This is a genomic window from Holdemania sp., from assembly GCF_986127675.1.
Genome location: NZ_CFQZWI010000008.1, coordinates 1 through 54,067, shown reverse-complemented (window position 1 = coordinate 54,067; position 54,067 = coordinate 1). Strand labels below are relative to the sequence as shown.

Genomic DNA, 54,067 nt, shown 5'->3' with positions numbered 1-54,067 from the left:
CTATCATTAATATTGCGGAAAATCGGAAAAAGCCTCCTAAAATAATTAAAAAAATCAAAAATACTTTCTTGAGTTAATTTTACAATTTCATTATAACTCAGAAACGTCTTGATTTCAATTTAGCTTTCCACTTTCTCAGCAACTTTACTTACCCATAGAAATCAAAATAAAAAGGGCAGCTCTGACTGCCGCTTTTCCGATATTGATCATTGTAGAAACATCCATGGATACCCAATTCAAAACTCTATTCATTATGATTTTTCTATTCTTCTTACTTCGAAAAACGAACTTCTTGTTTGCGGCTTTCAAAATCTTTCTGAATATCCTCGGCCCAGTTTTCGTTTAATTCTTCGGATTCCGCAAAACTCGATATTGCATTCACCAGAACGCCGAAATTTTTTCGCATTCCCGGCTTATCCGCATGGAAATTCACAGCCCGGCTCGCTTCGATTCCCATCCTGCCCGCAGTCTGCACCGCGTCGATATTCGCACCCAGGAATAAAAATTCCCAATGATCCCGCTCTTTCTGCCGCTCGATCAACTGTTTTACCTGATCCAGAGAATATTCAACGCTGGAATTTTCCATGCCGTCCGTCGTAATGATAAATAACGTCTTTTCCGGACGGTTTTCCACGTTCATCTTTTGATGCACCCGCGCGATATGCCATACTGAACGGCCGACCGCATCCAATAACGCGGTGCTGCCCCGGACATTATATTCTTCTTCACTCAAGCATCCGACGTCCTCAATCGGAACACGATCCAAAATCACCTCGGTTCGGTTGTCAAATAAAATTAACGAAACCCTCGCCCGGCTTGTCCTCTGCTTCTGTTTTTCAATCAAGCTGTTAAATCCGCCAATCGTGTCCTGTTCCAAACCCGCCATACTGCCACTGCGATCCAGAATAAATACAATTTCCATTGTTTCCTTCATGACTTTCTTCATTGTTTTCTTCATTACTTTTGCCTCCTCTGTGCTTCCAGTTTAAGCCGAAAGACATCAGCGAAGGTCGCTTGGCAGGCGACAAAGCAAATTAAAACGAACGACCGCCCAAAAGCGGCTGATCAAAAGCAAACAACACCTCGTTGATCTGAAACAAATCATAAATCCCCTGACTGAGGAAATATTCAACGATAATATCCAGCTTACTGGCATGGGTCAAGGCATAGCCGGCCCGTCCGATCAAGACCTTCAGTTCATCCAGATTCAGCTCCAGCGCAATCGCCAGCGCCAGCGCCGTCGTTTTACTTGGCCGGTAATCCTTCTGAATTCGAATCTTGGAAAACAACTTCCGGTCAAGATTCGCTCTTTTATAGACTTGCGGATCAGTCATTCCCTTTTCGTCGATCAGCCGCAGCAGCGATTTGGAAAATGATTCCTCACGCTGCGCGATCAACTGTTCAAACAAATGCGGATTCACCGCCCGTATTTTCGGTTCCATGAAAATCATCTGATGGAGCCTTTTCTGCTATTTCTTCAAAAAGACACATTTCTTCTGCAGGAATATCCTGAAGTTCCTCATCCGCTGCATTATCTTCGTCAACCGGCGCGATGAAGTTCTTCATTTTCGCAAGAACATGGCCTGTTTTCTCTCGCGGAAGTGCCTGATCATAATGATCCTCAATGTATTGGCTGACTGCACCGATTAACGAATCCGACAGCCGCAATCGACTAACATCCTCCACAACCAGCGTCACCCATAATTCCTGTTCTGCCAGAAATTCACGTTCCCCCTGCACGATTATGGATAACAGTTCATCTTCTGATATCCCAGGCAGGCTCATCTTTGGCCATTCGACCGCCACCGACCTGCAATGTTCCCGGACCACCGCCGCCAGCGCCTGCCGATACGCTCGCGCCAATAACACCGCCGTCCCGGAATTTTCACCCGCATTTTGCGGCATGATCACCTCGATCAGTACCGCAGCCTGACAAGTCCGTTGTTCAATCTCACATCCCGCTGGAAAGCTTTGTTGATGATCTACGCGAACGGCACCCTCTTCAACGCCGGAATTGACGAAGCTCACAACCGCGTCGGCGGTCACTTCGCTCAAATCCTTTCTGACAATTTCCAACGGCATCGTTTACTTGCTTCCTCTTTCCGAGCTCAGGCCCTTTCCAACGACGCCACCGATCAGCGCGATCAAAGCATACGCCGGGCTGTAAACCCACGCGCTTTCATTAAAATATAGAAAAATCGCAGGGATAAACAAGATTCCCGTGGCGATCGCAAAAGCGGCCACAAAACCCGCCTTCCGCGCATGCGCCGCCGCGATGATCAACGTGATCAGCGGCAGGCCGGCCAACATCATGACCATGGCCGTTCCTGTGTCCCTGATGACTGCCGGCAGAATCCACAAGTTAACCGCCATCAAAAGTACATAAGGCAGATGAGGTTTTATCTGCATAGTTCTTCCTCGCTTTCTTCCTGTTCAGATAACCGCTGCACGCACCGTTAAGAATCGGATAAGCCCCCAATTCTCATCCTCCTCAAATTCAGGAAAAATCAAAAGTGTCTCCCGCTGCGGTCCCCTTTCGTGATGGTTCTTATTTTCAGCGTCAGGCTGCCGTTTCGTCCACGCCTTCCAGCGGTTTCGGCAACAAGCCGACATCCCGCAGCACCGCTTCCAAAATATCCGCACAGTTTTCCACCGTTGCCGCACACCGGCGCTCCGGCTGAAACAGCCGCGGCTTGATTTCCTCGCAGCGCAGCGATCCCAGCCGCTGGCGCACTTGTTCGACTACCGCTTGCGTCAAAGGCTTTAACTCCGCGCAGTCATGCGCTTTGGTTTTCACGATCAGACACCCCAGCGCGCACACGGCTCCAGTCAGTGCGCCGCACACATCCCCCACCTGCAAGCCGCCGCCCAAACCGGCCATCAGATGACAAGCATTTTCATCCAAATTTAAATGCCACGCCGCGTTCGCCCCATAAACCAGGCTTTCCGCACAATTATATCCCTGCTCATAATAATGAAGCGCATAGTCTTTCAACATTCGAATTTCCTCCTGTTTTCTACCTTAATGATACCGGAGTTCTCCCGCTTTGAAAAGCGAAATTCCCGAATCATGTTAGAGAATGCATGAAACTCAGCGCTGCGGTAACGGCCGCCCTCCTTGAAGAAAAGGAAAAAAGCTGCCGCTGCCGACAACTCTCTTTCCTTTTCTAAAAGTTCGAAAAAGCGTGAAACTCTTAAATTTTGAACTTTGCTTCCGCTTCAATCCAATCCAACATGATCCGACCGCATCCCTGTGATTTCCCGCTGCGCTTTCCGCTCCTGCGGCCGCATCACGGAAAAATCAACATGGCAATACCCCTGCGGATGACGCACGAGATAATCCTGATGTTCCTGTTCGGCGTCATAAAAGCAGACTAACCGTTCGACCTCCGTCACGATTGGACGGGCATAGTTTTTCTGCCGCTCCTTCACAAACTGCCGCGCGATCGCCTCGTCTTCCGCGCAAGCCGGATAAATTCCCGTGCGGTAGGACGTTCCCACATCGTTGCCCTGCCGATTCAGGGACGTCGGATCAATGATTCGAAACAGATGATCCAGCAGCTGTTCGAGCGTGATCTGATCGGAATCATACACGATCCGCACGCATTCCGCATGCCCGCTGATCTGCCGCTTCACCTGCGCGTAGTTTGGGTTTTCAAGACTTCCCTGAGCATATCCGACGCGTGTTTCCTCAACACCCTTTAACCGTCGGTAATATTCCTGAACACCCCAGAAACAACCGCCGGCCACTACGATTTCTTTTTTCATTGCGGCTCCTTTTCGCGCAGTGCTTCCCCTTTCCACTGACGGGAGCGCGCGATCAGCTTTTCATAGACTGGAAGCATCCGCGCTTCGCTGACCACCTTGGGCAGATCCGCGATCGGAATCCAGGCAACGGCGCTGTTCTCATCCGCTTTGACACTCAGCGTCTGATCCGTCGGTGCGATAAACAAATAGGTCACGTTCAAATGTTCGTGTTCCTTCACCGGCTTGCCCCGCTTGATATGCGCCGGGACAGGCAGGATATCCAATGCCAGAATTTCCCGGGAAAACGGCGTCAGCTCCGTAATTCCACTTTCCTCTTTCGCTTCCCGCAGCGCGACCGCAAACAAATCCGGATCCCCATCCGCATGACCGCCGAGCCAGGAATACGACTGATAAATATTATGATAAGCCATCAGCACCTGATCCAGCGCTTCGTTCATCACCCAGGCCGAGGAGGAAACATGCGCTTCTTCATTCTCCCGGGTCAGGATATTTTCCAGATCCAGCACTTCCAGAAACCGGGCTTTATCGCTGCGTTCCTGTTCGTTGAAGGGAACGTAAGCGCGGATGGCATCACGCCATGTCCTGTTCTGCATTGGGATTCACCTCCGGATACCACGCATCCACCGCTTCCAGCCATTCATGAAGCAGGCTGTGGAACTGCCGGACTAAATCCGGATTGGCCTCAGCCACATTGTGTTTTTCCGAAACATCCTGTTCCAGATCAAACAGCCGGACGCTGTGATCTTCATAAAATTCGATGTATTTCCATTTCCCGCAGCGCAGCGCCGAGCCTGGGGTTCCGCCCTGATTGCCATAATGCGGATAATGCCAGAAGATCGGCCCGCGGTCAAATTCCGCCTGCGGATTCAACAGCACCGGAGCCAGGCTCACGCCGTCGCAATGCTGCTGCGGACGCAGCGGCAGACCGCACAGCTCAAGCAATGTCGGATAGAAATCCGGACTGGTTGTCAGCGCGTGACTAAGACTTCCCGCCTCGATCTTCCCCGGCCAGCGCACAAACAACGGTTCCCGCACCGCGCCTTCATACATCCAGCCCTTGCCCTCCGACAACGGGAAGTTGCAGGTCGGCGAATGTTCCGCCGTTGCCAGTCCGCCGTTATCCGAAGTGAAAATCACGATTGTGTCCTCGTCCAGCCCTTCCGCTTTTAACGTCGCCATCAGCTGGCCGACGCTGTCGTCCAGTGCCTTGATCATCGCGGCATACACCGGATCCGACTGAACAATCCGGCGGGTGATCCGCTTATCCTTTTTCTGCAGGATCGGAAACGGATCGCCGATCTCAAACGGATCCTGCTGATCCAGTCCCCTCCGCTTCGCTTTTTCTTCAAAGTAGGCGATATCTTCCGCCTTGGCCTGCAGCGGCGTATGCACCGCATAGTGCCAGAGGTTCAGGAAAAATGGACGCTGACGGTCACGACTGCGGATCAAGGCGGCCGCTTCTGCGCCGATCCGGTCGGTCAGGTATTCCCCTTCCGGTCCATCGCTGAGGTTTTCCATGTGATACGGACTGAAATACCCCTTCTTCGGATGGCCCCACCAGCTGCCCCCGAGGTTGACATCAAAGCCGTGATGCTCCGGATACGCCGCTTCTTTTCCCAGATGCCATTTTCCGACATGCCAGGTCTGATAGCCGGCTTCCTGAAAGGCTTTCGCCATCGAGAACTCGCTGACCGGCAGCTCCTTGATATACGGCGCGTCGATCAGCTTGCCGCGGCAGGGATGATAGTTCTCATGATCGATCCAATCAGTCACCTTTAAGCGGGCCGGATATTTGCCGGACAGAATACTGGCGCGGCTGGGCGAACAAACCGGGCAGGCGGCGTAGGCTTGATCAAAAGCCATGCCTTCTTTTCGCAGCTGGTCGATGTGCGGCGTTTCATAAAACGAGCTTCCCTGACAGCTTAAATCCATCCATCCCAAATCGTCGATCAAAATCATAATTACGTTCGGTTTCATCTTCATCGCTCCTTTTCTTTATTTGTTTTGAGTCTGATTCCCAGTTTAATTTTCAGTCCCGACCTTCCTTTTGTTCTTTAAGGTTTCTTCTGCCCACGGTTTTCTTTCATCTCCGATCAAATTTCAGTTTCAGCTGGGGATTGATCGGAACTATGCCGAAATCCATCTTCCGGTCAAGCCGCGGGTTTAACCCCGAATTCAACCGCTGATTAAGCCCAGTCTAAAACAGAATCCGCAGCCGCTGCAAATAAGCCAGATCCCGATACCGGGCAATCTGAACCTGCTTCGGACTCTGGAACACTTCGATTTCAGTTTCCTGATCAAGGTTGAAGCACAGGTGATCATAGCACAGAAGCGCGCCTTCGAAGTTGGCGGACCGCAGCTTAATCACGGATTCCGGCCGCAGGATCAGAGGCGAACCCAACGAGCGGTAAGCACGGTGATGAATTCCCGTAATTTCGCTCAGCTGCAATAGCGGAAGGCCGCTTTCGATCACCGCCCCGCCTAAGGAGCGGTTATAAGCCGTGGAACCGATCTGCGTACACAGACACAACCCCGTTCCGCGGAAGGTTTCAAAGAAAGAACCGTTGATCTCGATATCCATCAGCTGCGTTTTCGTCACGTTTTCAATCCGCATTTCGTTTAACGCATAGATCGTTTTTTCCTGTTTCTCACCGCGTGCCGTGACCTGAAGCAGACGTGCGCTTTCGCACTTTGGACTGCGGTGGGTCACATCTTGAACGCACAGATCCATCTCATCGCAGCGGTAATCGCAGAAAAAGCCGAGTGTTCCGCTGTGAATCCCGACAAACTTTACATTTTCCAGCTGATCCAGATATTCGTGCACGGCATAGAGAAATGTGCCGTCCCCACCGATCGCAAAGACCAGATCGGGCTGCCGTTCCTCTTCCGTCCAGCCTTTCTCACGCAATTTATCCGCCAGCTCGCTTTTCAGCTGCCGGGATGTTTCATCGGGCCGGTGAACGACCGCAAACTTTTGTTTCATACTCTTTCTCGCTTTCTTCGCTTTTTTCCCAGCTTCAATGCTTTTCATCCATTCGCATTAAGCTGCTTTTTTTCACGGCTTTTCGCCTGCTTTTTTCCGTGGCTTTCAAAGCTTTGCCTGCCGTCTTTCTGACTTTTCGCATGCCCGATTTTCAAAGAAGAAGAAAACTCAGGCTGCACGCTTTATTCTATTGCGTTGTTATTTCCCTGTCTTTGAACTTGGACGCCAGCAGCGCAGGAATCTCGCACAGCTGACCGCAATGCCAAAACGATGCGCATTCATCACAACCATGCACTAACAACGGCTGCAGGCCCGCCTGAAGAGCGCCCTGACCATCCGCGATCGGATTATCACCGATCATCACCGCCGCCGATGGATTTCCCAAGGTTTCCATCGCCAGCCTGAACGCCTGAGGATGGGGCTTTTCCACGGCCGTCTGCGCGGAGCCCAGCACGGCTTCAAAGGCGTCCGTCAAGCCGAGGCCGCGGACAATCTGCGGCAGCTCCGGCACATGATTGGACAGGATGATCATCCGGTAGCCTTCGCGTTTCAGGCAATCCAGCGTTGCAAGCGTATCAGGATAAAGATGATAAGAGCGGCTGTCGGCCTGAACGCGGTGCACCCGCCGGGCGATTCGCTGCGCTTGATCACCATTGAAGCCCAGTGCAAGCGCGACCCGAACCAGATACGCCTCCAAAAAGGTCCACCAGGCTTGCGGATCCGTCAGCTCCGGGTGCAGCTTTTCCGGTTCGTCCCATGGAAATCCGCTGTGCATCAGCGGGCGGACGTCCTTCAATGTCAACCCATGCCCCGGCGCCAGCTCGTTCATCGCCGCCAGCATCGCTCCGGACCATTTGCCTTCCTGATAAGCCAGTGTTCCGTCGAAATCCCAGATCAGTGCCGGTCGTTGATTCATGCGCATCTCCTTTATGCCGCGAAGCTTTCTCCCTCGCGGTTTTCCTTTTCTTTTCTGCTTCCTTATTATATCATACAGGGAAGAGGTGAACTTTCCAATGAATGAAAATCTTGAAATTGAATATAAAATGTTGGTCAGCGAACAGGAGTTCAGCCAGCTGCGTGATTTGACCGGCGTCGATCAGGTCCTCGTGCAGTCCAACGTGTATTATGACTGCACGCCCAGCTCAACGTTAAAGCAGATCGCGATGCGGATCCGCGACGTGCAGGGCAAGCATCTGTTCACCATGAAGATTCCCCAGGCTCAGGGTGTGCGGGAGATCGAGATGGAGCTGCCGGAAAACAGTCCGGAAGCGTTTGACAACCCGGAAATTCGGGCTTTGTTTGACAAGCTGGGGCTTACGCTGCCCGTTCATGTCTGCGGTCAAATGATCACGCACCGGCATCTGCGCGTTTATCCTTTAGGCGAGTTATGTCTGGATCACAGCCTGATCAACGGCCGCAGCGATTATGAAATCGAATTTGAGGTCACCGGTGATCCGCAGGCGGGAAAAGCCTTTTTTCTGGATCTGTTAAGTCAGGCGGGATTGACTTATCGGGAAAACAGACGATCAAAATACGCGCGCTGCGTTCTGGATCAATAATTCGCCTGTTTTCTTCTTTTTTCGGCATTTTTAACAAAGCGGAAAAGAAAATAAGCGATTTCCTGATATAATGGGACTGAGGTGATTTTCTTTGATCAAAATCTTATTCTCCGACCTGGACGGTACGTTGTTGTATATCCCGCCTGTGCTGACCAGCGGCGTCAGCGAAGAAAACCGCGCGGCGATCCGCCGGCTGCAGGATCACGGCGTACGGTTTGCGATTGCGACCGGCCGGTCTGTGAATTTTCTGCCACATCATTTTGGTTCCGATCTGGTGTTTGACACCGTCGGCATCTGCGGCGCTTCCATCCGGCTGAATGGCCGCTTCATCTATCAGACAGATTTCGACCACGATGAAATTGAAGCGCTTCTGGAGGTTTTCTCCGACAGTGCCTACGAGCATCGTTTTCTGGTCGTCACACAGGACAACGACTATATTTTTGAGGATCCTTTCGGGGAACAGGCGATGGAATATAAGCTCAATCCCAAGCACCGGATCCGCGATTGCCGGCAGGTGCTGGACGAGTCGATTTCCGAATATATCCGGGATCCGCACCACACGCACATCACCGCCTGTTTCTGCCACTTCCAGCAGGAAGAGGGCGTCGATTATTATAAGGATATGTTAAAGCGGAAATTCTTCGAACGGTATCAGATTATTCAGACCAGTCCGTATTCGATCGTCATTTTGAAAGACGGCGCTAACTAGGGGACCGGGATTGCCAAGATCGCGGCACTGACCGGCGTCGGTCTGGATGAAGTCGCAGTGATCGGGGATTCGGAAAACGACTTTGAAATGTTCGCGATGATCCCGCACAGCTATTGTATGAGTCATGCCCGCCCGGATATCCAGGCGAAGGCGAAAACGGTTGTGGATTCCGTCGCGGAGTGCATTGATTTGATTTTGAAGGAGAACGAACAGGAGCGGCTGGAAAATCTGAATCTTCTGTAAAAGTCAGGCTTCCCGCCACCCCTTCGCCAGATCGCAGGAAGGATGGATAATCAAGGGCATTCCGTGTCCAAAGTGCCACGCTTTCAACCCAACTGCGGTTTCCACTTTGTTTGCCTTCTCATTGAGGGTCCTGTTCGCTGTACGGGCCCATTTCATAAGAAAAACGTTGATCCGTGCGCTCCGCTTCGGCTTTGGCCCGGCGGTTGGGAATCAACGTTTTTTTATTTATTTTATGCCGGCTGATAGCGGATTTGCAGCATCGTCTGATCCAGCGACCGGCCCGGTCCGCAGGTGATCGGCAGTTTTTCTTCGGCGCTGAAGCCGATCGTTTCCCCATCGTTGAGCGTCACGTCCTGATCGAGGACATAGCTGGCAATGGCATAGAGGAAATCGTGCAGCTGCTGCGGCGAAGCGGCGCTGTCCAGCACCTCCATCTCCCGTTTTCCAAAGGCCTGAAGCCCATAGGTGTACGCGCACATGCCCGCTTCGCTGCGGTACAGTCCGAGATACACCCAGTCGTAGATCGGCAGTTCGCCCTCGTTCATCTGTTCTGCGACTTCCCGATACAGCTTTGGTTCGTACACCGTACCGGTCGTATAGACGCCAAGAACGCCGTCCTGCCGGCAGCAGCTGGCCATCAGCTTCGTATAAAGCGAAGCCTGAATCAGCGCCGCCTGATCTCGACCTAACACCGCGACCAGCAAATGAGCCTGATGCTGTTTCGTCATTTCGACAGCCTGCGGCCACAGGTAATTGTTCTCCGCATTGCGTTCTGCTTCCTGATTGGGAACCGGCGCGCCCATCAGGCTGACGGCCAGGGTCATCCCGTCGACTTCGGCCACCAGCGGCTGATCTGGATCGTCCGGCAGCTCACGGATCTCAATCTGCCACCTTTCGCGCAAATCGTCCGCCAGCTTCCGCGGATCCCAACGCGCTTCCCGCAGCAGCACAAAACCGGCGAACGGGCCGATCCCGGCTGCTTCCTCCTGCTTTGCCCCTTCCCGCATGCAATAGGCGCGGACCTGTTCAACCAGCGCGACCGCCTGATCGACAGCGTTTGCTTCCTGATATACTTCCATTTCGCTGAACACATGTCCGCAATGATCAAGCGCGTCCTTTTCATAACCGCCCGCGACCCCCAGCAGCCAGTCGGGATGATTCCGGGTTGGTTTGTAGCGGAAGATATAATAATGCAGATCATGCAGATCAAATTCCTGTGTTTGTTCCAAACATTCAGGGACACTGCCCAGTTCATGTTCGTCAGCCAGCCATTCGGCCATCGCTCTGCGTGCCGCTTCCGCTTGATTCATGCGTCATTCCTCCTGAACCGGGGATTTCTCCGGTCTGTTTTCTGTCTTCTGTCTTCTAATTTCTGTCTTCTGTCTTCTGTTTTCTGTCTTCTGTTTTCTGATTTCTGATTTCTGATTTCTGATTTCTGATTTCTGATTTCTGATTTCTGATTTCTGATTTCTGATTTCTGATTTCAGGATAACCGATCGGTCGGATTTCGGCAAGCAAATTTGTTTGAATGAAGGCAAAGTCTGAAATCCGAAAGGGCAGCCTTTCCACGACTTTCTAAAGCGATACCAGTGCGATCAATCGGCAGCCTGCGATGGTTTTACTTTTTCTGTATCGTTGATGAAACCTGCTTTATAAGGTCAGCGTCAGCGCGTCGTAGGCTTCATCCAGCGCCCAGACGCTCACGCTGCCCCCGCCGACCGGGAACGTACCGCATCCGTTTTCATCCAGCTGTATGATTTCTGTCTGATTCATCAGCACATCCCGCATCGTCTTGCCCGCCAGAGCCGCGCCCAGCTCCATCGTTTTGGTTCCGCCCGGCGCATCGCTCATGATCACCGCCAGACCGGAATGCGGATGTTGATCGTCCCCGGACAGCGTCCAGCCGATGATATTGGCGTCGTCAAAGTAATCGCGCTGAAGACCATAGGCGTAATCCCGGCGCGCCCGGATCATTCGCTCCAACCCCATCACCGGCGCAATGCGGTCATGCGGAATTCCAACTAAATCACCGTAAAAAACACACGGAATGCCCTCCTTCCGCAACAGGATCAGCGCATAGGCCAGCGGCTTAAACCAGGCCGGCACCCATGATGCCAGCGCCTGGGAGGGTTGGGTATCGTGATTATCGACAAACGTCACGGCAGCGTCCGGCTCCGTCTGAACTAACGTGTTGCTCAAAATCTGAGCCATGTCAAACTGGGCGTTGCTGGTGGCGGCTTTGACAAACTGATAATGTAACGGCACATCGAACAACCGCATGCAATGACCGCAAACGTCCAGATAATGCCGCAGCTTATCCAGCTCCCAGCTCCAATATTCGCCCACGGCCGGCAATGTCTGACCGGTGTTTTGACGCAGCTCGCCCAGCCAGTGAGTATAAAACTGAAAATCCATGTGCTTTACCGCGTCCAAACGGAAGCCGTCCATTTTCACCGTATCGTAATACCACTGACCCCAGCGGTCCAGTTCCGCGATAACCTCTGGATTGGACAGATCGAGATCCGCGCCCATCAGATAGTCATAATTGCCATTCTCGCTGTCGGTTTCCTGATCCCATTGTTTCCCGACAAAGCGGAAGATTCCGCTGTACTTCCAATCGCTGTCCCAATCCGTGCCGTCAAAATGACTCCAGTTCCAGGTGAAATCGGAATACTTTCCTTTCCGCCCCGGGAATGTGAACTTCGTCCACGCCTGAATCGTCCGGGGATCCGCAACGGTCTGGTTCCGGTTGTCCCCGGCGTCCTGCACCGCCAGCACTTCCTCCTGCGCATCCGCGCCCAGCCGGTGGTTCAGCACGATATCGGCCATCACTTCAATTCCGGCCCGATGCAGCGCTGCAACAGCTTCAAGATACTCCGCGCGTGTTCCATATTTCGTGGCGACAGTCCCTTTCTGATCAAATTCTCCCAGATCATACGTATCATACACGCCGTAGCCGACGTCGCTTTTTCCGCCTGTGCCTTTATAGGCCGGCGGCAGCCAGACACCGCTGATTCCCAGCGCAGCCCAGCTTTCCGCCATCGCGGCGCACCGCTTCCAATGCTGCTGATCCTCGGGCAGATACCACTCGAAGGCCTGCAGCAGCGTTTTATTTTCCAAGTCAACCGCCTTCTTTCTATGATTCAATACGTTTACTGTACCACAAATCAATCTGATGAAAGTTGAATTCAAAAAATTGTAAGAAAAAAGAAAAACTCTCCTCGAAGGAGAGCTTCCGACAGAATCCGTTTATTCCGCTTCCAGCTGGGAAGTGCAGTGCGGGCAGCGGGTGGCATGCAGATCAATCTCGGTCTTGCAGAAAGGGCAGACCTTGGTCGTCTTCGGCTGCGGCGCCGGTTCTTCCCTGGCACGCAGCTTGTTCATCCAGCGAATGATCAGGAAGATGACAAACGCGGTTAACAGAAAATTGATCAGTCCGGTGATGAAGCTGCCGTAAGCGATCGTGGAAGTATGTGCCTGCGCTTCCGCCAGCGTCGGGTAATGCTGGCCGTCCAGCGCAATGAACATATTGGTGAAATCCAGCCGGCCGGTAAACAGACTGATCACCGGCATGATGATATCGTTGACCATCGACGTGACTAACGCGTTGAAGCCTCCGCCGATGATCACGCCGACCGCCAGATCGATCATGTTGCCTTTCAGCGCAAATTTCTTAAATTCTTTGAGCATTTTTTCACTCCTGTTCTGTGCGTTCCATTATAGTGAACCCCCGCCGGAAAATCAATTCTTTCCATCAGATTTTCTTGCCTGAGGGATGAATCGGAAAGCGGCGGGCCCGTGCGCGTGATCTGAATTCATAACCATTTACAGTTCAATATTAGAACTAATAATCAAAAAATTAATCTTCACTTAATCCTTGATAATTCTTTCTCATGATAGAATACAGACGAAATCTGCGGAAGTTTTTGTTAACCGCAGAGGAAGAAAGGGAGGAAATAATGATGAAAAGCAGTAAAAAGCTGACGGCGCTTCTGCTTGCGGGCCTGATGATGACCACCGCGGCCTGCGGTACGAAGAATGAACCGGCTCAGGGAAGCGGTAGTTCGAAAGGCGAAGCGACGATCACAAAAACAGCCAAAGGATTCGGCGGCGATGTCACCGTCACCGTGAACTTTGACAAAGAGGGCAAGCTGACCAGTGTGGAGGCGGTCGGCGACGAGGAAACGCCGACGATCGGCGGTCAGGCGATTCAGGAACTGCCGGCGAAAATCGCCGAGGCAGGCAGCGCGGACGTGGACGGCGTCGCAGGCGCAACCATCACATCCACTGCAATTAAAACCGCGGTGCAGGAAGCGATCGACGAATACAACGGCACAAGCGCGGAAATTCCGGCCGCCAAGATGAAGGCCGGCACCTACACCGTCACCGCCAGCGGTTTCTCCTTGTTGAAGGAAATGGAAGTCGCGGTCACGGTCAGCGAAGACAAGATTGAAAGCATTGAAGTGCTGGACAACGGCGACACCTACCCATTCTTGGAAGCGGCAAAGGAAAAACTGATTCCGCGGATTCTGGAAAATCAGTCGGTCACCGTCGATTCGATCACCGGCTGCACCGGTTCCAGCACGGGCATCAAGCAGGCTACGGAAAAAGCCGTTGCCCAGGCATTGGCCGAAGGTGGCTCCGAAGCGGCGGCGATCAAGAATTTCTATAAGGCGCCGACCAAATCCACAGAGCAGGAAACGATTGACGTCGACGTCTTAGTCGTCGGCCTGGGCGGCTCCGGCACAGCGGCGGCGATGAGCGCGGCTGAAACTCAGTACGCGGCCAATGGCAACGACGCCTCCAAGGTCAGCGTTCTGGCGATTGACAAAGCCGGCAAATACGGCGGCACCTCCTGCATCACCGCGGACACGATGGGCATCAACGCCCCGGAATACGACAAGACCTACCATGGCGGCAAGGATTATGTCGACGCCAAAGCGATGAAGGAAGACTGGAACAACTTTACCAAGGGCGATGCGAAGCAGGATCTTCTGGATCTGTTCTTCGACGAATCCGGCAAGACGGTCGACTGGCTGATCAGCCACGGCTTTGATTACGGCAAGGGTTCCCCGGAAGGCGAAGGCTATCAATACGGCGGACCGCAGCGCGGTTTCACTGACGAGGATATCTGGTACGTCAAATTCCAGTATACCGGCCAGGGTTACGGCAACTGGAAGAAAGAAACCGGCGAAATGTTTGACAGCATGATCGCCGACTATGAAAAGGTTGGCGGCCAGTATCTGCTGGAAGTCGAAGCTAAAGAATTGATTTATGACAAGGACACCAACACCGTAACCGGCGTCAAGGCGGAACGTTACGATGGCAAGCAGTACACCATCAATGCCAAGAAAGTCATCATCGGCACAGGCGGCTTCTCCAACAACGCCGCGCTGCAGGAAAAATACCTGTCCAACCAGTATTACCCGCTGCAGGGCAGCTGGCTGATGTACGGCATGCAGCAGAACGACGGCACGATGATCAGTTCCGCGCTGGATCTGGGCGCCGGTACCTACAATATCGGGATGCCGCCGATGGTTCACTTGCAGGGCGCGCCGATCACGCTGCACGAATATCCGGTTGAAGTCGTCGGCGATGAAAACGACGTGGGCTTCTGGACACAGCTGCCGCGCCGCAACTCGCTCAACGATTTCCCGAATGCGCTGGCCAGCGCTGCTTACGCATTACAGGTCAACATGAAGGGCGAACGTTTCTCCAACGAAGCAGGCACCTTCCAGACCTGGAAATCCGGTCCGCGCTACTACACGATCTGGTCGGATGACTTCTTCCGCGACGTTGAAAAGAACGGTCTGCCGGTCAGCTTCAACGACGATCTGACCTGCCAGGGCGGCATCGACGCAGGCAAACCGCTGCCGGTGGACGAGCTGATCGACCTGTGCGTGAAAAAAGGCATCGCTTATAAAGCCGATACGCTGGAAGATCTGGCAAAGCAGCTGAAGATCGACCCGGCGGTCTTGAAAGACAATGTCGACCGCTACAATGCCGCGGTGGAAGCGGGCAAGGATGAAGAATTCGGCAAGGCCGCGGACTTCTTAACGATGAAGATCGGCGAAGAAGGCCCATATTACGCCTTTGTCGGCGCTTCCTACATTTACTCCACGGTCGGCGGCTTGGACGTCAACACTGACATGCAGGTCTTAGGCTCCGACAATGCGACGCCGATCAACGGCCTGTACGCGGTCGGCACGGATTCTCTGGGCGTTCTGTTCTCAGAACAGCGTGAATACGTCACCTATGGCGGCGCAGCTCAGGGTTGGGCTTATACGTCCGGACGTCTGGCCGGCATCAGCGCGGTCAACAGCCTGGGCGAATAAACGTCCCATTGCAGCGCATCAACACCAATGATTCATGAAGGTTTGCTCGCTGTAATGCCACAACATCCAGGATTGAAAAAGGTCTGTCCCCTGCGGCAGACCTTTGTTTTATTTTCGGCTTGTCCTGATCAACCCTTATCCTGTGGAAATACCCCTCCAGCCGGCAACGGTTAACCCCCTTTTCTCACCGGAGTCAAAGCGGAGAAAATACGCTTCCGGATGCGCTGCGCCGCAGCTCAGTCTCACTTTCAATCGGAACACACCTTCCCTTTTCCGTCGGAAAAACCTGAATTTCCCGGTTTACTTTCCCGCGTTCCTTTCGCATAATGAAAGAGAAACATAACGAATCGGATTCTTATTTTAAATTGAACGATTCGGCGCAAATCTTAGGAGGTTCCGGCAATCGGCCGTCAGCCGCAGAATCACGGAGGGAAAATCATGGCATTCTGGACACCCTGGCGCGGCTGTCACCGTCAAAGTGAAGGCTGCCGCTATTGTTATATCCACAAAGGCGACGCCCGCCGCGGCGTCGATACGAACCAAGTCGTACGCAGCGAGCATTTTTACGCGCCGCTGGAAAAGAAAGCCAACGGTGAATGGAAAATGAAAGGCGGACAGATCGTCTACGTCTGCTTCTCCTCCGACTTCTTTGTCGAAGACGCCGATCCGTGGCGCGCGGAGGCCTGGCAGATCATCCGTCAGCGTCCGGATCTTCATTTTCTGTTTCTGACCAAGCGCATCGAACGGTTTTCCATCGGTCTGCCGGACGACTGGGGTGCGGGCTATCCCCATGTGACGATCGGCTGTACCGTTGAGAATCAGCGCCGCGCGGATGAACGGTTAGCGCTGTTGGCCACGCTGCCGATCGCCCATAAGAATATTATCTGCCAGCCGATGCTGGAAGCGATGGATCTGGAAAAATGGCTGCGTGATGAAACGATCGAACTGGTTGTCGCCGGCGGGGAATCGGACCGCTGCGCCCGCCCGTTAGACTACGCCTGGATTCTGGATTTGCGCGCCCAGTGCGAACGCCAGCATACGCACTTTGAATTCCGCCAATGCGGAACGCATTTCATCAAGGATGGCCGGCTCTATACGCTGCCGGTCAAGGAACTCACCCGCCAGGCCCGCAAAGCCGCGATCAACCTCTGACAGCTCGCTTTTTCCGGTCTTAAAATGCGAGGATATTCTCCCAAGCATGAAGTACAATCAAAAATACAGAAAGGATCTGGAAACTATGGAATGGATTGACCGCCTCAACGCCTCGCTGAATTACATCGAGGAACATTTAACGGAAGAAATCAGGCTCGAGGAGCTTGCGCGGATCGCCTGTTGTTCCAGCTATCACTATCAGCGCATGTTCACTTACATCGCAGGCATTCCGCTTTCCGAATATCTGCGCCGGCGGCGGATGTCGATTGCCGCGGTCGAGCTGCAGCAGAGTGAAATCAAGGTCATCGACCTTGCCCTGAAATACGGCTATACTTCGCCGACCGCCTTCAATCGGGCATTCCAAAGCGTGCATGGCCTTGCCCCTTCAGCCGTCCGCAAGCCGGGCTGCTCCATCAAAACTTTCCCGCCGATCAGTTTCCGGATCACTGTCAAAGGAGTGGAAGAAATGAATTATCGGATTGAAAAGAAAGAAGCGTTTCGGATCGTGGGCTTATCCGCCCCGATGAAAAGCAACACCGAGGAAAATTTCAGCGTCGTCCCGCAGCTGTGGGGCCGGGCGGCAGAGGAATGCTGGATCGGAAAACTGGCGGCGATGATGAACGCTCAGCCGATGGGGATCTTGGGCGTCAGCGCCTGCTTTGAGCATGAAAACTGGAAATACTTTATCTCCGTGGCGACCGATCTGCCGGCGGAAGCGCCGTTAGAAGAGTATGTCGTGCCGGCGTTTACGTGGGCGATCTTCTCCGGGGAAGGGGTTTGTCCGCAGGCGATTCAGGATCTGGAACGAAGAATCGTCACGGAATGGCTGCCGACCTCCGGGTATGAATACGATAACGGCCCGGACATCGAGGTTTATCTGGAACCCGATCCATCCCAGGCCCGCTTTGAAGTGTGGATTCCCGTGGTATGCGCTCAATCCGGCAACGCGCAATGAGCGCCGCCTTTGACGATTTTAAGCAGAGTCTGAAGCCTGCGGAACAAGCGGGAGTTCAGACTTTGCATGAGGCTTTGTTAAATCAGGGCTGTCAGGCGGAGATCAAGGAAGCCAAAAGCGGATACACCGTCAGCTACCTGAAGCCGGACCGCAAAACGCTGGCCAACTTCGTCTGCCGGAAAAGTGGCGTCAAGCTGCGCCTGTATCCGGAAAGCATATCCCGGTATGAAGCGTTTTTAAGCACGCTGCCGGAAGCGATGAAAAAAGCGATCCGCAAAGCCTCGGTTTGTAAGCGGTTGATCAATCCAGACGACTGCAACCCCCGCTGCCAGACGGGCTACACGTTCACAATGGATGGCGAATTGTTTCAGAAATGTCGGTATATGGCCTTCTTCTTTACCGTAAACGAAAGCATGCTGCCTTCACTCTTGGCGTTTCTTGAACAGGAACGGCAGACCCCCGCAGCGTGATCGCTTTGATTTATCCCATTGCAGTTCCCTGAATTCCCTTCTGTTCAGGGAACTTTTCATGTCTTCTTTTCCGCTTTTTCCGGCTGCCTCCCATTTTGTTTCCACAAAAAAACTCCGCCCAAAATACTTTCCCAGTCAAAAATCTGACCCAAGGGGGATTTAAAAGCGGAGCTTTATTTTTTCGCTGTCGTTTCCCTTCCTCATTGAGAATAGTTCTCATTGAAGCAGGGCGCGGATCGCCGGTTCCAGCGCCAACAGATCTGAGGTGTCTTTGCGGATCCAGCAGGAAAGCGTCATCCCGTGGATCAGCGCGCAGATCTGCGGGGCGATGTGTCCGGCCCGTTCCAGACTGTATCCGCAAGCCATCAGCTTATCGCAGTATAAGCGAATCCAGCGCTGATAGACCTGTTTCGCGGCTTCCTCCATGTCGGCGCTGATATCGGAAGCTTCGATGCCGATGAACGTGATGACCAGCGACGTCGCGTATCCCTTGTGATTTTCCAGCATATCCGCAATGTGATGCGCCATCTTGACAAACACGTCCACCGCGTTGTCCGATACCGGGAAGATCAAGGCCAGAATGCCCTGTTCCATGCGCTCATAGGCATAATTGAGCACTTCAACGCCCAGCTGATTCTTGCCGCCGGGGAAGAAATAATAGAACGATCCTTTGGGGATGCCGCAGGTATCCAGAATCTCTTTCAGGCCGACGCCGTAGTAGCCTTTTTGAGCGATCAAGTTCGCAGCCGACTTCAGAATCCGCAGTCGTTTTTCATTCGTTTTTTCCTGATTCATTCTGTTCTCCCTCATCCCTGTCCGCCATCCGCTTTCTTTCTCTATCTTTTTATTATAAACTAGAATTAAGCATTAAAGAAAGAGTCGATCCCGAAATCTCGTTATAAAGTACGAAATTATCCCGGATTTGCCGCGCAGGCTGAAATCACAGACTGTTGCTTATCTGTTCTGCCGGACAGACCTGATCTTAAATTCTCGTGTTTTCTTTCTCTTTAATTCAGAATGGAGTCCCTTTTATGAAAAAACAACCCCGCCGTTGGTTCCGGATCCTGACCGCGATTGGAATTGCAAGCTTGATGATCGTCGGTATTCTCGCCATTCAGACCTTTTCGATCATCCGGCCGCGCTGCGTCGATCAGACACTGTCCATGCGCTGCGTCGGCGCATGTCCATCAGAATTCATGGATCTTCATCTACAAGGAAATGTCGATCAGTTTCATCAGTTTAACGGTTTTTTACAGGTTGGTGAGTTGGAAATCAAGCTGGAAAACAGGAACATGATGCCCGCGTCATTATTTTTTGAACAGAGAATATCAGTTTTGGGACTTGAAAATCTCCCCCTTCGCGCCGGATCTGAAATATGTCGTCAACCGTCCGATGACCCAGTGGTTTATCTTTGACAGAGAACGCTCATTTCTAATTTTGCCCGTGGATTTTGATCGGAATCAGCTGGACTCGGTTGAAAGCGCCGCCGGCGTTGATCTCGGCCCCCGAGACTGAAGCTGATTTTAACGACGCCTGATCAAACAAGCGCAACCGATCATTTTTGTCACAATCTCCAATTCCCGCCTTTTTTCAATTATAATAAGGAAGATGAAGGAGGGCCTGATATGAATAAGATCTGGATTATTGAGGATGACGCCAGCCTGGCCCGGCTGATCTCGGAGAATTTAACTAAATGGGGCTATCCTTGCGAAGCGGCGACAGATTTTGATCAGCTGGACAAGGATTTTTTAAGCGTGCAGCCGCAGCTGATCATCATGGACGTCTCGCTGCCGGGGAAAAGTGGTCATGCCTGGTGTGCGGAAATCCGCAAACTATCCAAGGTACCGATTCTTTTTCTGTCCTCACATAATGAAAACATGGATATCATCATGGCGTTGAATCAGGGCGGCGACGATTATCTGACCAAGCCGTTTTCCATGGAAATTCTGGTCGCCCGGATTCAGGCGCTGCTGCGCCGGGCTTACAGCTACGAGCCTTCGGGAACGCTGATGGAGTTTCAGGGCGCCGTCTTCAATCTCGCCGACGCTTCCTTAAGCAAAGACGGCCGGCAATGCGAGCTGACCAAGAATGAGTTTAAAATCCTGCAGCTGCTTCTGGAAAATAAAAATAAAGTCGTATCCCGGGAAAAGATCATGTTGAAGCTATGGAACAACGACTGCTTCGTCGATGAGAACACGCTGACCGTCAACGTCAACCGGCTGCGCAGAAAAATGGAACAGCTGGGCATCGACGACTGCATCGAAACACGCAAAGGACTGGGGTATTTGCTTCATGCTTAAAAGCTATCTGCGTCATCGCTCGTTTCTTTTTCTGTGGACAGGGATCGTGCTGGCGATCTACGCCTTCCTGCAATATCTCTACTGGTATCCGCTGGATTCGATCGGCTACACCGCCCTGATCGTCCTGACGCTGCTGACCTTGATTTCCGCGCTGGATTATCGTCGTTATCGACGTCGGCAGCGGCAGCTGGAAGCGTTGGAAGAGGCGTGGATCAGTCTGGAAAAAGAAATGCCGGAAACGCGTGATCCGCTGGAGCTGCGCTATCAACAGCTGATCCTGAAGCAGCGCGTCATCCTGACGGAAGAAAAGGAAAAGCAAAACGCCGCACAAAAACAGCGGGAAGAGCTGGTCACGATGTGGATGCATCAAATTAAACTGCCGCTGGCTTCACTGAGCCTGATTCTTGAAAGTCTCGAGCCGGAAGACACCATTTCCGCCAGTCATCTCAACGAAATGAAGCTCGCGCTGATGCGAACGGAACAGTATGCACAGACCGCGCTCAAGGCGATTCAGATTGAGAATCTGAAAGAGGATCTGATTTTAGAGCCGTGTGATCTGGGCGAGCTGTGCCAGGAAGTGATCCGCAAGCAGGCGCTGCCGTTCATCCTGAAAAAGCTGCAGCTGAACTTCACGCCGTTTCATCAACCTGTTATTACCGACCGGAAATGGCTGGGCTTCATTCTGGAACAGCTGTTGTCCAATGCCTTAAAATACACTGACGCCGGCATGATCAGCGTCACGTTTCGCTGTGATCCGACACCGCATTTAATCATCGCCGATACCGGTCGGGGCATCGCCGCCGCGGATCAGGCACGGTTGTTTGAGCGGGGCTATACCGGCTATAATGGCCACCATGACTTCAAGGCCAGCGGGATCGGGCTTTATCTCTGCCGGAAAACCGCCGATTCGCTCAATATCAAGCTGCATCTTGAATCCGAAAAAGAGAAAGGTACGCAGGTTCATCTGATCTTCCCCTCTCCCGATCTGTTTTTCTATCGCTGATTCCTTCCTTTGCGCATCGTGACAGAAATGTTCGATTGCCCGGGAAATTGTTCGTCAAGTCGATGGAGCGAATTTCAGCGCTGCGATAAAATGGGATCAGATGAAAGAAATGAGGGATGCAAAATGGAACTGCTGCGAGCAGAGAACATTCAAAAAGTATACAACACCCGCGCCGGAGGCAAACCGTGCCGCGCGCTGGCCGGAGTCAGCTTCTCCATAGAAGCGGGGGAATTCGTCGCGATCATGGGCGCGTCGGGATCGGGTAAATCGACCTTGCTTAATATTCTGGCGACCCTGGATACGCCGACCAGCGGCGAGGTCTATCTGGAAGGTCAATCCATGAAACAGATCAAAGGAAAGGATCTGGCGGCCTTCCGGCGGGAAAAGCTGGGCTTCGTCTTCCAGGATTTCAATTTACTGGACACCTTCACTGTCCGCGACAACATCCTGCTTCCGCTGGTGCTCAGCCGGACGCCATTAGCGGAAATGGAACGACGGTTAAAACCGGTCGTTGCCAGTCTGGGCATTGAACCGCTGCTGGAACATTTCCCGGTCGAGATTTCCGGCGGTGAAAAGCAACGGACTGCAGTAGCACGGGCGGTCATTACCGAGCCGCGCCTAATTCTGGCCGACGAGCCGACCGGAGCGCTGGATTCGCGGTCATCCCAACAGCTGCTCGACATTTTTGATCAGCTGAACCAACAGGGACAGACGCTCTTGATGGTGACGCACAGCTCGCTGGCGGCCAGCCATGCCCGGCGGGTGCTGTTTATCCGCGACGGCAGGCTGTTCGCAGAATTATGCCGCGGCGATCAGTCTCAGCAAGTCTTCTACGACCGGATTACCGCGTCGTTGTCCATGGCGACGCGGCAGGATGGGGAGAGCTTATGATCCGCTATGCTTTCCGTCTGGCCTGCGACAATCTGAAACGCGGTCAAAATGTGACGCTGCCGTTTTTCATCGCCAGTACCGTCACGGTGTTTCTGCATTTTCTGATCATGACGATGATGTTTAATCCGCATGTGCCGGAAATCCGCGGCGGCGCGACGCTGGCCTTTATTTTCCAGCTGGGCGTGTTCGTCATCACGACCTTTGCGATTCTGTTTATGATCTCGATCCATCAGATGCTTTTAAAAAAGCGGAAAAAGGAATTGGGCTTATATACGATTCTGGGCATGGAAAAGAAACACATCTCTTTGATTTTATGTTGGGAAAACTGGATTCAAACACTTGCTTCCTTGGGATTGGGACTCCTTTTGGGACTGGTCGGCGGACGCCTGATCTGGATGATCCTGTTAAGGATACTCAACAGTCCCAACGGCCTGCCCTACGCCTTTTCCTGGACTGCGCTGGGCTGGACGGCCGCTGTTTTTATCGGCTTGTTTCTGGCGACCACCGCCGTTTCACTGTTTCAGATTCATCGGCTCAATCCGATCGAGCTGCTTCACAGCGAAAAACAGGCGGATAAACCGGTGCGTTTTCTGGCCGTTAAGACGGTGTTCGGCCTGATCTGCCTGATCGTGGCCTATGCCGTCGCCTTGTTCACCAACAATATGTTTACCGCGTTGATGGTCTTTTTCTTCGATTGCATGCTTGTCATCTTCGCGACCTCCATTCTCTTTGAATCCGGCACGACATTCTTTCTGCGCTGGCTGAAAAAGCGTAAAACGTTTTATTACAAGCCTGACAACTTCGTCGCGGTGTCGATGCTTTCCCACCGGATCCGCCGGAATGCTTCCAGCCTGACGACGATCTGCATCCTCAGCACGATGTTGTTAGTGACGATGGGCGGCTGCGCAGCTTTGTTTTTCGGCGAGGATAATGCGTTGTCGGAATCCAATCCGGATGATCTGACCTACACGCTCAGCGAGGAACTGACTTCTTCTCAGCGGGATGAAATCACCGCGGCTGCGGCCGAGCTGGCCGAAACGCATCATGTCACACTGGAGGATGTCCAGATTTACAGCTATGGCGAAGCGTATTCCAAACTTATTGGTTCTACGTTGGGAACATTTACCGACAACGACTATCTCGTCGGTTTCCGCAGTGCGGTGATCGACTATGGCTACGATATCTTTCTGATTCAGAGCGATACCTACCAGCGGATTACCGGTCAGGTTGCGGCGCTGCAAAGTGATGAGCTTCTGATCCTGACGGGCAACGATCAGATTCATCTTTCAGCATTAACGATTAATGGAAAAACCTATGCGGTCCGCGATATCCAGCGCAGCACGCCGTTCACTCAGCGCAAATACAACAACGGCGGCGGCACGAATTCATCGGATTCCAGCGAGCTGTTATTCCTGGTCTTCGCGGATGAAGCGGCGATGCTGCCGGTTCAGGATTATCTGCAGGAAGGGAAATGGGAAACCAGCACGCGGATCGGCGTGAATTACAGCGGCACATTGGAAAACCGCACGGCGTTTTACGAGGCGTTGAACCAACGTGTCCGCGGATCAGGCGTTCCGGTTCAATTTGCCACCTGTCTTGACTACGACCGGCAGGAATTCAAAAGCATGTATGGAGGACTGTTATTTGTCGGCGTGTTCTTCTCCGCTCTGTTTTTAACGGCGACCGTGCTGATCATTTATTTCAAGCAGATCTCGGAAGCGATGGACGATCGTGAACAGTATATCCTCCTGCAGAAAGTCGGCATGGACGAACAGGAGGTATCCGCAACGATCAACCGTCAGGTCATGCTCGTCTTCTTCCTGCCGCTGATTACCGCTTTGATTCACACCAGCTTCGCGACGCCGCTGATGCAGACGCTGTTAGTGGCGCTGAAACTGACAAATCCGATCTTCACCTATGCCTGCGTCAGCGTATGCGCTGTGATCTTCACGATCTTCTATCTGATTTTCTACCGCATGACTTCGCAGATTATCAAGAAAGAAGTGGCGTTCTGAGTTCACTGTTAAAAGACTTTAAGCTTCTTCATTTGGTAAATTCCGGCAATCCTTGAAAATTCAGGATCAGGTGATAAAAACTCCCGGCTTTGAAATAATTCCTTCTTGGGGAATCGACCGCTTTCTGACGGACTTCATCGTCGGGAGTTTTTTATTTTCATATGCCGATCAGCCATAGCAAGCGGGCAGGAATAGAGCGGTTCAAAATTTCGTTTCCTGACCCTTTGCGTATTGGATATCCGATTTGTGAGCGCCATCGCTTTTTATAAGCGCCTTCCCTCAGACCAGAAACAAACCGGAAGCAATATCGGCAACTACATCGCCGGCGAATCATAAAAGCTTTTTATTCATATTTCCTTCCCACGTAGATCATCGGGATGAACAATCCTCCAAGATAGATCAGAAGCAGAACGATCTTCACAGGCCAAGGATCCCCATTGAAAAGAAGCATCAGAAACCCGTACACCGCCGGCATCAGCACCAGTGAACCCAGCGCCCAGTTGCGGCCGGCATTCATGATCGGCAGCCAGTTGCGATTATTAAAGTAAATTCCAACGAGATTCATTCGGAAAACGCCGTTGCTGTAACTGCTGATTTTATTCTCATCATAATAGGCGGGCAGTTTTTCCCGCGCGAACAGACAAAAATAGAGGCCAAAGATCACGCTGAGCAGCTCCACGAGTAATAAATCATTGAACATCCTGGAAGAAACCAGATGAAAGTGCAGCAGCATCCCTATTTCTCCCGCGGAAACCGCAAGACAAAGCAGGAGAAGCAAACCGTTTTTCTGACGGCGCTGCTTCCGCGGCTGCGGATCTTCCTCGACCATCGTTATTGCTTTTGTTACAAGCTCGTCGACCTGATTGGCGCTCATCGGTTCCGATTGGGGAATTCTCCGGCATTCCAGCAGCTCCGCCACGCTCACATCGAGCGCCTGAGCCAGCGGCACTAACAGTGTGATATCCGGCATATTCAAACCGCGTTCCCATTTACTGACCGCTTTATCTGAAATCATGAGCTTCTGCGCCAGCTCTTTTTGCGTCATTTGTTTCTGTCTTCGCTGATCGGCAACGAACGCCCCGAATTGTTGCTTATCTAATTCAAACATAACTTCCTCCTCCTGCCGTTATTTTATAACAGAAGTTGAAAAACATCGACCGACGGGTGGTTGAGTTGTGCTATTCCCGGGTTTTTAGCAGGAGATCAACCGAAGGGCGAGGGGTGTCATTCAGGCTGGAAGAACCATTTTTCCTCTTCGCTCAATAATTCAGAATATGATCAGATTTGAAAAAGGCCGGAATGCATTTGCTTTCCAGCCTTACTTTATAAGTTTTTATCCCAGATTAGTTTCTTTAGCTTCAATCCGCGTCATTCGGAATCTTCCATCCTGGCAGATATTGACGATGAGCTTTCAGCATCTCATCCAGAATCTGACGGGCGATCTTTTCATCCATGACCTGCGGGTTGATCGTCATGGCCATCAACGCCGTCGCATAATCATGATTTAACGCCGCCTGTGCAGTCAGCCTTTCAAACGATTTGATCTGCCTGACAATTCCTTCTACATGAATCGGCAGACGTCCCATGGTCAACGGGCGCGGCCCTTCTTTTGTGATCACAGAGCTGATTTCTACAACTTCATCATCGGCGAACGAAGAACATCCGCCTTGATTCAGCGTATTCACAACCTGTATATCCCGCCGGTCATTGAAAATAGAATCGATCAGACTGCAGGCTGCGTCGCTGTAATACGCGCCCCCGCGTTGTTCCAATTCCTGCGGTTTCTCGTCCAGATGAACATCGGCATATTTTTCAAACAATTCTTTTTCTACCCGCATGACAACCTGGGCTCGATTTTCCCCCCGCTCAGCATCCGCTTCAGCATGGTTCAGCATTTCATCCTTAAAAAAGTAATAACGCAGATATGGAGACGGTATACAATGAAGCGCACGCATAAAATCAGGAGTGTAGGGCAGATTTTCAAATCGTTCATCGAATTCTTTGCCTTCATTATATTGGCATAGAGCCTCGATCACCTGCGATGTGATATCAGCGCCTCGATTATAAACACGCAGACCAAAGACCATATGGTTCAGCCCGGCAAAGTCGATGCGCAGATCTTCATTGGGAATGCCCATCAACCCTGCGATCCGATGGCCGATTACCGTCGGCGAGTTGCACAACCCGATAAATCGTTTCCACCCGCTGTACCGAAGCACTGCTTCCGCATTCAGCCCCGCCGGATTGGTAAAACTGATAATCCAGGCGTTAGGACATTGTTGCTTGCAGTCTTCAATAATTTCAAATAAGATCGGAATTGTCCGCAATGCTTTGAACAGTCCCCCTGGACCGTTGGTCTCCTGTCCCAGCACGCCGTAGCGAAGCGGGATCTTTTCATCCAGATCCCGCGCCTTCAGCTGTCCGACGCGAAACTGCGTCGTCACAAAATCAGCATCTTTCAGCGCTTCCTTCCGATTCAGTGTCGCATGAATTTCAATCGGAACTTTTGCTTTTTTTACCATGCGTTTGGCTAACGCCGCAATAATCTTGAGTTTTTCCTGACCTTCTTCGATATCGACAAGCCACAGTTCCCGTACTGGTAAAGTTGCCTGACGTTTGATCAATCCTTCGATAAGCTCAGGAGTGTAGGAAGATCCCCCGCCAATCGTTACGACTTTAACGCCTTTTTTCATAAATTCACCTCATTTTCAACGAATAGAATTCCAAAGTGGAACAAAACTGGAACTAAAATATAATTCATCAGGAAAATCATGGACAACATCGCGATAATACCGGGGATGAAGTTTAGAATCGCGTAATACAGAGCAGCCAGTAAAAATACGAGCTTTCCCAACGCGTCCACGTAAGGCAAACTCATGCCTTTCAGAACCGTTTTCACCGGATAAGTTTTCCGACAGGCTTTACATTGAACACCGCTTAAGACCAGGAAATGAAAACCTTTGTAAATACAACGATAGCGCGTGGATTGACAGACGCAGGGCTGATTACGACATTTCATGTTTCATTTGCAGCAGGGGAAGAAGCCGCTTTGTATACTGAATCGAATTGGCTGCCGTCATGCAGATGTCCATCGCATGAATCATCAGGATCGAAGGAACGACCTCTTTTCCCTGAGCCTCCTCGTTCATTAAAGCAAATTGATTTTTCTGTGCGGTTAACAACTCCTGTCCCGCATCCTCCAGGATTTCCATCGCCGCTTTCAGATTCCCGCTTTCATAAGCATCCAACGCATCGAAGACTTTGGCGTTGGCATTGCCTGCATGTGCGACCATCATCAGCAACAGCTGTTCTGTATTTAAAGTTGGTCCTTCTTTTTCACTCATCGGCATCTTTCTCCTTTATCCTTCAGCTGAAATTTGTGCTTCTGTTTCTTCCTGAATTTTCTGTTTATCATACATTTTAATAAACGGATAATAGATCAGGCAGTTTAATACGAGCAAAATCAGCCACCAGATCAAATTGCGAAGATCGCCGCCAGACGATAAATAAGAACCTAAGAATCCCGGCAGAGCCCAATGCAGCGTAACATAGGTTCTTCCGATGATATTCAAATAGGAGAGAATCCAGGTCGTCAGTAAATTAAAGGTATTCGCAAATAAGAACGGAATCAGCATGATCGGATTCAGCACCACCGGCAAACCGAACCAGAAAGGTTCTGTGACGCCGAACACGGCCGGCAGCGCTGCCAGCTTGCCGATTTGTTTCAGATGCGAAGATTTACAAACGACAACCATCATCAGACAGATCGCAAACGCAGATACGCTGGAGTCCTGATAGAAGCTTTCAAATGAAGGCGTGATGATATACGGCATCGCCTGCCCAACAGCCACCGCCGCAGCATTGGCGTCGATATTGGCCAGCGCAAAGGGATACAGAGCTCCGCCATTGAATGCGATAATACTTCCGCCATGAATTCCGGCAAACCACAACGTCCGGGATATCAGACTTTCCGTCACAACCGCAAACGGTGAATCCGCAGCGACTGCCAGCGGAGAGATCAACATGGCCATTAAACCCGGAATATTGACGCCAAACGCTACACGAACAGCCCAAACCAGCACGACGATGATGCCTAAAGAAATCAGCATTTCAAAAGCTGCGGAAATGATCGGCGGCACCGAATCCGGCATTTTGATAAGAATTCCCCGTTTTGTGAATTGATAGTTCAGGAAAACCGTAACCACGCCCGCTAAAATCGCGCAGAAGATCCCCTGCGAACCCAGATAGGCCAGACTGATCGTCCCCTCCGCAGTCAGCGGATTAACCATAATCAAGAAGATCGCTGTCGTCGCGACGCCATTCACCAAAGGCTGCAGGTTCACGGCGTTTGCCAGCGCATAGCCGATCGCAAATGCCATATACAGAGCGATCAGACCCAAAGTCAGGGTATTCGGGACACTGAGCATCGGCACGTACGGAGCGATGAACTCAGCCCAGCTTTCATTTGGAAAATAACAAATCAGAAGGAAGACGCTGCCGATCAAAACAATCGCCAGAGTGGAAGTGAAAGCGTCGCGAATTGCCAGAAGATATTTATTTGACGCCATTTTAAATAATGGCGGCATTATCTTATCTTCCATGAAGTTCATAACATGATGCATAAATTCCCCTCTTTTCTTTTATAATGGCTGACTCAGCATTTTTTTGATTTGGTTCAGCACCTTTTCCGGATCCTGCAGGCCATAAGCGACAACGTCGATAGAGCTGACCGGAATGTTGAGCGGCGCGCACTTTTCCGTTACATTTTTCAGATAGTTTCTAACCTGCGGCGCCAGCAATACCGCCTGATAATTCTCAAACGGCAGCTCCGCAATCTCCGAAACGGAAGCACATTCGACGGAAATATCATTGCCGTGTTCCTTCGCGTACTGGATTACCTTTGTAATCATATTCTTACTTGTAATGGCAAACTGGCAAATAATTAAAGCTTTCATCGCTTATCCTCTCTTTCTTCAGCGAATTTGAATCTGGCTCAGGATTCTTTCAAAATTCTTGTGGTAAACAAGCTCTTTTTCCGCATCATCCGTAAGGGCGCATTCCACGCAGCTTTTCATTACGTTGAAATAATTAAACGGCGTGTCCGTTCCGAATAAGACCTGCCCCAGCACGCCTTTGTTCTTAGCGTCGTTAATCACGCAGGCATTGATATTGGAAATTTCAATAAAACAATTAGGATTTTCCGCGCAAACTTCAATCGCGTGACTGGTCATGAATAGAATTCCGGCATGCGCCATGATAAAATTCGCATTCGGATATCGCTTCGCCGCCTCCGCAAACTTATATGGATGAACATAATTATTATCGCCGCAATAACAGATTACAGGCAAATGATAGCGATCGGCAATCTCAAAGGTCGGACCCGTGATTTTAAAATCATCAATCGAAAAGCCATGCGTCGGCGTATCCAGTTTCAAGCCTTTCAGCCCCAGTTTCAATACTGCACGTTCCAGTTCCCGTTCCGGATGGAGTTGGGTATGATCTAAAATTGCGAATCCGATCAACCGGTCAGGATAAGCCTTCACAGACTCGCTGATATAATCGTTATTCGGATAGGGAACATACGAGAAAACGACAGCCTGATCAATACCGGAAGCATCCATCTTGGCGATTATTTCTTCAGCAGTCTGTCCTTTACGCCCCCGGCGGTCTCCGATATGATTATGCGCGTCGATAATTTTCACAGTTCCAACCCCCTTTCCGCAATCAAATCCCGCATATTGCCATACGTTACCTTTTCAAAGATAACCGGATCCGAAACAGCCAGTTTCATTTTCAGTTTTTCCATCTCGAAATGATAGAACGGAACATCCGTGCCCATTAGAAACCGATCCGGACAAGCTGCGACCGCCCGTTTGACGGCCGATAAGGAAACCGTCGAACCGTCCAGATAGATATTCTGATTGCGCTGACATACCTTGATCGCGTCGTTCGCTAACCAGCAGCCGCCCATGTGCGCCATCTGAAACGTCACATGAGGCCACCGGCGAGCGGTTCTTTCCATTTGCAGCGGCGAACTGTTCGGCGCGTCGGAAGTACAATGAATAATGCAGTGGAGATGATACCGATCACAAACTTCCAGCAGCGGATCCAGCATATATGCCCGGTCGGCAGGATAGGCATCCAGCACCGGATGCAGCTTCAATCCCCTGACGCCGCGATGCTTCACCGCCTCTTCAAACCATTCGACGCAATCCGAATGATAGGGATTAACGAACGCAAACAGAATAAACCGGTCGGTATGACCCTGAGCTTCTTTCAGCATCCGTTCATTCTCGCTGCGGCGGGAATCTGCCGGCATTAAAAATACCCGTTCAATGTCGGAAGCGTCCATTTCCTTTAAGAGTGCATCCACATCCAGAACTTCATCGTTCCGGTTTTTCAGATGCACATGAGCATCCATAAACTTCATTTCAACCTCCCTGAGGCACCTCGATGTATACGCTTACATCATACAAGAAAAGCAGCCTACGGTCGGATTCAATCTCTGACGCTTTTGTGTCATTCGCAGCATTTTTGAATTTACTTAATGATTGAAAGAAACATTACATGTTCATTTTCCTAATTTTTCCTCTGATTTCAGACTCATTATTGAATCATTTGTGTCATCGGTTGAATCTGAGTAAGCTTTCAATCCTGAAGTATAATAAGACTATGAACCAGGAGGGGATATCAATGAGTTTCTTTTTAGAATTACAGAAAAATCATTCTTCGACCCCCGTTGAAAAAAGTATCATCAATTACATTATTAATCATCCCAACGAAGTCATTGAAATGACGATGGAAGATCTGGCACGGGAAACTTATACGTCGCGTTCCACGATTTCCCGGTTTTGCAAAAAGAATGGATATGAAGGTTTTAACAGCTTAAAAATGCAGCTGGCGATAGAGTTAAACCTGTTTCTGAAAGATGAAATGTCGAGCAGTACATCGCTGCTTTTTGAAAAAGGGGATAACGCCGGGAGTATCATTGACAACATTACCTCGCAGGACACTTACTCGATCATTGAAACTGTGCGGACCAATCCGGTTGAACACATTGAAAAACTCGCCGATAAAATTTTGAACTGTCATCATGTCGTATTTCTCGGTGTTCAGTTTTCAGGAATCATCGCCTATGACGCGCATCTCCGATTTTCCCGGTTGGGAATTCCCTGCAAATATTTCAATACCGAATGCGATATCCTGACTTATTCCTATTTCGCAGACCCGCATGACGTCGTTTTGATTTTCTCGTATTCCGGCAAAACCGCCGTAATTCTGGAGGCTGCGGACCACATTCGAAGCAAAGGTGCCTATATGGCTTCGGTAACAAAAAATTACAACAATGAGCTGCTGGAAATCAGCGACCTACATCTGTATGTCAACAGTATTGACGATCCGGAAAATAATCTTTCTCTATCTTCACGCATTGCGGCTTTATGTTTAGTGGATATGATCTATGCGGTTCTGGTCAATAAAAAAAGCGATACGTTTTATGATAAGCTGATGCAGACGAACAAATTGTATAAGAAACATTTTGGGAATTGAAATGACAGCCTCAATATTTCATCAGATGATGATCATGACCGCATTGATCGCCCTCGGCTGGTTCTTATGCAAACGGGAAATTCTGCATTCCGATCATATCCCGTCGCTGACTCAAATTCTGCTTCAGGTTGCTTCGCCGTCCGTCATTCTGTTATCCGGCAATGAAATTTTCCAGCGGGAACAGGCGCTCTGGTTATTGATGAGTTTCATGTTGGCGCTTTTGTTTCATGGTTTATTTCTGGCTGCCGCATTCCTCTTTTTCCGCAGCGATCCGGTATTGGAAAATGGCGTGCTGCTTCCCAATTCTGGTTTTATGGGAATTCCGCTGGTTCAGGCTGTCCTGGGACCCTCCGCCGTCTTTCTCTTAACGCCGTTTATGATTGTCAACACGCTGATGCAGTGGACGATTGGCGTCTATCTGATGGATCATTCTTCATCCTTCTCATTGAAGAAATTCTTAAAAACGCCGATGGCGATCGCTGTGATGCTGGCCCTGCTACTTTATTTCACGCCGTTATCCCTGCCGCCAGTGATCACCGACGTCCTCACGATGACCGCTGCTTTAAACACGCCGCTGGCGATGTTAATCCTGGGAGCCTTATTAGCGAAAACCACGCTGACACAGAACTGGAAATTAGTTTGGCGCTGTCTTCCAGCGGCTGCAACCCGCCTTTTATGGATGCCGCTGCTGACCAGCTTGATTTTAACCGGACTTCCCATACCCCTGTCGTTAAAAATGCTTCTGATGTTGGTAAGCAGCTGTCCCTGCGCCGTCAGCGTCGCATTGTTTTCAGAAACATACCATCAAGATTCAGTCAAAGCAACAACCTTGGTACTTTCCAGCACTGTGCTCAGTTTGATCACGATTCCGCTGATCAGTACGCTGGCCAATCTTCTTTGGTCGTTGTAAATAAAAGAGGCCGTAATTCTATCCTTTCGTTTGTCTGAGAATGATTTGAAATTATCAATTAATTTTAGCCTTCATATTCTTTTATGGAATTTCTTTGTTATAAATAAGAGCCGAAAGAAACGCATAAGAGTAAACCATCTTCCGTTAATCAAAAAAGATTGAACCCCCTGCATGCCATGATGCATTAGGTTCAATCTTTCTTTTCTTTATTCCATGCTCGGCTGCGGCAGTGCCTTCAGCTGTTGATGCCGGCTGAAGATTTCCATGAATTCCTCCCCGGTAATCGTTTCCTTCTGAAGCAGATATTCCGCTTCCTCATGCAACAGCTGCGCGTTGTCCTCAAGAATCTTCCGGGCTTCCGCATGCGCGTTCTTGATGATCGCCATGACTTCCTTGTCGATCAAGGTTGCCGTTTCATTCGAGCAGACCAGCGAAGCGTCGCCGCTCAGATACCGGTTGTTCACCGTTTCCAGCGCCGTCATGCCGAACTGATCGCTCATGCCCAGCTGGGCCACCATCGCCCGCGCCAGCCGTGTCGCCTGTTCGATATCGTTGGATGCGCCGGAGGTGCAGATATTGAACATGAATTCTTCCGCCGCCCGGCCGCCGGTCAGCGTGCGGATCTTGTCCAGAATCTCATCCTTGCTCATTAAGACGCTTTCCTGCTCCGCCACCTGCATCGTATACCCCAGCGCTCCATTGGTATGCGGGATAATCGTAATCTTATGCACAGGTGCAGAATTCTTCGACACCGCGGCCACCAGGGCGTGACCAATTTCATGATAGGCGATAATCCGTTTTTCCTTTTCGGAAATAACCGCGCCTTTGCGTTCCTTCCCGGCGATCACCGTGTCGACCGCTTCGTCAAAGTCGTGCTGCATGACCTTGGAATGTCCGTTGCGCACCGCCGTTAACGCTGCTTCGTTGACGATGTTCGCCAGCTCCGCGCCGGAAGCGCCGGAGGTTGCCAGGGCGATCGTGCGGTAGTTGATGTCACTGTCGACGACGATGTCCTTGACGTGAACTTTCAAGATTTCTTCGCGGCCCTTTAAGTCCGGAAGTTCGACAGGAATCCGCCGGTCGAACCGGCCCGGTCTTAACAGCGCTTTATCCAGCGTTTCCGGCCGGTTGGTCGCCGCCAGGATGACGACGCCCTTGCTTCCATCGAAGCCGTCCATTTCCGCTAACAGCTGATTCAATGTCTGTTCGCGCTCGTCATTGCCGCCCATGCCGTTGGCGCTGTCGCGTTTTTTGCCAATCGTATCAATCTCGTCGATGAAGACGATGCACGGCGCTTTTTCCTGTGCCTGCTTAAACAGATCGCGGACCCGCGCGGCGCCCATGCCGACAAACATCTCCACAAATTCCGAACCGGAAATCGAGAAAAACGGAACGTTCGCTTCGCCCGCCACCGCCTTGGCCAGCAGCGTCTTACCGGTACCCGGCGGCCCGACCAGCAGCGCGCCCTTCGGCATCTTTGCGCCCAGCTTCTTATATTTATCCGGGTTGTGCAGGAAGTCGACGATCTCGCTCAGCGCTTCCTTCGCTTCATCCTGCCCCGCGACGTCCTGAAACGTCTTGCCCGTTTCCGCCGACACATAGATTTTCGCGCTGGATTTTCCAAACGTCATCGTGTTCGCGCCCATTTTCTTCGCCAGCTGTTTGGAAAACAGCTGACCGACGCCCAGAATGACGATGATCGGCACCAGCCACATCAACATATCCATTAAGAAGGAATTCTGCTGCGGAATGACTGCGGTGTACTTTGCGCCGCTCTGTTCCAGCCGCTCTGTCAACGCCGCATCGTTGGGCATAATGCCGGTTACGAACACATTTTTCCTGTTGTCCTTGATCGTGTAGGCGATCTTGCCGGTCTGGTTGTCCACTTCCACCTCGTCGACCTGTTTTTCATCCAGAGCGGCGATCAGGTCGCTGTAGCCGACTTCCTTGATCCGCTGGTTCTGGATCATCGGCGTCACGAACAAATTGAACGCCATCAGCGCGATCATCATCACGAAATAATAGTAAATTAACGGTTTCTTGTTTTTTGGTTTTTCTGCTTTCATAAATCCTCCCGATCCAGGAACTCGTTTAACTTGCGTAATCCTGAATTGATTTCATCCAGTTCCTCCGCTGTCATTTTCAGCGAAATCTGATCACTTTGAAGCGCGATCTGATGATCGCAGTCGCGGATCAGCTGCAGTGATTTCTCCGACAGACAGATCCGTACCGTGCGCTGATCCTGTTGGGAACGCACGCGATGCAGAAAGCCGTTGCGTTCCAGCCGCTGACAGATCGCGGAGATATTGCTGACGGTCATGCCGGCCGCTTCCGCCAGATCGCAGATCCGCTGCCCATCTTCTTTAAACAGCTCGATCATCACGACCGCCTGCGGACCAGTCAGGCCCAACGGTTCGTACAGTTCCTTCAGGCAATGATGCAGGCGCATATTAATCTGCCGCAAAAGCGACATCATTTCCATGACTTGCTCGCTCATAAATCCTCCATTTCTAAATATTCAACGCATTGAATATCTATCTGTTGAAGATTATAGTTCCAGTCCTGGTTTCTGACAAGCCTTCTGCCTCACTTCACACAATCTCACAAATTCACTCCATTTTTTCCGGCAGATCTTCCAGCCGCACTTTCCGTTCGCCGAGCTTCTCCGAGAACAGGATTGACGGATTCTGCGTTTTCAGAAACGCCATGACGGTCTGAGCGTCTTGATCGTGCTGCAGCTGGATCAAGGTTGTCCTGCGGCCCCGGGCATTGATCTGCAGCTGGCATGGGGCGTACAGCTTCTCCGACTTCCGCAGCGGCACCTGCGCGTAGCTGCACATTGTGATTTCATCATAAGTCCCCTGGACGCCCTGCCTGTTAAACCAGGATATCCAGCGGTCTTCGAGAAAGAACGTCGTATCGACCTGCCGGTAAAGCAGCCGCTGTGGTCCCCGCAGGCTTTGGGTAAAGCGCTTGACCTGCCCCAGCTCATGCACCGCCTGGATTAAGCGAACCGCCAGGGCCGCCAGAAAGACAACGATGAACAAGCTGACGTAAAGCGATTGACTGATCCAGGCCAGAATGGCCGCTGCAACCAACAAAAATAAATAGAACATCAGCGCCCAGCTGTGTTTTTTGACGACCTGTTTCTGTATGAGTTCCGTGATGTGTTTCATCACCATCACCTCCGTTATTTTCATTGTATCATATTTTTCTTATTTCTCGTATTCATTATTCTTTTCTTATACATATTCCGGAAAGTGTACAAAAAAAACCCGGAGGATTGTGAACATCCATTTCCCCCCGGTTTCATTCATATTCAGGCAGTTCCGCCAGCGTCAGCGGTTTGGCTGGGATTTCGTAATAGACGACGATCGCCGGATTCACGGTTTTGAGAAACCGCAGCACGTTCATACAATCGTCCTTGCGTTCCAGCGCGAGAACGGTATAGCGCTTGTCGCGGCAGTTGATCTGTAATTTCCAGCTGCGTTTCCGGCTGTCAAATTTCATCCGTGAATTTTCGTTGATCTGATTGAGATAACAGTTCTTGATCTGTTCGTAACGCACGCATAAGCCTTTTCCGCGGTACCAGGAAATCAGCTTGTTGGGCAGAAAAAACGTGTTATCCGCCTGCCTGCACAACGGCAGGGATTCGCTCAGATCGAGATCCCGGACAAAGCGTCTGGCGCGCACCTTCTGAACCCATGCTTCCAAGCCGGCCAGACCGTCGATGATCAGACTGGCAAAAAACAACAGCCACAGCGTTCCGCTGAAAAAGGAAATCGTCAGCGTCAACAAATTGAGCGTCAACGCGAAGCCCAGCTTCTCCCAGGGTTCCGCCATGGCCTTGCGAATTAAACCAGCTTCGATCCGCTTCATGATCGTCATCTCCTTTTTCTTTATTATAACAGGAAACAATAATCAGAGTTCTGGTCTTTCTGGTAAATTCACAATTCAATTCGGAAATTGGACAGTTCTTACATCTTTGCATTGCATTCAGACTTCATGAAATCCGCTATGATTCAATCGAACTGGATTTTCCAATTATTCATAGCGCAGCGCGTCGATCGGATCGAGCTTCGCCGCTTTGTTCGCCGGATAGTACCCGAAGAACACGCCGATCACCATACTGAAGCCGACCGCCAGGGCACAGGCCGCAGCCGACGGCTTGGCGGGATAGCCTAACAAATTCGCCGCGCCTGCGCCCATCGCCACGCCTAATAAAACACCTGACAGTCCCGCGATCATACAGATGATCATCGCTTCGATGATAAACTGGATCCGGATCGCCAGGTTCGGTGCGCCCAGCGCTTTGCGGGTGCCGATCTCACGGGTTCTCTCGGTGATGCTGACCAACATGATATTCATAACGCCGATCCCGCCGACCAACAGACTGATTGCCGCGATGCCTGCAATCGCAACCTTGACGGTATCCAGCATCTCGGTCATCGTTTCCAGCATTTCCTTCATGCTCGACGCGGAAATGGTATAAGAATCGTTATGCGTGTAAAAGCTGGTGAAGAACGCCTCGGTATCGCTGAGCAGCGTATCGACGTCCTCGCCTGCCGCGCCGACGACCGTGACGGACTGATAGCCCTGGCTGGCCTGAGTGATTTTCTTTGCCGTGGCAACCGGGACATACATCGAGGTCGAAAGGTTATCGCTATCCGAGAGCGCCGTCATCATGCTGCTGGAAGTGTCATAATGATAAATTCCGACGATATAGAACACCTGCACGCCGTTGTTGAGGCTGACCTCCAGCTTTTCGCCCATCGCCTTCTCAACGGAACCATACAGCTTTTCCGCCAGATAATCCGAGATGACGGCCGAGCGTTTAGTCTGCGTATTGTCCTTCTCATTGATAAACCGGCCGGTGATCATGTCCAGATCCTCGACAGTCAGGGCGTCGGGATTGACGCCGCTCACGCTGACGCTGCCGGACATCTCGGCCTGACTGATCGTACCGCTGCCGATATTCTCTGAGCAGGATAGCGCTGTGATCCGGCTGCCGAACAGCGAGCGGTATTCCGTAATCATCGCTTCCGAGATCAGATCTTCCTCATCGGGATTGCCTGGGCCGAACATCAACACCCGGCTTCCGCCATAGCTGTTGGAAGACGCGCTGCTTTTTTTCTGCAGCGATACGGTGATGTTGCTTGCGCCCATCCCCGACATACTGTCGGTAATCGAACCGGTCAAGGAGTCGCCGACGGTCATGATCGCGATAACGGCGCTGATGCCGATGATGATGCCCAGCATCGTTAACAGCGAGCGCATTTTATTCGCTTTCAGGCTGGACAGCGCCATCCGGATATTATCAAGCACGCCCATGGACGCCCGCTCCTTTCCGAACGTTGACGATCTGACCGTCGCGCAGCGTGATCACACGCTGGGTTTCCTCCGCCAGCTCGGGATTATGCGTGATCAGCACGATCGTTTTGTGCTGTTCCTCGTGCAGCTTGTGAAACAGATCCATGACGACCCGGCTGGTCGCCGTGTCCAACGCGCCGGTCGGTTCATCGGCCAGGATCAGTGAAGGATCGTTCGCCATCGCCCGGGCGATCGCCACCCGCTGCTTCTGGCCGCCGGAAAGCTCGTTGGGCTGGTGTTTTTTCCGCTCGCTCATCCCGACCAGATCGAGCAGCTCTGCCGCCCGTTGGGATCGCTCGCGGGCCGGCATCCCGGCGTACAGCATCGGCAGCTCGACATTTTTCAGCGCGCTCATCCGGCCGATCAAATTGAAGGTCTGAAAGACGAAGCCGATCTGGCGGTTGCGGATTTTTGCCAGTTCTTTATCCCCGGCCGTCTGGATATCGACGCCATTGAGCTTGTAGTGGCCTTCCGTCGGCCGGTCCAGCGCGCCCAGAATGTTCATCATCGTCGATTTGCCGCTGCCGCTTTCGCCGACGATCGCGACGAACTCGCCAGGTTCCACTTGCAGGTCGATGCCGTGCAGAATTTCAAGCTCGTTGGGCTTGCCAATGGAATACCGCTTGACGATGCCCTGCATCACGATAACAGGCTGAGCCGCACTCATCCGTTGCCTCCCCGGCCGCCTGGCGCTCCGCCGCCGTTTCCGCCCGATCCGCCGGCAGGCATCTGACCGGCAGGCATTTCTCCGGAAGGCATCGCCCCGCCCATGTCGATCTGCATGTCGCCGTTCATCTGAACCGGTTCGCTGCTTTCGCTGCCGCTCACCTGAGCTTGTTTTGGGTCTGCGCTGCTGCGCACCTCCATGCCCTCGCTCAGTTCAGCTGAGCTGATTTCCACATAATAGTCGTTTTCTTCCCCGGTGGTCACGACGACTTCTTTAAAGATGGCGTCACTGCCGGAGCCGGATTCCTTGACGAACACGATGGATTCTCCGGCGTCATTGGTGCCGATGGCGTCGATCGGAACGACGAAGACGTTATCCACGGTGGACTGGATAATCTCTACCGTGGCGTTGATGCCGACGTAGAGTCCGCTGTTTGACGTCGTGACCGTCACCTCGGCCGGGAATCCGCCGTTTTGCGAAGAAGCGGTTGGCGAGATTTGTGTCAGCGTCCCTTCGATCTCACCTTCGGTGGCGTCCGTGGTTATTTTCGCAGTCATCCCCAATTCGACGTTTTGAATTTCATATTCCGGAATCGTCACCGTGATTTTCAGCGCGTCTGTGTCCTGAATCGTCGCGATCGTCGTGTTGTTGGTCGCCATTGATCCGACTGTGACGTTGATCGCCGTGACCTTGCCGGCGGTTTTAGCAGTCAGCGTGCAGTTTTCCTTCTTCTCATACAGATCGTCGAGCGTATCGCTGGAAGAAGCCTTTGTGACTGCTTCTTTGGCGTCCTCGACTTTCGTCTGCCAGCTGTCGCGGTTATTGCGGGCTGTATTCCAGGCGGTAAGCGCGGCGTTGTAGGCACTCTGGGCTGTATTGTAGGCCGCTGCCAGGGAATCGTAATTCATCGCCGATTGGGCGGATTTGAGATCCTGCTGAGCACTGTCGGCTTTCGCTTTCGCGTCGGCAGAGGTCTGCCTGGCCGTGTTGTATGCCGACCCGGCAAAACAGGCTGTATCTTCCAGACCCGTGCAGGTCCCCTCGCTGATCGCGCTGTTCAACGTGGAAAGCGCCTGATTTTCCGCTTCCACCGCACTTTGATAAGCCGCCTGTGCCTGATCGACATTGGCCTGGAACGCATCGACAGAGCTGCGCGCGGATTCATACGCCGTCTTTGCGCTGTTCATCGCGCTTTCCTTCTCCGCCAGCGTGTTCCAGGCACTGTCCGCATCGCTTTGCGCCCAGGACAGATTTTCTTCCGCCGAAGTCAGTGAATCCTTCGCGTTGTCGATGTTCTCCTGTAAGCTTTCCAGTGTCTTCTCAATATTCTTGTCGATTTCCTCTGTATCCAGGACACAGATGATATCCCCGGCTTCCACCCAGTCTCCGACCTGAACCGGAATTGATTTGACCGCCAGCGATTGATTGGTTGTCACATTGGAGACCGACGCGCTTTCCACCGTGCCGGTCAGGCTGATCGAATTGTTCAGCGTCGTCTTTTTCAGCACCGTTGTTCGAATAAACGACGCCTGCGTTTTGTTTTTTCGGGTTGTCCCCTGACGGGAAAAATAAAAACCCCCCGCCCCAGCCAGACAAAGACCAATCGCCAGAATCAGTGTTTTCTTTTTAGTCCAATGCAGGGATTTCAGTGAGAATTGGAATTTCATTTCATCACGCTCGCTTTCCACACTCTAATAAGCATCGCTATTCTCCCATGGGAATGTGAATTGTTTTTGAATAGTTCATGATAGTAAACTGAATTTCCGGCGAAGCTTTGGCGAAGACCGCAGATTCCCTCGTTTTTGAGTTCTTTCGACAAAGATTGCATTTTAGCCTTTCCGCTCTTTTGCAAAGTTGGGAAATGGTGTACACTTAGGATAATGAACATATCGCTTAACGTTGAAGAAAGGATCGTCCACATGAACAATTCGGAATTCTCTGGCGAACCGCAGGTTTTTTCCCTCATTCAGGCGTTATTTGTCGACAACGACTGGAACTGTTTAGAATCGCTGCTGGATGAAAACGTCCAATGGCACGCCACAGAACCGCCGCAGGACTATGCCGGCCGCGAACAAGTCCGCAGCCATATTAAAAATCAGATGTCGCGGCATCACGAAACCTTAATCTGTACGACGACGCCGATCAGTTCGGTTTTAAACGAACGGTACTGTTTGACCACCGTTAAGGCCCTGCTGCAGGGAGAAGAATGTCATTCGCTGATCCTGACGCTGATCCGCGACCAAATCCGCGGGAAATTCTGTTTCGTCCAGATCAGTCCGGCTCAGATCGCTTCCAGCGCTTATCAAAATCAGGAATTGTCGTTAACATTTCTGCCGGATCAGATGCCGGGCGGTATTTTTCACTGCTTGTTCGACGAACCGCTGACGCTCTTGCAGACCAGCGACAGCTTCCTGCAGCTGACCGGCTACACCCGGGAAGAAATCCGTTCTGAGCTGCACAACAGCTTCCGCGCCTTGATCGATCCGCGTGATTTTGAGAATACGCTCGCCGAGGTCCGCGAACAGCTGCGTCATGGCTGCGATAAGGAACTACAGTTTCGGCTGCTGCGCAAAAACGCCGAGCCGATCTGGGTTCTGGATAAAGGACGCTATCTTCAAGACGAATGGGGGCGGCAGTATTTCTGCTGCATTCTGGTCGACATCTCCGAATCCAAGCGAATTGCCGAGGAATTCCGATTAAGCCTGCAGCGTTATGAAATCATCATGAACCAGACGCAGGATATTATTTTTGAATGGAATATTCCAACGGATGAACTCACGTTCTCCGAGAACTGGAAGCAGTATCTGGGATATCCGCTGCAGTTGACGGTATCCGGACTGCTGGATGAAAAGAATACGAATTTTTATCCGGAACAGCGGCATTTATTCACTGATTTGTGCTGCCAGATCCGCGCCGGCCGAGCCTACATCGAAGATGAACTGCAGCTGCACAACGCCCAGCATCAGCCGGTCTGGTTCCGGATCCGCGTGACTACGCAGCTGGATGAAAATCAGAAACCCGTCAAGGCGATCGGTATTCTATCCAATATCGACGAAGAAAAACGACGGTCGCAAAGACTGCTGGAGAAAGCGCAGCGCGATCCGCTGACGCAATATTATAATAAGGAGACGGCGCAGACGTTAATTCAGGAATGGCTGACCACCCAGTCGACGCAGAATGCCTTAATGATCATTGATATCGACGACTTCAAAAGGGTCAACGATACGCTCGGCCATCTGTTCGGCGACGCCTTCTTAATCGAAGCGACGTCCCGGATTCGCCGGCTGTTTCGCAGCGAGGATATCCTCGGCCGGGTCGGCGGCGACGAATTTCTGGTTTTCATGAAAAATATTCCCTCCAAAGAACAGGTGGAAAAGAAGGCGCGGCAGATTATCGACGCCTTCCAGTCCATTGAACTGCGCAATCAGAAGATCCTGAAAGTATCCTGCAGCGTCGGCATCGCGATGACCTCGCCCGTCAATCCGGATTTCCATTACTGGTTCCACCGTGCCGATCAGGCGCTGTATTCGATGAAAAGCAAAGGCAAGAACCAGTTCGCTTTTTACAATCAGCTGGCTGATGAGAACGCGTTTTTCCCAATGGTGGAGGGCGCGTCGGCCGTCAATGCCCGGATCGATTCCAACACGAGCAAAACCGACGAGACGCCGCAGATCAGCGAATTCATTTTCAACAAGCTTTACAACGCGCAGGACCTGGAACGCTGCATTCAGGAAATTCTGGGGATCATCGGCCGGCATTTTGACGTCAGCCGCGTCTATATCTTTGAAAACAGCGACGACGATCAGTTCTGCACTAACACGTTCGAATGGTGCAATCAGGGCATTCCTGCGGAAAAAGAGAATCTCCAGCACATTTCCTATCAAGAAGACCTTGAAGGCCAATATCTGAAAAACTTCGATGAAAATGGAATTTTCTATTGTCAGGATATTCACACCCTGAACCCGGCGCAGATCCGCCTGCTGGAACCGCAGAAGATCAAATCCATGCTTCAATGTCTGATCAAGGACCGGGGCCGGCCGCGGGGCTACATCGGCTTTGATGAATGCCGGGAAAAGCGGCTGTGGGATCAGGTTCAGATCAACGTGCTGACCTATGTTGCGGAAATTCTCAGCGTCTTCCTGCTGAAGAAACGGGCGGAAGACCGGATTCAGCAGCTGGAATCCCGAATCAAAATAAAATAAAAAAAACTCCCGTGCCGCCGCTTCAAGGGCTGCGTCCCCGCCTGTCTGGTCAATCCGGAATTCCGGATCCATGGCAAGCGTGCAAAGGCAGGGAGTTTTTATTTTGGATAAGCCGTTATCCATTGAACAGTTATCCATTGAACAAACGTAAGGAGTAAGCGTAAAAAAGCCTGCTTTTAGAAGTCAGGCATCTTCAGTTTCCGCACAGAGTGACAGGAAAAAACAAAAGAACGATGAGGCACTAGCTTTCCAGCAGCCGGCGCTGCTGATCGAGCGGCAAAATCATATACAGGCCCATTTCAAACGTGTAAAAGCTGACCAGTCCCGGATACCCGTTGAGATCGAGCTTCCCGTCCAAAACCAGCAGCAGCCTCCGGTAGAGTTCCTGTTCCGTGCCTTCGAGCAGTTCATGGCGCACGCTGGCCGCCAGCCGCTGCATGTTTTTAGTATAAGTCAGATACTCGCAGTTATATTCGCCGATCAAATCGCCTAATGGCCCGTTGACAAAGCGAACCAGCGGCAGCGTGACTTTTTCATAGTTCATTTTCCAATACGCCTGATCCAGCGGATTTTCAGCCATCTTCCGCAGCTGATCAAGAACCTGTTGCTTCAACTTCGCAAACAACGCTTCATCCATCGTTAAGATGGCCCGGGCGGCATAATAGCGCAGACGTGCATCGTTTTCAATTTGTTCAAATTCCAGCGCATAAATAATCCGGGCGACATAACGCAGCGATCCTTTCAGATCCTGCTGCGCCTGCTCGGTAATCTTTCCCCACAGAAACAGCCTATATTCGCTTTTCGGCACGTTTAAAAACGAACTCCAGATAAAAATTGATATCATGCGGGCATCCTGATCCGGGCAGACCAGATCAAGCATCGACTGATCCGCCTCGCTGGGCGCCGTCGGCCGGCTGATCTGTTCCGTCAGATCGTTAACATTGTACTGCGGCGGCAGTTCCGTCAACAAGGAGGACAACGACCGGATCAGCCCCAGCTGCCGCAGCAGCTGCATGCGCAATCCGGCAAGCTGCTTATGCAGACAAAAATTCGTCATGCTTGGATGACTGATCAAATTCTCCACTTCACCCACGGGAATATTATATTGTCTTAGAAAAGCGATGATCCGCAGACTGTCGACATCCGCCTCGCTGAAATCCAGATAATTATTTTCCGTGCTGCGGCGGGGATGAATCAATCCCTGGTCAATATAAAAGTAGATCGCTTTTTTGGTCAGACCGGTCTGCCGGCAGACTTGTTGAATCCGCAAGGGAATCACCTCTTCTCTCTCTGAATCGTTATCCCGGTTCCTGCCGAAAACTGCCGGCTGGCGCAGTAATAGCGCATCGGATCCGAAATGGAGAATGGATCCGGAAATCAGACAACAAAACCATCCTCTTAGGGAACGGTTTTGTTCGGATTATTCTGTGAAAGCGCTGTAAATATTCACATAGTTGTCCTTTTTCTTCATTATACACTAATCTTTGACCGCATAAAAGTAGGGATTGACCTTCCTGCGACAGGACATTGTATAATCACTTTGCGAAAGCCTTAACAAAAAGGAGTGGAAAGAAATGAAGAAACAAGCAAGCAAGTTTGCGGCGCTGCTGATGTGCGGAGCGATGGTTCTGTCGTTGGCAGCCTGCGGCGACAGTGGTAAGAAAACCGAACCAAGCCCGGACGCAGCCGCCAAACAGACCTACACAGCCGGCACCTACACGGCAGCCGCGCCCGGCATGAAGGGCGACGTCACCGTGGAAGTGACAGTCAGCGAAGACGCGATTACAGACATCGTCGTCAAAGATCATCAGGAAACCTACGGAATCGGCTACGGCCTGGAAACTTCCCCGGTTGAAGTTCTGCCGATGCAGATTGTCGAAACTCAGTCATTAGGCGTCGACAACATCACCGGCGCCACGATCACCACCGCGGCGATCAAAACGGCAGTAGCCAGCGCTGTGACCGAAGCGGGCGGCGATGCGGAAGCATTGAAAAACGTTCCGGTTGAGAAGACAGCTGAAGATGTCACGCTCGACGCAGACGTTGTCATCGCGGGCGCCGGCGCAGCCGGTCTGGCGGCCGGTATCGAAGCTTCCCGAGCCGGCGCGAAAGTCGTCATTCTGGAAAAGCAGGGCGTTACCGGCGGCGCGACGACGCGCAGCGGCGGCAAGCTTCTGGCAGCCGGCACTGAATGGCAGAAGAAACAGGGATATGAAGACACCCCGGATCAGTTGCTTGAATACATGAAAACCATGGCCGGCGCCGATCAGCTGGATGAAGCAATGGTCAAGGCATTCTGCGACAATTCGGTTGAAAACATGACGTGGCTGGAAGACATGGGCGTGATGATCTACGACGTGGAAGCCATCCATCAGTCGCTGACGCCGTGGCGCGTTCATAACACGACCAATGCGGCAGGCCATCATGGCGGCGGCATGACCGACGGCTTCGGCGGCAACATCACAGTGCCGATGACGGAAGAATATCTGAAAAACAACGGTGAGATTTTCTACGGCACCACCGCTGATACCATCCTGAAGGATGCGGACGGGGCGATTATCGGCTTAAGCGGAACCAAAGCTGACGGCAGTAAGGTGACTGTCAATGCCAAAAACGTCATCATCGCTACCGGCGGATATGCCAGCAATCGTGAAATGACAAGCCGGTATGCCGCTTCGATCGGTGATAAATACGCGACAGGCGTTCCGGCCGGCAACCTCGGCGACGGCTTGAAGCTGGGCGAACAGGTCAACGCCAAGATTTTTGACGCTCCGGAAATTCAGACAGTTTACCTGAACTACTATTCCGGCGTCGGCATCAACGAAGAAGCAGGTCTGATCCTCAATGGCAACGGCGAACGGGTTGCCAACGAATATACCTATATGTATCATGTCGCGGACGCGATCTTCAAATCGGGAACGGATCACGGCTGGTACATCGCCAGCGCGAACGAAACCGCGCCGACTGTCCAGTATGCGCTGACGCTGGATTCCACGCTGAAAGCTTCCTCACTGGAAGAACTGGCAGGTTTAATGGGCGTTGACGCCAAGGTTCTGACGGATCAGGTTACCCGTTACAACGAGCTGTGCGCCAAGGGTGTTGACGAAGACTTCGGCAAGCCGGCGGAAAAGATGATCCCGATCGAGGGTGACACTTACTATGCCTTGTCGATGAATCCAAGCGTTACCGTCAGCTTCGGCGGATTGACAACAGACATCAACGCTCAGGTTCTGGATACGGAAAACAATCCGATCCCGGGTCTGTATGCGGCAGGCGAAGTTGCCTTCACCGGACTGTTCGGCGACGAATATCCGTGCTGCGGCATGGCCATCGGCGGCGCTGTCTACTATGGACGGATCGCAGGTCAGCTGGCTGCGGCTAACAAATAATCCAACGTTTAAAAGTATTCAAAGCGGCATGTGTCCGGCGGATTTCCCCCGGATCTGCCGCTTTTTTATGGCGTCAGTCCCATGACGTCCACCTGATGTCATGGCAGGTAGTTCAGGCTGACTCGCTTAACGCGTCAGTCTGTCAGCTGACAGTCCGGGGTTGCCTCTTCCAATCTGGTTCCGGTATACTCAAACCAGAATCTGACAAAAAAACGAAAGAAGGTAAATCATGAAAATCCAGGAAGCATGCCTGCCCTGTCTGGTATCGTTGGGCGTCCGCTGCGCCGCCCTGATCCCCGCCGCTTCCCGTCCCGCTTTCTACCGCGCTTTTTTCCACACGCTCGCCAACGTTGATTTTGATCAGCCCGCGCCTTTGGCCATTGGCCTGCTTTACCGCCTGATCAAGCAAAAAGCAAAAACCGGAGATCCCTACGCTTCACTTCGAAAACAGGTCAACACACAGGTGGCGGCAGAAATCCCGGCGCTGATCAGGCGAATCCGCTCGGCAGCCGATCCGTTTGCGGAAGCACTGCGGCTGGCTGCGCTGGCCAACAGTTTCGATTTTAATCCGCTTCATCAGCCAGATTTCACGCAGATGCTTCAGGATTTCCAACATGTCATTCTGAGTTCCTCTTCACCCTTTAAGGAAACGGACACTTTCCGGCAGGATCTGATCCGGGCGCAGACCGTTTTGGCGTTGGGCGATAATTTTGGCGAAGTGATGATCGACAGGCTGCTTCTGGAACAGATCCGTATTTTGAATCCGAAACTGCAGCTTTATTATGCCGTGCGCGGTTGTCCGGTTGTCAACGATGTGATCGCTGCCGATGCTCGGCAGGCTGGAATCGAACGATGGGCAACAATAATAAGCAGCGGCGACGATACGCCCGGCACGCTGATTGCGCGGACTGGCGCAGAATTCCAGGCCGTTTACCGTCAAGCCGACGTCCTGATAAGCAAAGGTCAGGCCAACTTCGAATGCCTGATCGATCAGCCGGATAAAAACCGTTACTTCCTGTTAAAAGTCAAATGTGCCGTTCTCGCGGAACGCACCGGGCTGCCCTCAGGCACACTCGCCTGCATCCACGCTCCCGTTCAGTTATAGCGCACGTTCGCTCTGAACCGACTTCCCTGCTTGTCATCCGCTTCCGCCGTGGTGTATACTAAAAATTAAGCAATCAGAAAGTGGGGGAGAAATCCATGAGAATTGAAGAATGTCTTGAAAAGTCCCGTTTTGAATCGCAAGGCTCGGTCGTTTTGAACGGTCAGACGATCCCATACCGCACCGTCAGCGAAGATAATTTCTTTGTCGATGAGGAAGGGCAGCCGACCGCAACGATCTTTTCTTACGCGTATTTCCGCAGCGATGTTGCGGATCCGGCAACCCGTCCGGTTTTGTTCGCCTATAACGGCGGTCCGGGGTGCTCCAGTTTGTGGATCCACGCCGGACTGTTTGGTCCGCGGCGCGTCAAGCTGGAAGATGAGCTGCATCTGCCGACCGTGCCGCCCTTTGAGCTGGAAGACAATCCGCATTGTCTGTTGGATCTGTGCGACATCGTTCTGGTCGATCCGGTGGGCACCGGCTTTGGACGCCTGATTCAGGAAAAAGCGCGCGCTGAATTCTATGACGCGGATGGCGACGTGAAGGCAATGGCGATGTTCATCGAACAATGGCTGACCCGTTACAACCGGCGCAACAGCCCGATCCTGTTAGCTGGCGAGAGCTACGGCACCGGCCGTTCGGCTTTGTTAGCGGCGGAGCTGCTGGGCGCGGGGCCGGTCAAACCGGATACGCTGGGGCTGTCCGTCAGCGGCATCATGCTTTTGGGCAGCACGTTCTTTGAAGCCAATCCGGCAGAACCATCTGCCGTGAATCTGATCACGATGGCGGCAACAAATCACTATCATCATCCGGAAGGCAAACCGGATCGGGATGCTTTTATCGCTCAGGCCTTCGATTTCGCCAAAACAGAATACCTGAGCGCCTTGTTTCAGGGCGACGCGCTGCCGGAAGCAAAACAGGCGGCCATCGCAGAAAAACTGACGTATTTCACCGGCATTGAAACCGAGTTCTGGATTCGCCATCATCTGCGGATTGATATGCAGAAGGAATTTGCCCATCTGTTGTTAAAGGATCAGGGACTGGCCGTTGGTTTCTATGATGGCCGCTATACCTGGAAAGACGATCCGGCGATCCGGGATGCCAACGTCATTGCGGATGATCCAGCGATGGGCCAGTACACGCCTGCCTTCCAGACGGCTTTCGCGCTGATCTGCAAGGAGCTGAACATCAGTTTCAACCGCAGCAGTAAGGGACTGGTCTTCGACGTCAACGAAACGTGGCAGCGAAAGTCAAAATCCTCGCCGGCTCAGGCATTAGCCGGAGCGATGCGGCGCAATCCGAAGCTGCGCGTCTTCTTTGCCAGCGGTTTGTACGATCTCTGCACGACAGCCGGCAACGCCCGTTATCTGGCAACACATTCCCATTTAGATCCAAGCCGGGTTGTGATCGGTGAATATCCGTCGGGTCACATGGCTTATCTGGGAGAAGAAAGCGCGAAACTGCTGGGAGCGGATATGCGGGCTTTTTTCACTCAGGCGATTGGTAAATGAAAAGTCAATTTTGATTTGTGCATCAACCGGTCAATTCGTTATAAAGTCTTGCGAAAGACTGGCGTTCTTTTGACGCCAGTCTTTATTTAATACCGATCCGCCGGTTCTTTAAAGTCCATGAGAAAACGCTGCCATTGAATCTGACAGCGTTTTTCCTGCTTGTTTAATTTTACTTCTCTCTCACATCGGTTTTAAGTTCTTGTTCAGCCGGTCAACGATCCAGGCGATGCGCTTAACCCGCCCCGCTTCGGTTTTAGGATCCAGGAAAGCGCGGGTATATGTTTTTTTAACCGACATGGACATCGCCTGGAAGTTGGAATAGGCTTGGGGATAAGCTTCCAAAACGGCGGAAAGCGACGCAATTTGTTCCTCGGTAACCGCCGCCGGTTTCGGCGCGTCCCATTGTCCGTTCGCTTTGGCTTCTGCAATCTTTTTCCGACCTGAATCAGTCATCCGGCCTTGTTCTTCCAGCATTTGAACAAGCTGCTTGTTTTTTTCCGACCACTTACTCTTCCCGCGGCGCTGCGAAAAGTATTTGCGATACGTTTTATCGTCAAGACTCTGCATCTGACCGTCAATCCAGCCGAAACAAAGCGCTTCTTCCAGCGCTTCGCCCGCTTTAATCGTTTTCGGCCCGCCTGCCTTGCACAACACCAGCCAGATTCCTTCCTCAGATAAGCAATGGTCTTCCAGCCATGCCCTGAATTCTCCGCGCGTGGCGAATTGAAGTGTGTCGTTCATTTTCTGATCCTCCATTTCCAGCTTTTCATCAAGCGGACATCAGCGCTGTCCCTGCCGCGCGTTTTCTTCTTTTTTGAATCTGATTGAAAGTTCAATATTCCTGCGATGAAACGGAAACCTGACAGAATTCAAAATATTTTTTAACCGCTGTTTTTAAGGAAGCCAACCCGTTGTACCAGTCTGATCCGGCCTTGAAGTTTAAGGAACAGCGCAGCGGACGATGTTTCTGCCAGTCTTCCGTTGTATACGTTAGTTGATCCAGCAGGGAAGCACCCCCGTCTTTTCTGAATTCCAGATCAAGACTGACGTCCAGATTCTTTTCCACCCGCCGGCAGCGCTTGATATAGTTCTGAACGACAGCTTCGGAAACCAATGTCCGCAGCCATTTTGCATAATCGTCAATCCGCATGAGTTGATCCTCCCTCTCTCTGTTGGTTTGATTATATCATGGAAGTTCGCCGCCGGCTTATGATAATATAAAGTCAGAAGTCCTGTCTGACGGTCGCTCGTTAAACGCGGCTGCAAAGGTTCTGGATGCAAAGTCAGCTGACCGGCAGGATATTTACAAGAATTCACTTCGCCAAGGAGGAGAAAAATGAAAAAAAGTATCGGCCTGAGTCTGAGTTTCATTCTCTTGTTTCTTGGATTTTGCGGCTTTAAAATCAAAACGACGGTTTCTTTAGAAATGCTCATTGCCAATTCCAGGATAATCAGCCTGACTTATTGTGAAATCATAACCAGCGATACAGCGTGCGAGCCGATTGAAATCACGGAGGAAGATACAATCAGGGAGCTCAGTCTGCTTTTTCAAAAAGATCGTTTTACCCGTACTCTCTTCTTTTCTCAGAAAACCGCTCATGAAATCCCCGTAAGAACAGGAAAATTGTTTCTCAGCGATGGAAATCAGACCTGGAATCTTGAGATCTACGGCGATCATACTCTTCGCCTTAACTATCAGGCTTATTCGACAGGATGGTTCAGCAATTCGACGGATTCCCTGCTTGATCGGATCGAACAGATTTACACGCAGTATTGAAAAACGGAAATTCGCAAAATTTTTTACAGGTGATAAAATCAACGTCATCACTGGCGATCACCATCAAAAAAACGCAGCGTGAGAGAACTCTCTCATTCTGCGTTTTCTTTTTTCTTTATTCCAGCAAGGAATTCCTGAGACTTAGCGAACCGTGCTGCCGACCGGCAGCTTTTCAACGGAGAGCACCTCGATCTGATCCTCGCCCATTCCGGCTAAAATCATACCCTGCGACTCGACGCCTCTTAACTTGGCCGACGCCAAGTTGGTAATGACGACGACTTTCTTACCGATCATCTGTTCCGGCTTATAGCTGCCCGCGATCCCGCTGACAATCTGCCGCGGCTTTTCTTCACCGATGTCAATCTGAGACACCAACAGCTTATCCGCCTTCGGATGCTTTTCGCAGGACAGAACCTGTCCGACCTTCATTTCAATCTTCGCAAAGTCGTCGATCGTGATCTGCGGCTTCACCGGCTCCGCTGGTTTTACCGGCGCTTTCTTCGGCTGTTCCGCTTCGATCTTTTCCAGCATTTCCTTTTCGTCAATCCGCGCAAACAGAATCTGCGGCTTCGGCGTTACGTGAATCCCATCTTCCAGCTGACCGAAAGTCAGCACGGAATCATAGCTGCGCTGCTGCGTATTGAGCTGATCGAGAATGGCTTTCGACGTTTCCGGCAAATAACTTTCCAACAGAACGGCCGCAATCCGGATGCTTTCCAGCAGGTTATACAATACGGTAGCCAGACGATCTTTCTTCGTTTCATCCTTGCCCAGCGCCCACGGCATTGTTTCGTCAATATATTTATTGCTTCGGCGCAGCAGAGCGAAAATCTCGTCGATCGCATCCGCAACCCGCAGCTCGTCCATCTTTTTCTGAACATTCGCCGGCGTCGCTTTAGCCAAGGCGATCAGTTCGTCATCAATCGGATCGCTGACGTTTGCGTTATGGACTAACCCGCCGAAATACTTATTGGTCATCGACAGCGTGCGGTTGACCAGATTACCGAGGATATTCGCCAGATCGGAATTGATCCGCTCGATCATTAATTCATAGGTGACCGTGCCATCCTGGGCAAACGGCATTTCATGAAGCATGATGTAGCGCACGGCGTCGACGCCGAAGTAACGAACCAGATCGTCCGCATAGATCACGTTGCCCTTGGACTTGGACATCTTGCCCTCGCCCACTAACAGCCATGGATGACCGAACACCTGCTTCGGCAGCGGCAGATCCAGCGCCATCAGCATGATCGGCCAGTAGATCGTGTGAAAACGCAGAATATCTTTGCCGATCAGATGAACATCCGCCGGCCAGTAATGCTTAAACTTTTCGCCATGATTGCCATCGCAGTCATAACCCAGACCGGTGATGTAGTTGGTCAGCGCGTCGATCCAGACATAGACGACATGCTTCGGATCAAAGTCGACCGGCACGCCCCAGGTAAAGGATGTCCGGGAAACGCAGAGATCCTGTAAACCCGGCTTGATAAAGTTGTTGATCATTTCGTTTTTGCGGGATTCCGGCTGAATGAATTCCGGGTGGTCTTCGATATGCTTCAGCAGGCGATCCGCATATTTGCTCATCCGGAAGAAATAGGCTTCTTCCTTCGCTTTTTCAACTGGCGCACCGCAATCCGGACATTTCCCATCGACGATCTGGCTTTCGGTAAAGAATGATTCGCAAGGCTTGCAATACCAGCCCTCGTATTCTGATTTGTAGATATCGCCCTGATCATACAGTTTCTTAAAGATCTTCTGAACCTGCCGCTCATGATCCGGATCGGTTGTCCGCATAAATTTATCGTAGGACGTATTCATCAGATCCCAGATTTCCTTGATCTGCCCTGCGACCTGATCGACAAACTGCTGCGGCGCTACGCCTGCGGCTTTGGCTTTGTCTTCGATCTTCTGACCGTGTTCATCGGTTCCGGTCTGGAAGAAAACATCGTATCCCAACATTCTCTTATACCGGGCAATGCTGTCGGCCAGAACAATTTCATAGGTATTGCCGATGTGCGGCTTGCCCGACGTGTAGGCTATCGCCGTTGTAATGTAATATTTTTCGCTCATGATAATTCCTCCTTTTTGATAATAAAAAAACGTCCCTGAAAGGACGCTGATTTCGCGCGGTACCACCTTACTTCATATCTTTTCGATATGCGCTTGCTTCTTAACGCGAAGTCACGTCTTATCCTACGCTGTTCGGATAATCAGTTCCAAGACCATGTTCGCTTCTGTTTTCTGTCCTGCTTTCACCGACTCAGGCTCTCTGATTCAGAAAATGGAGAAGCTACTCTTCTTTTCTCTACCTTTACGTTCTTAATTATAGTCACAGAAACTGCCGATGTAAAGCCTTAATCTCGTCTGTCAACGCTTTTTTCTTACGATTGTTTCACTGGTTCTCAATCGCTAAAGCATGATATAATGGTTATCAAAGAGGGATGTGTATAATTATGCAAAAACAAAAGAAGCGCGGTTTCACATTAATCGAGTTAATCGTCGTCGTTGCGATCCTGGTTGCTTTGTTACTCATATTGGTTCCAAGACTCACAGGCTTTACGTCCACTGCGGCTGAAGTCCAGTGTCAGCAGACACGGCAGAAAGTCATGGAAATGTACAATGCTTACCAGATCAAAGGTGAACCGGTGTCGATTGGGGATTTATTAAAGAACAAAGATGATGAATATTTTATTTCCACACCGAAATGCGCGTCAGGAGGAAAGTTAACCGCAATCGAAATTAAAGGTGTTGTGAGTTTAATTCGATGCTCAAAACATGGAAGTATTGCCAGCGATAATCTGGATTATACACCAAAAGGAATTCAACAAACGGTGATTTCAATCATGCAGGAATTTGTAAAAGATTCAGATCTCATGAAAGAATGTATTGGTTATATGAATAACGATCAAATACGTAAGTTTATGAAAAATGAAATTTATGGAGGGGACTGGCCTTCTTTGGAAAAGGGAGTCGTTGAAACAGCGAAATTGCCATCAGGGGACTATAAGATCCAAATCTGTTTCAATCATAAAAGCTCCTATAATAATCCTACCATGGACAATGCGATCATCTATGCTTCCACAATTCAAGAAGGAAATTGGAATACACGTCTTATTTATAATCCTGATAATAATAAATGGTATACCGGGTCTAATAATGCTCATGTACGGTAAGGAAGCAAGCAACCGAAAACAAGAGATAGACCGCC

General features: G+C 51.3%; 51 protein-coding genes, 1 pseudogene and 1 other annotated feature. Of the genes and pseudogenes, 19 read left to right on the top strand and 33 right to left on the bottom strand.

Annotation, left to right across the window (positions count from 1 at the left end; translation table 11 throughout):
* Positions 1 to 271: 271 nt before the first annotated feature.
* The 10 genes from AC5OW4_RS02890 to AC5OW4_RS02845 form a co-directional block, all read right to left on the bottom strand.
* A complete protein-coding gene (locus AC5OW4_RS02890) occupies positions 272 to 958 on the bottom strand; it encodes a vWA domain-containing protein (protein ID WP_229056922.1) in 687 nt (228 codons plus the stop codon).
* A gap of 76 nt (positions 959 to 1,034) precedes the next feature.
* The gene (locus tag AC5OW4_RS02885) at positions 1,035 to 1,442 is read right to left on the bottom strand and encodes a hypothetical protein (protein WP_308560091.1); all 408 of its coding nucleotides are present in this window, start codon (positions 1,440 to 1,442) and stop codon (positions 1,035 to 1,037) included.
* Positions 1,402 to 2,082: a hypothetical protein gene (locus AC5OW4_RS02880; protein WP_493676636.1), complete on the bottom strand. Its 681-nt coding sequence runs from the start codon at positions 2,080 to 2,082 to the stop codon at positions 1,402 to 1,404. The genes AC5OW4_RS02885 and AC5OW4_RS02880 overlap by 41 nt, the downstream gene beginning before the upstream one ends.
* A 3-nt stretch (positions 2,083 to 2,085) precedes the next feature.
* A complete protein-coding gene (locus AC5OW4_RS02875) occupies positions 2,086 to 2,409 on the bottom strand; it encodes a DUF2651 family protein (RefSeq protein WP_072685335.1) in 324 nt (107 codons plus the stop codon).
* A gap of 151 nt (positions 2,410 to 2,560) precedes the next feature.
* Positions 2,561 to 2,998 carry a C-GCAxxG-C-C family (seleno)protein gene (locus AC5OW4_RS02870; RefSeq protein WP_072685334.1) on the bottom strand — a complete coding sequence of 146 codons (438 nt, stop codon included), beginning with the start codon at positions 2,996 to 2,998 and terminating at the stop codon, positions 2,561 to 2,563.
* Positions 2,999 to 3,219: 221 nt separating this feature from the next.
* Positions 3,220 to 3,768: a peptide-methionine (S)-S-oxide reductase MsrA gene (msrA, locus tag AC5OW4_RS02865; protein ID WP_072685333.1), complete on the bottom strand. Its 549-nt coding sequence runs from the start codon at positions 3,766 to 3,768 to the stop codon at positions 3,220 to 3,222.
* On the bottom strand, positions 3,765 to 4,361 hold the full coding sequence (locus AC5OW4_RS02860; protein WP_072685332.1) for an NUDIX hydrolase: 597 nt from the start codon (positions 4,359 to 4,361) through the stop codon (positions 3,765 to 3,767). Before AC5OW4_RS02860 ends, msrA begins: the two co-directional genes overlap by 4 nt.
* Positions 4,339 to 5,745 carry a sulfatase gene (locus tag AC5OW4_RS02855; protein ID WP_229100728.1) on the bottom strand — a complete coding sequence of 469 codons (1,407 nt, stop codon included), beginning with the start codon at positions 5,743 to 5,745 and terminating at the stop codon, positions 4,339 to 4,341. Before AC5OW4_RS02855 ends, AC5OW4_RS02860 begins: the two co-directional genes overlap by 23 nt.
* A 220-nt stretch (positions 5,746 to 5,965) precedes the next feature.
* A complete protein-coding gene (locus tag AC5OW4_RS02850) occupies positions 5,966 to 6,751 on the bottom strand; it encodes an NAD kinase (protein WP_072685429.1) in 786 nt (261 codons plus the stop codon).
* A gap of 187 nt (positions 6,752 to 6,938) precedes the next feature.
* On the bottom strand, positions 6,939 to 7,667 hold the full coding sequence (locus AC5OW4_RS02845; RefSeq protein ID WP_493676634.1) for an HAD family hydrolase: 729 nt from the start codon (positions 7,665 to 7,667) through the stop codon (positions 6,939 to 6,941).
* A 97-nt stretch (positions 7,668 to 7,764) separates the two neighbouring features.
* Here AC5OW4_RS02845 and AC5OW4_RS02840 point away from each other — a divergent pair, with 97 nt between their 5' ends.
* Both AC5OW4_RS02840 and AC5OW4_RS02835 read left to right on the top strand, forming a co-directional pair.
* Positions 7,765 to 8,310, top strand: coding sequence for a CYTH domain-containing protein (locus AC5OW4_RS02840; RefSeq protein WP_195397655.1), 546 nt, complete (start codon positions 7,765 to 7,767; stop codon positions 8,308 to 8,310).
* A gap of 91 nt (positions 8,311 to 8,401) precedes the next feature.
* Positions 8,402 to 9,262 (top strand): annotated as a pseudogene (locus AC5OW4_RS02835) (HAD-IIB family hydrolase).
* Between the two features lie 230 nt (positions 9,263 to 9,492).
* On the opposite strand, the gene AC5OW4_RS02830 reads toward AC5OW4_RS02835, so the two are convergent.
* From AC5OW4_RS02830 to mscL, 3 genes are all read right to left on the bottom strand, one after another.
* A complete protein-coding gene (locus AC5OW4_RS02830; RefSeq protein WP_195397654.1) occupies positions 9,493 to 10,572 on the bottom strand; it encodes a DUF4261 domain-containing protein in 1,080 nt (359 codons plus the stop codon).
* A gap of 340 nt (positions 10,573 to 10,912) precedes the next feature.
* Positions 10,913 to 12,382 carry an alpha-amylase gene (locus AC5OW4_RS02825; RefSeq protein ID WP_493676633.1) on the bottom strand — a complete coding sequence of 490 codons (1,470 nt, stop codon included), beginning with the start codon at positions 12,380 to 12,382 and terminating at the stop codon, positions 10,913 to 10,915.
* A gap of 129 nt (positions 12,383 to 12,511) precedes the next feature.
* The gene (gene mscL / locus AC5OW4_RS02820) at positions 12,512 to 12,952 is read right to left on the bottom strand and encodes a large conductance mechanosensitive channel protein MscL (protein ID WP_072685325.1); all 441 of its coding nucleotides are present in this window, start codon (positions 12,950 to 12,952) and stop codon (positions 12,512 to 12,514) included.
* A gap of 272 nt (positions 12,953 to 13,224) precedes the next feature.
* Here mscL and AC5OW4_RS02815 point away from each other — a divergent pair, with 272 nt between their 5' ends.
* From AC5OW4_RS02815 to AC5OW4_RS02800, 4 genes are all read left to right on the top strand, one after another.
* Positions 13,225 to 15,597 (top strand): FMN-binding protein, encoded by a 2,373-nt coding sequence (locus AC5OW4_RS02815; RefSeq protein ID WP_493676632.1) that lies wholly within the window; start codon positions 13,225 to 13,227, stop codon positions 15,595 to 15,597.
* A 438-nt stretch (positions 15,598 to 16,035) separates the two neighbouring features.
* Positions 16,036 to 16,749, top strand: coding sequence for a DUF5131 family protein (locus tag AC5OW4_RS02810; protein ID WP_072685324.1), 714 nt, complete (start codon positions 16,036 to 16,038; stop codon positions 16,747 to 16,749).
* A 46-nt stretch (positions 16,750 to 16,795) separates the two neighbouring features.
* Positions 16,796 to 17,704, top strand: a complete 909-nt coding sequence (locus tag AC5OW4_RS02805; RefSeq protein WP_229100727.1) for an AraC family transcriptional regulator — start codon at positions 16,796 to 16,798, stop codon at positions 17,702 to 17,704.
* Positions 17,677 to 18,174 carry a hypothetical protein gene (locus AC5OW4_RS02800; protein ID WP_229100726.1) on the top strand — a complete coding sequence of 166 codons (498 nt, stop codon included), beginning with the start codon at positions 17,677 to 17,679 and terminating at the stop codon, positions 18,172 to 18,174. The genes AC5OW4_RS02805 and AC5OW4_RS02800 overlap by 28 nt, the downstream gene beginning before the upstream one ends.
* A gap of 216 nt (positions 18,175 to 18,390) precedes the next feature.
* On the opposite strand, the gene AC5OW4_RS02795 is transcribed toward AC5OW4_RS02800, so the two are convergent.
* On the bottom strand, positions 18,391 to 18,969 hold the full coding sequence (locus AC5OW4_RS02795; protein ID WP_072685322.1) for a TetR/AcrR family transcriptional regulator: 579 nt from the start codon (positions 18,967 to 18,969) through the stop codon (positions 18,391 to 18,393).
* 236 nt (positions 18,970 to 19,205) lie between these two features.
* Between AC5OW4_RS02795 and AC5OW4_RS02790 the strand changes: the two genes are divergently transcribed.
* The 5 genes from AC5OW4_RS02790 (at position 19,206) to AC5OW4_RS02770 (ending at position 24,383) form a co-directional block, all read left to right on the top strand.
* Positions 19,206 to 19,589: a hypothetical protein gene (locus AC5OW4_RS02790; RefSeq protein ID WP_072685321.1), complete on the top strand. Its 384-nt coding sequence runs from the start codon at positions 19,206 to 19,208 to the stop codon at positions 19,587 to 19,589.
* 210 nt (positions 19,590 to 19,799) lie between these two features.
* On the top strand, positions 19,800 to 20,474 hold the full coding sequence (locus tag AC5OW4_RS02785) for a response regulator transcription factor (RefSeq protein WP_072685320.1): 675 nt from the start codon (positions 19,800 to 19,802) through the stop codon (positions 20,472 to 20,474).
* The gene (locus tag AC5OW4_RS02780; protein WP_493676631.1) at positions 20,467 to 21,477 is read left to right on the top strand and encodes a sensor histidine kinase; all 1,011 of its coding nucleotides are present in this window, start codon (positions 20,467 to 20,469) and stop codon (positions 21,475 to 21,477) included. The genes AC5OW4_RS02785 and AC5OW4_RS02780 overlap by 8 nt, the downstream gene beginning before the upstream one ends.
* 123 nt (positions 21,478 to 21,600) lie before the next feature.
* Positions 21,601 to 22,368, top strand: a complete 768-nt coding sequence (locus AC5OW4_RS02775) for an ABC transporter ATP-binding protein (protein ID WP_072685318.1) — start codon at positions 21,601 to 21,603, stop codon at positions 22,366 to 22,368.
* Positions 22,365 to 24,383, top strand: a complete 2,019-nt coding sequence (locus AC5OW4_RS02770; protein WP_493676630.1) for an FtsX-like permease family protein — start codon at positions 22,365 to 22,367, stop codon at positions 24,381 to 24,383. The genes AC5OW4_RS02775 and AC5OW4_RS02770 overlap by 4 nt, the downstream gene beginning before the upstream one ends.
* Positions 24,384 to 24,726: 343 nt before the next feature.
* Here AC5OW4_RS02770 and AC5OW4_RS02765 read toward each other — a convergent pair whose 3' ends face one another.
* The 8 genes from AC5OW4_RS02765 to AC5OW4_RS02730 form a co-directional block, all read right to left on the bottom strand.
* Positions 24,727 to 25,491 carry a helix-turn-helix domain-containing protein gene (locus tag AC5OW4_RS02765; protein WP_493676629.1) on the bottom strand — a complete coding sequence of 255 codons (765 nt, stop codon included), beginning with the start codon at positions 25,489 to 25,491 and terminating at the stop codon, positions 24,727 to 24,729.
* A gap of 250 nt (positions 25,492 to 25,741) precedes the next feature.
* Positions 25,742 to 27,076, bottom strand: coding sequence for a 6-phospho-beta-glucosidase (locus AC5OW4_RS02760; protein WP_493676628.1), 1,335 nt, complete (start codon positions 27,074 to 27,076; stop codon positions 25,742 to 25,744).
* On the bottom strand, positions 27,073 to 27,282 hold the full coding sequence (locus AC5OW4_RS02755; protein ID WP_493676627.1) for a hypothetical protein: 210 nt from the start codon (positions 27,280 to 27,282) through the stop codon (positions 27,073 to 27,075). The genes AC5OW4_RS02760 and AC5OW4_RS02755 overlap by 4 nt, the downstream gene beginning before the upstream one ends.
* 106 nt (positions 27,283 to 27,388) lie before the next feature.
* Positions 27,389 to 27,727, bottom strand: a complete 339-nt coding sequence (locus AC5OW4_RS02750) for a PTS sugar transporter subunit IIA (RefSeq protein WP_493676626.1) — start codon at positions 27,725 to 27,727, stop codon at positions 27,389 to 27,391.
* 15 nt (positions 27,728 to 27,742) lie between these two features.
* Positions 27,743 to 29,005: a PTS sugar transporter subunit IIC gene (locus tag AC5OW4_RS02745; RefSeq protein WP_493676625.1), complete on the bottom strand. Its 1,263-nt coding sequence runs from the start codon at positions 29,003 to 29,005 to the stop codon at positions 27,743 to 27,745.
* A gap of 18 nt (positions 29,006 to 29,023) precedes the next feature.
* Entirely contained in the window at positions 29,024 to 29,338 is a 315-nt protein-coding gene (locus AC5OW4_RS02740) for a PTS sugar transporter subunit IIB (protein ID WP_493676624.1), read from the bottom strand.
* Between the two features lie 18 nt (positions 29,339 to 29,356).
* Positions 29,357 to 30,085: an amidohydrolase family protein gene (locus tag AC5OW4_RS02735; protein WP_493676623.1), complete on the bottom strand. Its 729-nt coding sequence runs from the start codon at positions 30,083 to 30,085 to the stop codon at positions 29,357 to 29,359.
* Complete coding sequence (locus AC5OW4_RS02730) at positions 30,082 to 30,813, bottom strand: amidohydrolase family protein (RefSeq protein WP_493676621.1); 732 nt, start codon at positions 30,811 to 30,813, stop codon at positions 30,082 to 30,084. The genes AC5OW4_RS02735 and AC5OW4_RS02730 overlap by 4 nt, the downstream gene beginning before the upstream one ends.
* A gap of 263 nt (positions 30,814 to 31,076) precedes the next feature.
* Between AC5OW4_RS02730 and AC5OW4_RS02725 the strand changes: the two genes are divergently transcribed.
* Both AC5OW4_RS02725 and AC5OW4_RS02720 read left to right on the top strand, forming a co-directional pair.
* Positions 31,077 to 31,931 carry a MurR/RpiR family transcriptional regulator gene (locus AC5OW4_RS02725; RefSeq protein ID WP_493676620.1) on the top strand — a complete coding sequence of 285 codons (855 nt, stop codon included), beginning with the start codon at positions 31,077 to 31,079 and terminating at the stop codon, positions 31,929 to 31,931.
* Position 31,932: 1 nt separating this feature from the next.
* A complete protein-coding gene (locus AC5OW4_RS02720) occupies positions 31,933 to 32,841 on the top strand; it encodes an AEC family transporter (protein WP_493676619.1) in 909 nt (302 codons plus the stop codon).
* Between the two features lie 206 nt (positions 32,842 to 33,047).
* Here the strand turns inward: AC5OW4_RS02720 and ftsH are convergent, their stop codons facing one another.
* The 7 genes from ftsH to AC5OW4_RS02685 form a co-directional block, all read right to left on the bottom strand.
* The gene (gene ftsH, locus AC5OW4_RS02715; RefSeq protein ID WP_493676618.1) at positions 33,048 to 34,907 is read right to left on the bottom strand and encodes an ATP-dependent zinc metalloprotease FtsH; all 1,860 of its coding nucleotides are present in this window, start codon (positions 34,905 to 34,907) and stop codon (positions 33,048 to 33,050) included.
* Positions 34,904 to 35,338 carry a MarR family winged helix-turn-helix transcriptional regulator gene (locus tag AC5OW4_RS02710; protein WP_072685314.1) on the bottom strand — a complete coding sequence of 145 codons (435 nt, stop codon included), beginning with the start codon at positions 35,336 to 35,338 and terminating at the stop codon, positions 34,904 to 34,906. The genes ftsH and AC5OW4_RS02710 overlap by 4 nt, the downstream gene beginning before the upstream one ends.
* Before the next feature lie 112 nt (positions 35,339 to 35,450).
* A complete protein-coding gene (locus AC5OW4_RS02705) occupies positions 35,451 to 36,017 on the bottom strand; it encodes a hypothetical protein (protein ID WP_493676617.1) in 567 nt (188 codons plus the stop codon).
* A 133-nt stretch (positions 36,018 to 36,150) separates the two neighbouring features.
* A complete protein-coding gene (locus AC5OW4_RS02700) occupies positions 36,151 to 36,720 on the bottom strand; it encodes a hypothetical protein (RefSeq protein WP_195397240.1) in 570 nt (189 codons plus the stop codon).
* Between the two features lie 165 nt (positions 36,721 to 36,885).
* Positions 36,886 to 38,172 carry an ABC transporter permease gene (locus AC5OW4_RS02695; protein ID WP_493676615.1) on the bottom strand — a complete coding sequence of 429 codons (1,287 nt, stop codon included), beginning with the start codon at positions 38,170 to 38,172 and terminating at the stop codon, positions 36,886 to 36,888.
* The gene (locus AC5OW4_RS02690) at positions 38,159 to 38,878 is read right to left on the bottom strand and encodes an ABC transporter ATP-binding protein (protein ID WP_195548198.1); all 720 of its coding nucleotides are present in this window, start codon (positions 38,876 to 38,878) and stop codon (positions 38,159 to 38,161) included. The genes AC5OW4_RS02695 and AC5OW4_RS02690 overlap by 14 nt, the downstream gene beginning before the upstream one ends.
* Positions 38,875 to 40,545: an efflux RND transporter periplasmic adaptor subunit gene (locus AC5OW4_RS02685; RefSeq protein ID WP_493676614.1), complete on the bottom strand. Its 1,671-nt coding sequence runs from the start codon at positions 40,543 to 40,545 to the stop codon at positions 38,875 to 38,877. Before AC5OW4_RS02685 ends, AC5OW4_RS02690 begins: the two co-directional genes overlap by 4 nt.
* Before the next feature lie 252 nt (positions 40,546 to 40,797).
* On the opposite strand from AC5OW4_RS02685, the gene AC5OW4_RS02680 reads away from it, so the two are divergent.
* Positions 40,798 to 43,080, top strand: coding sequence for a sensor domain-containing diguanylate cyclase (locus AC5OW4_RS02680; RefSeq protein WP_072685308.1), 2,283 nt, complete (start codon positions 40,798 to 40,800; stop codon positions 43,078 to 43,080).
* Between the two features lie 241 nt (positions 43,081 to 43,321).
* Here the strand turns inward: AC5OW4_RS02680 and AC5OW4_RS02675 are convergent, their stop codons facing one another.
* Positions 43,322 to 44,350 carry a MerR family transcriptional regulator gene (locus AC5OW4_RS02675; protein ID WP_195548195.1) on the bottom strand — a complete coding sequence of 343 codons (1,029 nt, stop codon included), beginning with the start codon at positions 44,348 to 44,350 and terminating at the stop codon, positions 43,322 to 43,324.
* Between the two features lie 304 nt (positions 44,351 to 44,654).
* Between AC5OW4_RS02675 and AC5OW4_RS02670 the strand changes: the two genes are divergently transcribed.
* The 3 genes from AC5OW4_RS02670 to AC5OW4_RS02660 all read left to right on the top strand — a co-directional run bounded on the left by AC5OW4_RS02670 (position 44,655) and on the right by AC5OW4_RS02660 (position 49,082).
* Positions 44,655 to 46,469, top strand: a complete 1,815-nt coding sequence (locus AC5OW4_RS02670; RefSeq protein WP_083538619.1) for an FAD-dependent oxidoreductase — start codon at positions 44,655 to 44,657, stop codon at positions 46,467 to 46,469.
* 229 nt (positions 46,470 to 46,698) lie between these two features.
* Positions 46,699 to 47,574, top strand: a complete 876-nt coding sequence (locus tag AC5OW4_RS02665) for a damage-control phosphatase ARMT1 family protein (protein ID WP_295767577.1) — start codon at positions 46,699 to 46,701, stop codon at positions 47,572 to 47,574.
* A gap of 95 nt (positions 47,575 to 47,669) precedes the next feature.
* Positions 47,670 to 49,082, top strand: a complete 1,413-nt coding sequence (locus tag AC5OW4_RS02660) for a S10 family peptidase (RefSeq protein ID WP_295767578.1) — start codon at positions 47,670 to 47,672, stop codon at positions 49,080 to 49,082.
* Between the two features lie 180 nt (positions 49,083 to 49,262).
* Here the strand turns inward: AC5OW4_RS02660 and AC5OW4_RS02655 are convergent, their stop codons facing one another.
* Both AC5OW4_RS02655 and AC5OW4_RS02650 read right to left on the bottom strand, forming a co-directional pair.
* Positions 49,263 to 49,823, bottom strand: a complete 561-nt coding sequence (locus tag AC5OW4_RS02655; RefSeq protein ID WP_295767580.1) for a YdeI/OmpD-associated family protein — start codon at positions 49,821 to 49,823, stop codon at positions 49,263 to 49,265.
* A 91-nt stretch (positions 49,824 to 49,914) separates the two neighbouring features.
* Positions 49,915 to 50,232: a hypothetical protein gene (locus AC5OW4_RS02650; RefSeq protein WP_072685304.1), complete on the bottom strand. Its 318-nt coding sequence runs from the start codon at positions 50,230 to 50,232 to the stop codon at positions 49,915 to 49,917.
* Positions 50,233 to 50,418: 186 nt separating this feature from the next.
* Between AC5OW4_RS02650 and AC5OW4_RS02645 the strand changes: the two genes are divergently transcribed.
* The gene (locus AC5OW4_RS02645) at positions 50,419 to 50,859 is read left to right on the top strand and encodes a hypothetical protein (protein ID WP_195397217.1); all 441 of its coding nucleotides are present in this window, start codon (positions 50,419 to 50,421) and stop codon (positions 50,857 to 50,859) included.
* 141 nt (positions 50,860 to 51,000) lie between these two features.
* On the opposite strand, the gene metG is transcribed toward AC5OW4_RS02645, so the two are convergent.
* Complete coding sequence (gene metG, locus AC5OW4_RS02640; protein ID WP_195548194.1) at positions 51,001 to 52,929, bottom strand: methionine--tRNA ligase; 1,929 nt, start codon at positions 52,927 to 52,929, stop codon at positions 51,001 to 51,003.
* A gap of 36 nt (positions 52,930 to 52,965) precedes the next feature.
* Positions 52,966 to 53,174 (bottom strand) — a binding site (T-box leader).
* A gap of 138 nt (positions 53,175 to 53,312) precedes the next feature.
* Between metG and AC5OW4_RS02635 the strand changes: the two genes are divergently transcribed.
* Entirely contained in the window at positions 53,313 to 54,032 is a 720-nt protein-coding gene (locus AC5OW4_RS02635) for a prepilin-type N-terminal cleavage/methylation domain-containing protein (protein WP_493676613.1), read from the top strand.
* Positions 54,033 to 54,067 lie beyond the last annotated feature (35 nt).

Coding starts and splice junctions, on each gene's coding strand:
- AC5OW4_RS02685 (WP_493676614.1), bottom strand. CDS start 40,545: ATGAAATTCCAATTCTCACTGAAATCCCTGCATTGGACTAAAAAGAAA.
- AC5OW4_RS02705 (WP_493676617.1), bottom strand. CDS start 36,017: ATGAAACACATCACGGAACTCATACAGAAACAGGTCGTCAAAAAACAC.
- AC5OW4_RS02650 (WP_072685304.1), bottom strand. CDS start 50,232: ATGCGGATTGACGATTATGCAAAATGGCTGCGGACATTGGTTTCCGAA.
- AC5OW4_RS02765 (WP_493676629.1), bottom strand. CDS start 25,491: ATGTTTGAATTAGATAAGCAACAATTCGGGGCGTTCGTTGCCGATCAG.
- AC5OW4_RS02860 (WP_072685332.1), bottom strand. CDS start 4,361: ATGCAGAACAGGACATGGCGTGATGCCATCCGCGCTTACGTTCCCTTC.
- AC5OW4_RS02710 (WP_072685314.1), bottom strand. CDS start 35,338: ATGAGCGAGCAAGTCATGGAAATGATGTCGCTTTTGCGGCAGATTAAT.
- AC5OW4_RS02645 (WP_195397217.1), top strand. CDS start 50,419: ATGAAAAAAAGTATCGGCCTGAGTCTGAGTTTCATTCTCTTGTTTCTT.
- AC5OW4_RS02730 (WP_493676621.1), bottom strand. CDS start 30,813: ATGAAGTTTATGGATGCTCATGTGCATCTGAAAAACCGGAACGATGAA.
- AC5OW4_RS02670 (WP_083538619.1), top strand. CDS start 44,655: ATGAAGAAACAAGCAAGCAAGTTTGCGGCGCTGCTGATGTGCGGAGCG.
- AC5OW4_RS02740 (WP_493676624.1), bottom strand. CDS start 29,338: ATGAAAGCTTTAATTATTTGCCAGTTTGCCATTACAAGTAAGAATATG.
- AC5OW4_RS02780 (WP_493676631.1), top strand. CDS start 20,467: ATGCTTAAAAGCTATCTGCGTCATCGCTCGTTTCTTTTTCTGTGGACA.
- AC5OW4_RS02845 (WP_493676634.1), bottom strand. CDS start 7,667: ATGAATCAACGACCGGCACTGATCTGGGATTTCGACGGAACACTGGCT.
- AC5OW4_RS02885 (WP_308560091.1), bottom strand. CDS start 1,442: ATGGAACCGAAAATACGGGCGGTGAATCCGCATTTGTTTGAACAGTTG.
- AC5OW4_RS02890 (WP_229056922.1), bottom strand. CDS start 958: ATGAAGAAAACAATGAAGAAAGTCATGAAGGAAACAATGGAAATTGTA.
- AC5OW4_RS02660 (WP_295767578.1), top strand. CDS start 47,670: ATGAGAATTGAAGAATGTCTTGAAAAGTCCCGTTTTGAATCGCAAGGC.
- AC5OW4_RS02870 (WP_072685334.1), bottom strand. CDS start 2,998: ATGTTGAAAGACTATGCGCTTCATTATTATGAGCAGGGATATAATTGT.
- AC5OW4_RS02655 (WP_295767580.1), bottom strand. CDS start 49,823: ATGAACGACACACTTCAATTCGCCACGCGCGGAGAATTCAGGGCATGG.
- msrA (WP_072685333.1), bottom strand. CDS start 3,768: ATGAAAAAAGAAATCGTAGTGGCCGGCGGTTGTTTCTGGGGTGTTCAG.
- AC5OW4_RS02720 (WP_493676619.1), top strand. CDS start 31,933: ATGACAGCCTCAATATTTCATCAGATGATGATCATGACCGCATTGATC.
- AC5OW4_RS02810 (WP_072685324.1), top strand. CDS start 16,036: ATGGCATTCTGGACACCCTGGCGCGGCTGTCACCGTCAAAGTGAAGGC.
- AC5OW4_RS02830 (WP_195397654.1), bottom strand. CDS start 10,572: ATGAATCAAGCGGAAGCGGCACGCAGAGCGATGGCCGAATGGCTGGCT.
- AC5OW4_RS02805 (WP_229100727.1), top strand. CDS start 16,796: ATGAAGTACAATCAAAAATACAGAAAGGATCTGGAAACTATGGAATGG.
- AC5OW4_RS02680 (WP_072685308.1), top strand. CDS start 40,798: ATGAACAATTCGGAATTCTCTGGCGAACCGCAGGTTTTTTCCCTCATT.
- AC5OW4_RS02725 (WP_493676620.1), top strand. CDS start 31,077: ATGAGTTTCTTTTTAGAATTACAGAAAAATCATTCTTCGACCCCCGTT.
- AC5OW4_RS02875 (WP_072685335.1), bottom strand. CDS start 2,409: ATGCAGATAAAACCTCATCTGCCTTATGTACTTTTGATGGCGGTTAAC.
- AC5OW4_RS02850 (WP_072685429.1), bottom strand. CDS start 6,751: ATGAAACAAAAGTTTGCGGTCGTTCACCGGCCCGATGAAACATCCCGG.
- AC5OW4_RS02760 (WP_493676628.1), bottom strand. CDS start 27,076: ATGAAAAAAGGCGTTAAAGTCGTAACGATTGGCGGGGGATCTTCCTAC.
- AC5OW4_RS02795 (WP_072685322.1), bottom strand. CDS start 18,969: ATGAATCAGGAAAAAACGAATGAAAAACGACTGCGGATTCTGAAGTCG.
- AC5OW4_RS02700 (WP_195397240.1), bottom strand. CDS start 36,720: ATGAAGCGGATCGAAGCTGGTTTAATTCGCAAGGCCATGGCGGAACCC.
- metG (WP_195548194.1), bottom strand. CDS start 52,929: ATGAGCGAAAAATATTACATTACAACGGCGATAGCCTACACGTCGGGC.
- AC5OW4_RS02635 (WP_493676613.1), top strand. CDS start 53,313: ATGCAAAAACAAAAGAAGCGCGGTTTCACATTAATCGAGTTAATCGTC.
- AC5OW4_RS02815 (WP_493676632.1), top strand. CDS start 13,225: ATGAAAAGCAGTAAAAAGCTGACGGCGCTTCTGCTTGCGGGCCTGATG.
- AC5OW4_RS02800 (WP_229100726.1), top strand. CDS start 17,677: ATGCGCTCAATCCGGCAACGCGCAATGAGCGCCGCCTTTGACGATTTT.
- AC5OW4_RS02750 (WP_493676626.1), bottom strand. CDS start 27,727: ATGAGTGAAAAAGAAGGACCAACTTTAAATACAGAACAGCTGTTGCTG.
- AC5OW4_RS02695 (WP_493676615.1), bottom strand. CDS start 38,172: ATGGGCGTGCTTGATAATATCCGGATGGCGCTGTCCAGCCTGAAAGCG.
- AC5OW4_RS02790 (WP_072685321.1), top strand. CDS start 19,206: ATGAAAAAACAACCCCGCCGTTGGTTCCGGATCCTGACCGCGATTGGA.
- AC5OW4_RS02665 (WP_295767577.1), top strand. CDS start 46,699: ATGAAAATCCAGGAAGCATGCCTGCCCTGTCTGGTATCGTTGGGCGTC.
- AC5OW4_RS02880 (WP_493676636.1), bottom strand. CDS start 2,082: ATGCCGTTGGAAATTGTCAGAAAGGATTTGAGCGAAGTGACCGCCGAC.
- AC5OW4_RS02745 (WP_493676625.1), bottom strand. CDS start 29,005: ATGCATCATGTTATGAACTTCATGGAAGATAAGATAATGCCGCCATTA.
- AC5OW4_RS02770 (WP_493676630.1), top strand. CDS start 22,365: ATGATCCGCTATGCTTTCCGTCTGGCCTGCGACAATCTGAAACGCGGT.
- AC5OW4_RS02855 (WP_229100728.1), bottom strand. CDS start 5,745: ATGAAACCGAACGTAATTATGATTTTGATCGACGATTTGGGATGGATG.
- ftsH (WP_493676618.1), bottom strand. CDS start 34,907: ATGAAAGCAGAAAAACCAAAAAACAAGAAACCGTTAATTTACTATTAT.
- AC5OW4_RS02775 (WP_072685318.1), top strand. CDS start 21,601: ATGGAACTGCTGCGAGCAGAGAACATTCAAAAAGTATACAACACCCGC.
- AC5OW4_RS02690 (WP_195548198.1), bottom strand. CDS start 38,878: ATGAGTGCGGCTCAGCCTGTTATCGTGATGCAGGGCATCGTCAAGCGG.
- AC5OW4_RS02840 (WP_195397655.1), top strand. CDS start 7,765: ATGAATGAAAATCTTGAAATTGAATATAAAATGTTGGTCAGCGAACAG.
- AC5OW4_RS02785 (WP_072685320.1), top strand. CDS start 19,800: ATGAATAAGATCTGGATTATTGAGGATGACGCCAGCCTGGCCCGGCTG.
- mscL (WP_072685325.1), bottom strand. CDS start 12,952: ATGCTCAAAGAATTTAAGAAATTTGCGCTGAAAGGCAACATGATCGAT.